The organism is Streptomyces sp. NPDC008125, assembly GCF_042957125.1.
Classification (GTDB): Bacteria; Actinomycetota; Actinomycetes; order Streptomycetales; family Streptomycetaceae; genus Streptomyces.
On sequence record NZ_JBIBHR010000006.1, the window covers coordinates 403,335 to 458,084 of the forward strand.

A 54,750-nucleotide genomic window follows, 5' to 3' on the forward strand; every position below is an offset into this window, starting at 1 on the left:
CGACGTCGAGGGCAAGCTCCCGGCCGTGGCCGCGAGGCTCCGCGAGACCGCCAACAGCGCCGACGCGTTCCTCCTCTTCTCCCCCGAGTACAACGGCACCATCCCGGCCGTCCTGAAGAACGCGATCGACTGGTACTCCCGCCCGTTCGGCGCCGGCTCGTTCACCGGCAAGCCGGTCGCCGTCGTCGGCACCGCGTACGGCCAGTTCGGCGGCGTGTGGGCCCAGGACGACGCCCGCAAGGCCGTCGGCATCGCCGGTGGTTCGGTGCTGGAAGAGGTCAAGCTCTCCGTGCCCGGCTCGGTCGTCCGTTTCGCCGAGACGCACCCGGCGGACGACGAAGAGGTCGCGCAGCAGCTCACCGCCGTCCTGGCCGAGCTGGCGAAGGCGGCCACCGCCGAGCCGCAGACCGTCTGAGCACACCGATACGCCCGTGAGGCGCCGTCCCCGCTCCGGCGGGACGGCGCCTCACGGCGTCATGTCCCGGCGGGAAGGTCAGCCTCCCAGGACCACGCCGAACGCCCCGTCCTCCTGCGCGACGCCGCTGCAGGAGTCGTCCGCCGCGTCGGTACCGCCTCCGGCGCAGGCCCGGTCACGGAAGGTGGCCCACAGCGGGAGCGCGCCCACTCCGTACCGCTCGGCGAAGGTCCGCAGCGAGGCCGCGCCGGCCAGGGCGAAGGTCTCCCCCGCGACATCGTGACCCCGGCCATCACGGTGAGGTGCGGGGCGTTCCACGCCTGCTCGGAGCCGAGGTCCAGCACCTTCGCGAGCCGGGCCATCGCCCCGCACCGTGCGGGAGGGCGGGTCGTCCACGCCGAGCACGCCCGCGCATGAACCGAAGCACCCTCCTCCTTCGGGCAGTTGGAGCGCTACGGCTGGAGCTACGGCACCATGCAGGCGCTCTGGAAGCACCGCCGCCCGGTCACCGACCGGGGACCCTCCGGCCGGTTCGGCCGGATCGGGATGCCGCTGGTGGTGCTCTTCCAGTTCCGTGACGCAGTTCGTCGCCCCGCTCATCGACGCGTTCACGCTCTGCGCGATGCTCGTCGTCGGCCTCCAGGGCTCACTGCCGGCACGGCCGGCCGTACTCGACGTGCAACTGGTCCGCTCGGCCTCCGCGTTCCGGCTGGACCGGGAGAGGTACCGCTCCCTGCTGATGATGCCGCTCCAGCAACTCGCCTGTCGGCAGATGATGCACCCGGTGCTGATCCACTCCGCCCCGACCGGTCGTCGGCTGGGCCGGCAGAAGCTGAAACGCACCGGTGCGGTGGGCGTTCCGGTCGCCCCCACGGAGGCGGGCCGGTGACCGGCACGCACCGCACGACGGCAACCGCGCCCCGGCCGAGGGTGGATGTACGGCGTTCGGGGGACGTACGGCACGTCGGGCGGCGCGGAGCGGGGGCCGCGACCCGTACGTCGACGGCCTGCGCGCCCTGGCGCCCGTCCGCAGGGTCACCTACCAGCCTTCGGATGGCCCTGGCTGGGGTTCGCCTTCCCGTCCATGGGCGTGATGTCGCGCTCGCCGGTTCGCTGATGGCACGCTCGCCGGAGCGGCCCGCGTGGTCGGCGATCCGCGGCAGGACGCCCCGACTCCTCGTGCCGGTCCGGGTGTTCGGGCCGTTGTTCGGCACGGCGATGGTCCTGCACGGGTGGACGAAGGGCCCGGACGCGCTGTACTGGGTGCTGCCGGTGGGCGACCCGCCGGGCTGTGGCACGAGGTCGCACCGATGCTGAGCGTGGTGGTGATCGACTGATGGGGCGGGTGCCGTCGCTGGAAGAACATCTGCCGCTGGACAGCACGTGGTTCCGGTTCGCGGTTGCCTGGCCGCTGATCGCCGCCACCGTCGCCGTGTTCGGCTGGGTGGAGGACGTGGCGGCCAGGCGGTCGCGCAGGCTGCTGCCGTGAGAGCGAGGCCGCTTCCGGAAGACGGTCGCTTCCGTGAAGGCGGCCCCTTCCGCGAAAGGCGGTCGCTTCCGTACGAGGCGACCGCGCGGTTCAGTGCGGCGTCGGCGCGGGCTCCAGGACGAAGACGGGGATCACCCGGTCCGTCTTCTTCTGGTAGTCGGCGTAGTCGGGGAACGCCTCGACCGCGCGCTCCCACCACCGGGCCTTCTCGTCCCCCGTCACCTCACGGGCGATCATGTCCTGCCGGACCGGACCGTCCTGGAGCTCGACCCGGGGGTCGGCGGTCACGTTGTGGTACCAGACCGGGTGCTTCGGAGCCCCGCCGAGTGAGGCGACCACCGCATAGGTGCCGTCGTGCTCGACGCGCATCAGCGCGGACTTGCGGATCTTCCCGCTGCGGGCGCCCTTGGTGGTGAGCACGACGACCGGCATGTCGCGCATCGTGGTGCCCTGCGTCCCGCCGGAGCTCTCGTACAGCTCGACCTGGTCACGCACCCACTGGGTGGGGCTGGGCTCGTACTCGCCCTTGAGCGGCATGGTGTGTCCCGTCGTCGTTCGGTGCGGCCGTGCCGAACCTTCACCGTGCACGGCCGCGTCCATCATGCAGCGCCGACGCCCCGGCCACTGCTCGGGGGGCGGTGTCCGGCGCGGCGCGCCACCGCCCGCGCCCCGGTTCAGCGGGAGGCGAGCGCCGACAGCAGGGCGAGCGCCTCGGCCAGGCTGGTGGGGCGCAGCACGCCGTCCGGCTGATGGCCCGCCCAGCCGGGCCCGGCGAGCAGCACGGTCGGGGCGGTGCGGGCGCCGCGTACCCCCCACTCGATGGAGGCGATCCGCTGGGCCAGCGACCGGCTCGCCGTCGAACGGCCCTGCGACCAGAGGACGATGCCGACGGGACCGGTGCGCCGGGCGGCCTCCTCCAGGGCCTCGACCGGCAGGGCCGCCCCGAACATTCTTACGGGCAGGCCGCGTTGCATCAGTCCGGCGGCGAGCGCCTCCAGCGGGAGTGTGTGGTTCTCGTCCGGTGCGCAGGCGAGCAGAGTGACGGCGGCGCCGCGCGCGGGCGGCGGGCCCGTCGCGACGCGCCGGAGCACGGTGGAGACGTGCCAGGAGAGCAGGTGCTCCACCTCGACGTACCGCTCGCCGGAACTCTCCCATCGGCGCCCCACGGCGTTCAGGGTCGGCATGATGACCTCGTCCCAGGCGGCCACGAGCCCGTGCCGGTCCAGAGCGCGGGCGAGCAGTTCCTCCACCGCGCGCGCGTCCAGGCGGACGGCCGCCCGCGCGAGCCCCCGGGCTTCCGTGCGCCCGCGGCCGACCGGGAGGGCGCCAGGGGCGGTGGACGGGCGGGCCGGGGCGGGCCGCGCCTGCCCGGCGGCGGCCCCCGGCGGCGTAGTCGCGGTTCCGGGGGGCGCACCCGCACCCGGCGCGGCGGCGAGCGCGGCCCGGGCGGCCTCGGCCGGCGGTAGCCCGGCGCTGGTGAAGTCGCACATGCGCATCAGGAGTTCGACGTCGGCCGAGGTCCAGCGCCGGTGCCGGCCACCTTCGCGTTCGGCCGGCCCGATGCCGTAGCGGCGCTCCCAGGAACGGAGGGTGGTGGGGGCGACGCCCAGCAGCCGCGCGACGGCTCCGGTGGTCAGCCCTCCGTCGTACCCGGCCGGGCGGGCGGCGCCCGCACCGGGTACGTCCGCGCTCCCGGCACCCGTCATGTCCGTGCTCCCCGGCTCCGGTGTTTCCGTACGCCTACGACTCGTTGCGTCCATTCCCCCACGATACGACGCACGAACGACGCATGTTGCCGCAGCGGTGGGGAGTTGGGTTGTCTGACACCGACGGAACGCCCCGGCTCCGGCGGGCTGTTGGCGTTCCGGACCGGGTGGCGGTGCGGCCTTCGAGGCCCTCTGCCACCCGGGCTCCGGGCTTCCCGGGCTCGGGACTTCTCCGGGTTCGGGACTTCCCCGGTCCTGGGTTCCCGGGCTTCCCGACGAGGAGGGACACCGATGACCGCAGTCGACGTACCGGTGGGGCAGCGCGCGGCGCAGGCGCCGGTCCACACGCCCGCGCAGGAGCGTAGCGAGGACGAGGACCGCGCCGCAGCAGAACTGGCGGACGGGTGCCTCAGAGGTGACGCCGAGTCCTTCGCCCGGGTCTTCCAGCGGTGGGGCACCCTGGTCCACACGCTGGCCGCGCGCTCCCTCGGCGACCCCCGCGAGGCCGAGGACGTCACCCAGCAGGTGTTCCTGGCGGCGTGGCGGGGGCGTGCGGGGTACCGCCCGGAGCGCGGGCCGCTCCCCGGGTGGCTGGTCGGAATCACCCGGCGCAAGGTCGCCGACGCCCTGGCCGCACGCACCCGGCGCGGCGAGCTGGCCGCCGCGTCCGCCGCGCGGGAACAGGTGCGCGGCACCGAGGGGGCCGGGCCGGAGGCCACCGTGCTCGACCGGGTGCTGGTCGTCCAGGAGTTGTGCAAACTCCCGGCGGTGCAGCGGCACATCCTCTGCATGGCCTTCTTCGACGACCTCACCCAGGTGCAGATCGCCGAACGGACCGGCCTGCCGCTGGGCACCGTGAAGAGCCACGCCCGCCGGGCCCTGGTGCGGATGCGCAGGTCGCTCACGGCCGCAGCCACGGACATGGGCTGACGAACGTCACCCTCCCGGAGTCGTGTCCGCCGTCGCGGAACGGCCGCGGGTGCGTCCGCCCGGCGGTCCCGGGGGGAAGCAGGTCCTGAGGGAGGTGCACATGGCGCACCATGTCCACGAGGACGACCTGACGGAGCTGGCTCTCGGCCACCGATCCGCACGCGACGGCCCCGCGGTGGAGCACCTTCGCCGGTGCGCGGACTGCCGCGCCGAGTTCGAGGCGCTCGGTGCCGTGGTGGCGGCCGCCCGCGCGGTGACCGCGGCCGATCTCCCCCTCCCGCCCCCGCAGGGGGTGTGGGAGGCGATCACCGCCGAGATCGGCGGCTGAGACGAAGGGCGGGCGTTTCGCGAGGCGGACCGGGAGGGCCGGGGTTTCGCGGACCGGGGCCGCGTTTCGCGGCCCGCCCCGCGAAACCCCGGGCGGTCCCGCGCCCCTGAGCGCGTCCGACGCGCGACACCCGCGCGTCGGATGCGTCCGGGGGCCCTCCGGCTGCGGAAGTATCGGCGGCAGCACCGGCTCGGCCGCGGACGACAGCCCGTACCACCAGGACCGGTGCGCCCTGCCGCCGCCCGACCGCGGGACGGCCCGAGGAGACCCGCCCGACCGCGGACGGCCCCGAGAACACCCGTCCGTCCATCCGGAGGAGGAGAGCGCCCCCTTGCCGTACGCCGACGTGGTCATCGTGGGCGCGGGAGCGGCCGGTCTGTCGCTCGCGTACCGCCTGTGCGCACCGGGCGCACGGGTGCCGCTCTCCGTCCTCCTGGTCGATGCTCCGCCGGGGCCGCTCCGGCCGCCGCCCCGCACCTGGTGCTTCTGGGAGCCGCCGGGCGGCGAGTTCGACGCGGTGGTGTCCGCGTCGTGGCAGCGGCTCCGGGTGCGCGCCGCCGACGGCTCGGCCACGGTGGCGGTGGCGTCCCCGCTCCGGTACAAGATGCTCCGGTCCGACGCGTTCACCGCGCTGGTGGACCGGAGGCTGGACTCGGCCGAAGGTTTCGGGCGCGTGGAGCTGACCGTGCGGGCGGTGCGCGACGCGGCCGGGGGCGGCGGTGAGGTGGTCGGCGAGGACGCCCGGGGCCGCCGTACCGTCGTGACCGGGCGGTACGTCTTCGACTCGCGCCCGCCCGGCCGTATGCCGGCCGCCAGGACCACGCTCCTCCAGCACTTCACCGGCTGGTTCGTGCGGACCGGACGACCGGTGTTCGAGCCGGACACCGCCGATCTCATGGACTTCCGGACCCCGCAGCCGCGCCACGGCCTGTCCTTCGCCTACGTGCTTCCGCTGGACGCCCGCTCGGCCCTGGTGGAGTACACGGAGTTCTCCCGCACCCCGCTCGAACCCGGCGCGTACGCAAGGGCGTTGGACCATCACCTCCGTGAGGTTCTCGGCGCGTCGCCGTACCGTGTTTCCGCCACCGAGCACGGTGTCATCCCGATGACGGACGGGCGGTTCCCGTCGCGCGCCGGGCGGTCGGTGTTCCGCGTCGGTACCGCGGGCGGTGCCACCCGGCCCTCCACCGGCTACACCTTCAGCGCCGTGCAGCGCCAGACCCGGTCGTTGGCGGCGGCACTGCGCGCGGGAGAGCCGCCGCGGACGCCGCCCGCTTACCGCGCCCGGTCCCTCGCCATGGACGCGGTCATGCTGCGGGCCCTGGACACCGGGCGGGTGAACGGTGCCGCCTTCTTCACCGGCCTCTTCCGCTCGGTTCCCCCCGCGCGGCTGCTCCGCTTCCTGGACGGATCGGCGCCGCTGGGCGAGGAGTTGCTCGTCGGGCTCCGTACCCCCGTCGTCCCGATGCTCCGGACCGTCGCCGAACTCCCCTTCCGCGCCCGCCGGTCCGTCCCCGCACACCCCGTCCCCCACCTGCACGATGAGGAATGACCACGCCATGACCCTGCTCCACGACGCCGAGCTGTCCTCCGCGTTCGACCACGCCTCCCTCGCCTACGACCGCCTGGTGGCCGCCAATCCCGGCTACCACGCCCATCTGCGCCGCTCGGCCCGCCGGCTCGGGCTGCCGCACGGCGGGGCGGGTCTCCGGGTGCTCGACCTGGGATGCGGCACGGGCGCCTCCACCGCGGCCCTGCTGGCCGCCGCTCCGTACGCGGAGATCGTGGCCGTCGACGCCTCGGCGGGCATGCTCGCGCAGGCCGCCGCGAAGGAGTGGCCCGCCCATGTCAGGTTCGTGCACTCCCCGGCGGAGGCGCTGGCGGACGGTTCGGGGGCGGGCCGGGGCGGTGGTGCGGTCGACGGCCGTTTCGACGCGGTGTTCGCCGCGTACCTCTTCCGCAACGTCACCGATCCGGACGCCGTGCTCCTCTCGGTCCGCGGACTCCTCTCCCCGGGGGGACGCCTGGCGGTGCACGAGTACGCCCTGGCGGGGGGCCGGGCGAACCGCTCGCTGTGGAGTACGGTCTGCCGCTGGGTGGTGGTGCCGCTGGGCAGGGCCGCCGGGGACGGGGAGCTCTACCGCCATCTGTGGCGCAGCGTGCTCGACTTCGACACGGCGCCGGCCTTCGCCGAGCGGATCGGCCGCGCCGGTTTCGAGGAGGTGCGGGTGCTGCCGCTGCCCGGCTGGCAGACCGGCATCACCCACACCTTCGTCGCCCGGGCGCCCCGCCGGTCCGAGGACGCCGCGTGAGGCGGCCGGGAACCGGGGCGCCGGACGCCCGGCGGCACGGCCGGGACCGGCGGGCCGAGGTGCTCCGGGCCCCGCAGGGCCGCGCGGGGTTCGACGGCGGGGCCCCGTCGGTCGCGGTCGTCGGCGGCGGCATCGCGGGACTCGCGGCGGCCACCCTGCTGGCCGAACGCGGCGCGCGGGTGACGCTCCACGAACGGGAGGCGACGCTCGGCGGGCGGCTCGCCGGGTGGTCCACCGAGTTGGCCGACGGTTCCTCGGTGACGATGAGCCGGGGCTTCCACGCCTTCTTCCGCCAGTACTACAACCTGCGCGGGCTGCTCCGCCGGGTCGATCCCGGGCTGGAGTCGCTCACCGCCGTGCCGGACTATCCGCTGCGGCACAGCGGCGGGATGTACGACAGCTTCGCGCGGGTACCGCGCACGCCTCCGCTCAGCGCGATGGGATTCGTCGCCCTCAGCCCCTCATTCGGGGCGCGCGATCTGCTGCGGATGAACCCGCGCGCCGCGCTGCCGCTGCTCGACGTGCGGGTACCCCAGGTGTACGAGCGGCTGGACGGGGTCAGCGCCCGCGACTTCCTGGCCCGGGTCCGCTTCCCCGAGGCCGCGCACCACCTGGCCTTCGAGGTGTTCTCCCGGAGCTTCTTCGCCGATCCGGGCGATCTCTCCGCGGCCGAGCTCGTACTGATGTTCCACATCTACTTCCTCGGCTCCAGTGAGGGGCTGCTCTTCGACGTACCGGCCGAACCGTTCCCGCAGGCGCTCTGGGACCCGCTCCACGGGTACCTGGAGAAGCACGGGGTACGGGTGCGGACCGGGTCGGCGGTGGAGAGCGTGACCCCCTCCGCGGACGGCGGGCTCGACGTCACGGCGGACGGCCGTACGGCCCGCCGGGACGCGGTGGTGCTGGCGCTCGACTCCGGCGGGCTGCGCCGCCTGGTCGCGGCCTCGCCCGGGCTCGGCGACGGGCGGTGGCGCGGCCGGCTGGCGAGGCTGCGGACCGCCCCGCCGTTCCTGGTGTCGCGGCTCTGGCTGGAACGGCCCGTGGCGGCGGACCGCCCGGGCTTCCTCGGGACCAGCGGCTACGGTCCGCTGGACAACGTGAGCGTCCTCGAACGCTGGGAGGGCGAGGCACTGCGCTGGTCCCGCCGCACCGGCGGTTCGGTGGTCGAGCTGCACGCGTACGCGGTGGCACCGGACGCCGACCGGGAGTCCGTACAGGCCGAGGTGATACGCCAGTTGCACCGGATCTACCCGGAGACCTCGGGGGTCCGGGTGGTGGACTCCCGGCACGAATGGCGGGCGGACTGCCCGCACTTCCCGGTGGGCGGCTACCGCGACCGGCCCACCGTACGCACACCCGACCCGGCCGTCGTCGTCGCCGGCGACCTGGTCCGTACCGAACTGCCGGTCGCCCTGATGGAGCGGGCCGCCACCAGCGGATTCATGGCCGCGAACGCCCTGTTGGCCGACTGGGGGGTACGGGGCCAGACCCTGTGGACGGTGCCGCGCGCCGGGCGGTCGGCCCTGCTGCGGCAGCTCGCGCGGCTGGGAACGGCGTAGGCCGTGGCCGGCCGTCCCCCGGGGGGCGGCCCGTGCCCGGCGCGAACCGGCGGACACCGGCCGGCGGCAACCTCCCGGCGGACACCGCCCGGGAGCGACCAGGGCTTTCGGCTGGATCAAGCCGGTCACCATCGGTCCATGGACGCGCAATGCGGGTCTTCGACATCGCTTCCGGGACGAACCCTCCCGGAACGTGGGATTCGCCCACCGTTTCCCGCACCCACCGCCATCTCCCTCTGGGGACAAACCACTTTGTCGTTAGGATTCGGCAATGACTACCGACTTTCCCCTCTCCCGGACGACGAATCCCACCCCTGAGGCCGAGCGCGCGAACATCCTCGCCGCACCGGGATTCGGCCGTTTCTTCACCGACCACATGGCCTCGGCGGTGTGGACGCCGGCGAGTGGTTGGCAGGACCACAAGATCGGCCCGCTGGTGCCGTTCTCTCTGCACCCCAGCGCGGCGGTGCTGCACTACGCGCAGGAGATCTTCGAAGGCATGAAGGCCTACCGCCATGCCGACGGCAGCGTCTGGCTGTTCCGCCCGGACGCCAACGCGCGGCGTTTCGCCCGCTCCGCCGCGCGGTTGGCGCTGCCTCAGCTGCCCGAGGAGGACTTCCTCACCAGTGTTGCGGAACTGGTGCGTGCGGACGAGGCCTGGGTGCCGACGGCCACCGGTGAAGAGAGCCTCTACCTTCGGCCGTTCATGTTCGCCTCGGAGGCGTTCCTGGGCGTGCGGCCCGCCGCCCAGGTGACCTACTCGGTCATCGCCAGCCCCGCCGGCCCCTACTTCCCCTCGGGCGTCACCGGTGTCACGCTGTGGATCAGCAGCGAGTACACCCGCGCCGCCAAGGGCGGTACCGGCACGGCCAAGTGCGGCGGCAACTACGCCGCGAGCCTGGCCGCGCAGATCGAGGCGCAGGAGCACGGCTGCGACCAGGTCATGTACCTGGACAGCGCGGGCGAGAGCAACCTGGAGGAGTCCGGCACCATGAACGTGTGCCTGATCACCGCGGACGGCCGCCTCATCACCCCCGCGCTCGGCACGATCCTGGAGGGCGTCACCCGGGACACCGTCCTGAGCCTGGCCGCCGACTTCGGGCTGACCCCCGAGGAGCGGTCGATCAGCCTGGGCGAGCTGAGGTCGGGCGCCGCGGACGGCAGCATCACCGAGGTCTTCGCGGCCGGCACGGCCGCGGTGATCACACCGATGGTCGGGTTCAAGGGCGAGGGTTACGAGTTCACCGTCGGGGACGGCGCTCCCGGCAAGCACACCATGGCGCTGCGCGACCATGTCCTGGACATCCAGTACGGTCGCGCCGAGGACAAGCACGGCTGGATGCGGCGCGTGGTCTGAGCCCCCGCACCGGATGGCGGCCGAGGAGCTGGGACCGGCTCCCCGGAGAACGAAGGAGATGGCATCGTTGGCCTCGGCCGCTCAGGGCGTCCGCACCGCCCGGACGTTCACCGGACGGGTGTCCGGGGCTCTCGGGCGCCCTTCGGCCGCGGAGGGGCCCCATCTCTGGTCCCTGACCGCCGTTGACCGCCTGATCGACGAAAGCGTGCTGGACGGCGCGGAGTCGGCCCGGGCCGCGGGCATGAGGGGAACACGGCGGCGGGAATACCTCGCGGCCCACACGGCCCTTCGCCTCCTGCTGGGCGGGTACTTGTCCATGGAACCGGAGGAGGTCCGGTTCGTCCGGCACAGCTGTCCGTGCTGCGACGAGCCGCACGGCAGACCCGCGGTCCCGGGAGACGCGGTGCATTTCTCGCTGAGTCACAGCCACGGCGAGGTACTGCTGGCGTTCGCCGCCGCGCCGGTGGGCGTGGACGTCCAGAAGGTGCCGGGCCTCAGGACGGCCGACCGGACGGCGGACCTGCTGACCCCGCTGGAACGACAGGAGCTGGCCGCGCACGACGCGGCCACCCGCCCGACGGCCTTCGCCCGGGTGTGGGCACGCAAGGAGGCCTATCTCAAGGGACTGGGCACCGGGTTCGGCCGCGAGGCGTCCTCGGACCACGTGGGGGCCGGCGACACGGCGGTTTCCCCCTATGGCTGGACACTTCATGACATAGCGTCAAAATCGGGATATGCGGCTGCGGTTGCCGTGAAACTCTGAGCTCCCCAGCGAGAGGAACAACTGCTCGCCCATGCCTCGACAAGATCGCGTGCGCACCTCAGGATAGAGCCCCGGTGGCGATTCGCCTTCCTGGGAGGGACATTGGACGACATCCGTGCTGATCACGTCGCGATCGTCGGCATGGCCGGCAGGTTCCCGCAGGCTCCGGATCTGCACACGTTCTGGGAGCTGCTGATCAATGGCCGTGACGCGGTGGGGCCGGTGCCGGCGGACCGCTGGGACCCGGCGGACGTGGTCGATCCGACCCGGGAGATCCAGAGCGTCGGCGGTTTCCTCGACGGGGTGGACCTCTTCGACGCCGAGTTCTTCGGGATATCGCCGCGTGAGGCCGAGGTGCTCGACCCGCAGCAGCGGCTGATGCTCGAGACGGTGTGGCGGACCCTTGAGGACGCGGGCGAGCCGGCCTCCGGGCTGCGCGGCTCGCGCACCGGGGTGTACATGGGCGGCCTGTGGCACGACTACGAGCTGCTCCGCAAGGATGCCGGGGCGGGTGCGACCCAGCACAGCATCGTCGGCAACTCGCTCGACATCCTCTCCTCCCGGGTGTCCTACGTGCTCGGACTGACCGGGCCCAGCCTCACCGTCGAGAGCAGTTGTTCGTCCTCGCTGGTGGCCCTGCACCAGGCGTGCCAGGCACTCCGGTACGGCGAGGTCGACGCGGCGTTCGTCGGCGGGTCCAATCTGATGCTGACGCCGGAAGTGACCGTCGGGCTCACGCACTTCGGCGGCTTGTCGCCGACCGGGCGCTGCCACGCCTTCGGTGCGGGGGCGGACGGCTTCGTCCGTGGCGAGGGCGTGGCCGCCGTGTACCTGAAGACGCTGGACCGGGCACTGCGCGACGGTGACCGGGTGCGTGCCGTGATCGTCGCCAGCGCGGTGAACAACGACGGCGGCGGGGACAGTCTGGTGACGCCGAATCCGGCGGCTCAGCGCGATCTCCTGCGCCGGGCGTACGGCTCCGGAGCGGTGCCCCTCGACAAGCTCGCGTACGTCGAGGCGCACGGGACCGGCACGGTGCGGGGCGACACGGCCGAGGCGTCCGCTCTGGGCGAGGTGCTGGGCAGGGCCCGTGAGGCCGGCCCCCTGCACATCGGATCGGTCAAGACGAACATCGGCCACCTCGAACCGGCCGCGGGCCTGGCCGGGGTGATCAAGTCGGTGCTGGCGCTGGAGCACGGCGTCGTACCCGCCAGCCTGCACTCCGAGGAGCTGAACCCGGCCATCGACTTCGAGGGACTGGGCCTCGCCGTCGCCAGGAAGCCCCTGCCGCTCGCCCCGGACAGTCACATCGGGGTCAACTCCTTCGGCTGGGGCGGCACCAACGCCCACGCGGTCCTGACCGGCCCCCCGACGGCGCCGCGCACCGAACCCGCGCACTCGTCCGAACCCGCCCAGCCCTGCGGGCGGATCCCGTCGCCCGAACCCGCGCCGCCCTGTGAACCGGCCCCGTCGTCCGAGCCGTTCCTGGTGCCTCTCAGCGCCCACACCGAGTCCGCTCTGGTCCGACGGGCCGAGGACGTGCGCGAGCGGATCGACGCGGGCGTGTCCGCCCGGGAGCTGGCCGGGACGCTGGCATGGCACCGCGACCACTTCGCCGAGCGGCGCGCCCTGATCGGCCCCGAGCTCTTCCAGGCCGCCGCGGGCCGGGCGCGTGAGGTCGGGAAGGTCGCGTTCGTCTTCCCGGGACAGGGCGCCCAGTGGACCGGGATGGGTGCGGGCCTCTACGGGCACAACACCGCTTTCACCCGCGCCATGGACCGATGCGCCGAGGCGCTCGCCCGGCACGTCGACTGGGACGTGCGCTCCCTGGTGACCGGCGCCGACCCCTCGGCGGCGGTGGACCGGGTGCAGCCGGCGCTGTGGGCCATGTCGGTCTCGCTCGCCGCCGCGTGGACCGGCACCGGGGTGCGGCCCGACCTCGTACTGGGCCACAGCCAGGGCGAGATCGCCGCGGCCACGGTGGCCGGGGCGCTCTCCCTGGAGGACGGCGCACTGGTCGTCAGCCGGCGCAGTGAACTCCTGCGGCGGGTCGCCGGGCAGGGCCGGATGCTGGCGGTGGACCTCAGCGCCGCCGAAGCGCTGGCCGCGCTGGAGGGCTTCGAGGGCCTGGTCGAACTGGCCGTGCACAACGGCCCCCGTTCCTGTGTGCTGTCCGGGGACGCGGACTCCGTCCTGCTGCTCAAGGAGATCCTTGAGGCCGACGAGGTGTTCTGCCGTCTGGTGGACGTCGACTACGGATCGCACAGCCCGCAGATCGATTCCCTGACCGAGGTGATCCAGTCGGCTCTCGCGCCGGTACGCCCCCGCCGCGGGCACCTGCCGATGATGTCGACCGTGGATCTCACCGGCCTCGACGGCACCGAGGTGGACGCCGGGTACTGGGCGAGGAACCTGCGGAGCCGGGTCCGGCTCGCCGAAGCGGTGGAGCGGCTGCTCGACCGCGGCGTGACGCACTTCGTCGAGGTCAGCCCCCACCCCGGACTCGGGACGGCGCTGCGGCAGCTCGGCGAGGCCCGTGCCGAGCCGCCGGTCGTGCTCGGCACCCTGCGCCGCCGCGAGGGCGGCCACCGGGACCTGCTCCGTGCCTTCGGCGAGGCGTACGTCTCGGGGCTGGACGCCCGCGGGCCGCGGCCCGCGGGCGTCCCCTCGGAGGCCGTACCGCCGTACCCGTTCCAGAGCGTGCCCCACTGGGTGAAGCCGGCCGGGGGCCGTGGCGCCGCGAACGGCCGGCTGACGCTGTCGCTGGCGCCGTCGACGGCGCACGGCGTGTGGGAGAGTACCGTCCCGCTCGCCGTGGAGGCACACCCCTGGCTGGCCGATCACCGCGTGCACGACCTGGTCCTCTTCCCGGCCGGCGGTTGTCTGGCGCTGCTCCAGCACGCGCTGTCCGGCCATGCGGACGGACCGGTCCTGCTGCGGGACGTCGAACTGCCCTCGGCGCTGGTCCTGGGTGACGAGCCGGTCGGTCTCGCCGTCACCTGGCGGCGGGGAGCCGGTGACGCGGGCGTGCTGACGGTGGCGTCCGCCCACGAGACGGGCTGGACCCGGCACTGCCGGTCCCGGGCGTCCTGGGGGGCACCGGCCGAGTTCCGGGCCTTCCCGGAGCATCTCCTCGGCGTGGAGGCCCTGGACGCGGACGCGTTCTACCGGCGATGCGCCCGGCGGGGTCTGGGCTACGGCCCGGCGTTCCGGTCGGTGACGCGGGCGTACGCCGGGGACGGCGAGGCGCTGGTCGAGCTGGAACTTCCCTCGGGAAGCCGCTCCGGAGATCTCGTGGGGGCGCTGCACCCGGTGCTGTGGGACGGTGTCCTGCAGGCCGCCCTCGCGGCGGGTGACGGGCCGTCGGTCCCGGTGGCGATCGGTTCGGCGATCGTGTCCGCCACCGGCGCGAGCCGGTTGTGGGTGCACGCGCGCCGCCGGGAGGACGGCTTCGACCTGGACGTGTTCGACATGGACCGTGCTCCGGTCGGCCGCGTCGACGGGCTGGTGCTCGCCGAACTGCCGGTCGAATCCGGGCAGGACGACATCGCCGCCGACGTCTACCGGATGGTCTTCGAACCGTGCGAGCGCCAGGAGAAGGACGCACCGGTCGGGACGGTCGCCTGCCGGCGGGCGGATCTGCTGCCGGGCGCGGTGGGACTCGATGCCTTGGCCGAGGCGGGCACCGTGGTGTTCGTCGCGCCGGAGGACGGGCGGGCGGGCCTCGTCGAGCTGACCGCTCTGATCCGGAGGTGCCTCGACGAGAACCCGTCGGTCCGGCTGGCCGTCGTCGTGCGCGAAGGTGACCCCGGAGCCGGTCTCTACCCGGGCTTCCTCGCTGTCGTGCAGGCCGAATACCCGCAGCTGGGTGCCCGGTTGATCGAGGTGGACCAGTTGTCGCCGGACTCGGCGGACGAGCTGGCGGAGGAGTTGGCGGCGACCGAGGACAGGGTGCGCCTGCGCAAGGGCGAGCGGCTGGTCGGCCGGCGTTCGCAGGGCGGCCTGCCGGAGACCCCCGCGCCCTGGCGCACCGGCACGGGTGCCCAGGCGTTCCGTCTGGAGGTGGCCAGGCCGGGGAGCCTCGACACGCTCCAGCGCCGGCCCCTGGACCGGTCGGCGCCCGCAGCCGGGCAGGTGGAGATCGCGGTGGAGGCGGCCTCGGTCAACTTCATCGACGTGATGAAGGCGATGGGCGTCTACCCGGACGAGTCCGCCGACCGCGAACTGCTGGGGCTCGACTGCGCGGGCACCGTGACGGCCCTGGGCCCGGGGGCGACCGGGGTCCGGGTCGGAGACCGGGTCGTCGCGGGCGGCTTCGGTTCGCTGGCCAGCCACGTCACGGTGGACGCACGGCACGTGGTGCCGCTGCCCCCGCGGCTGAGCCCCGTACAGGCGGCGGCTCTGCCGATGGTGATGGTGACGGCCTGGCACGCGCTGATCGACGTGGCGCGGATCGAGGCCGGGGAGACCGTGCTGATCCACTCGGCCACCGGTGGACTCGGCCTCGCCGCCCTGCAGGTAGCGCGGTCGGCCGGAGCCACGGTGATCGCCACGGCGGGGACCGAGGAGAAGCGCGCCCGCCTGCGCGCACTGGGCGTCGAGCACGTCTTCGACTCCCGCGGACTCGACTGGGCCGACGGGGTGCGTGCCGCTACCGACGGCCGGGGCGTGGACGTCGTCCTCAACTCGCTGGCTGGGGCCGCCATCGCGGTGGGGCTGGAAGTCCTGGCGGAGGACGGCAGGTTCGTGGAGGTCGGCAAGCGCGACATCTACGCGGACACCTCCGTCGAGCTGGGCGCGTTCGCCAAGTCGCTCGCTTTCACCGCCGTGGACATCGCCGGAATGCTGCGTCGGCGCCCCGAGCGGTTCGCCCGTGTGCTACGGGCCGTGTGGGACCGGGTGGAGAGCGGTGTGCTGGCGCCGCCGGAGGTCCGGGAGTGGAGCTTCGCCGAAGCGGAGACGGCTTTTCGGACCATGTCGCGGGGCGAGCACATCGGCAAGGTCGTGCTCACCGCCCCCGCCGCGTGCTCCACCGTGGTGCCGGAGCCGCTGCCGGGCGGCCGCTTCCGGGCCCGGGGAAGCTACCTGATCACGGGCGGCCTCGGCTCGCTCGGACTCTCCCTGGCGGAGTACCTGGCGGAGAACGGAGCGGGCGCGATCGCCCTGCTGGGCCGGTCCGCGCCCCGTGACCCGGACCGGATCGCCGCCCTGCGCGCCCGTGGCGTCCAGGTCGGCGTGTGGTCCGGCGACGTGGCCGACGGGGAGCGCATGCGTGCGGTGCTGGACGAGATCCGGGAGACCCTGCCTCCACTGCGCGGTGTCTTCCACGCCGCGGGCATCCTCGACGACGCCACCCTGGGCAGTCTCGACACCGCGCGGATCGAGCGGGTGCTGCGCCCGAAGACCGACGGCGCCCGGGTGCTGCACGAGCTCACCGCCGCCGACGGGCTGGACCTTTTCGTGCTCTTCTCGTCGGCCGCCGCCTTGGTCGGTACCGCCGGCCAGGCGGCCTACGCCGCGGCGAACAGCGGACTGGACGCGCTGGCCGCCGAGCGCCGGGCGGTGGGCCTGCCCGGTCTGAGCGTGCAGTGGGGGCCGGTGGCCGACGTGGGCCTCGCGGCCCGCGCGGCCGGTCGCGGTGACCGTCTCGCCGACCGCGGCATGGGCAGTCTCCCCGTCGATGCCTGCTGGCGGGCGCTCCGGTCGTTCATCGAGAGCGACGAGGCGGTGGTGGCCCATGTCGCGCTCGACGCGCGGCGGTGGCTGGAGACGTACCCCGCGGCGGCCGCGCTGGCCAGCTGGCAGTCGCTCGCGACGGCCGAGCGGACCGCGGTGGAGGGCGGACTGCGCGAGGTGCCGCCCGAGCAGCGGCGGCCCCTGCTGGAAGAGGCGGTGCGCGCCGAGGCGGCCCAGGTGCTGCGCGTCGATCCCGGCCGGCTGGACCGGGACGTTCCGCTGAAGGCGCTCGGCCTGGACTCCCTGATGTCCCTGGAGCTCCGCAACAGGCTGGAGATCTCGCTCGGGCTGCGGCTCAGCCCGACGCTGCTGTTCAAGTACGGCACGGTGGCCCGTCTGGGTGTGGCCCTGTCGGAGCTGTTCGACACGATGGAGGCGGGGACCCATGGATGACCGGCCGATTCTCACCGCGGCAGAGGTCCGCACACTGCTGAGGGAGTTCATGCCGGACCGGCAGGGCATCGATGTCGCGGAGGTGACACCGGACGGGGTGCTGTTCACCGCCGACGCGGAAAGCCTGTCGGTCCGGCCCGGTGGCACCGTCTCCGGACCCGCCATCTTCGCCTTCGCGGACGTGTCGGCGTACCTGACCGTGAGCGCCTACCTGGGCAGGACACCGTCGGCGGTGCTGAGTTCGAGCAGCATCAGTTTCCTCGAGGCCGTCGAGCCGGGTCCGCTGCGCGCCAGGATCGAGCCGGTGCGCATCGGCAGGCGGACCGGGGTCTTCACGGCGTGGGTCGAGGACGAGCGGGCGTGCCGGGTGGCCATGGCGACGCTGCACTTCTCCTTCCCCGGTCGCCGGGGAAGGAGCGGCACAGTCGGCGCGGTGGACGCGGTCGGCGCCGTGGGCGCGGTCGGCTGACGTCACGCGGGAAGTGGGAGCGGGTCGCTCCGGGCGTCACACCGGACGTACGGAGTACGTGATCCGCTCCCACGGGTAGGCCGGCAGGGAGACGACCGCGCGCCCCGTCCCCTTGCCCTGAGGCGGCGTCTCGCCGGCGTCCAGGGTCCGTACGCGGGGGTCGTCGTCGCCCTTCGCCAGTGCGCTCAGCGCGGCGCGGGCGTCGTCCGTGGTGTCCGCACCGATCCAGACCGCGTGGCGCAGTCGGGTGCGGCCGTACGTGGCGGTGTGGGCGAACGCGGGATAGGGGTGGTCCGCCACCTCGTCCGCCCAGCGGGCGGCCAGGACGCGCAGGGCCGGGAGGGTGTGCGCGCTCACGAGGAAGCCGTCCGCTTCGGCCCGGTCCGGGAGCTGTCCGCCGTCGGGGCCGGTGCGTGGGGCGGCGTCGGTGCCGGTGCCGGTATCGGCTGAGAGGACGACATGGGCGTTGGTTCCGCTCATGCCGAACGAACTGACGGCTGCGCAACGCCCCGACGACGCCTCCCAGGGAACCGTCTCCGTCGGCACGGTCATGCCGCTGTCGCCCAGGTCGATCCGCGGGTTCAGGGTCTCGAACTGTGCCTGCCGCGGAATCCGCCGCCGTTCCAGGCACAGGACGGCCTTGATCAGTCCCAGCACCCCCGCGGCGGACTCCGTGTGCCCCAGGTTCGCCTTCACCGATCCCACGTGCCACCGCTGCCCGGTGCGGCCGAGCGCCATCCGGGCGGCCTCCAGCTCGATCGGGTCGCCCAGCGGTGTACCGGTACCGTGCGCCTCCAGATACCCGATGTCGGCGGCGGTCAGCCCGGCGCCGGCCAGCACCGATTCGATCAGCCGGCTCTGCGCCAGTACGTTGGGCGCGGTGAAGCCGGAGGAGCGGCCGTCCTGGTTGACGCCGGTGCCCTCGATCACGGCGAGGATCCGGTCACCGTCCTTCCGCGCGTCGGAAAGCCGCTTGAGCACCACCGCCCCGCACCCTTCACCCCGTACGAAACCGTTGGCACGTGCGTCGAAGGGCCGGCACCGGCCGTCCGGTGACAGCGCCTCGGTGCGCGCGATCTCAGCGGTGGAGCGCGGTGCGAGAACCAGGTTGACTCCGCCCGCCACCGCCACGTCGCAGTCGCCCGCCACCAGGGCGCGGGCCGCCGTGTGCACGGCGACCAGGGAGGACGAGCAGGCGGTGTCGATCGCCATGGTCGGCCCCTGGAAGCCGAGGGTGTACGCGATGCGGCCGGCGGCGAAGCAGTGGCCGTTGCCGATCAGCCAGGAGGAGCTGGGCTCGCCTTCCGCCCACTGGCGGTAGTCCTGACCGGTGATGCCGACGAACACGCCGGTCGACTCCGCGGCCCGCGCGGGCAGAATTGCCGCGTCCTCGAACGCTTCCCAGACCACTTCGAGGAGCAGGCGGTGCTGCGGGTCGAGATTCTTCGCCTCTCGGGGGGAAATACCGAAGAACTTCGCGTCAAAGCCCAGCACGTCGTCCAGATATCCGCCGCGGGAGAGAAGACCGTCCCATCCTTCCGGAAATGCGCGGCGACGCTGTTCCGGCAATTCGCCGGTCAGGTCCCGGCCGTCGGTCAGGGAATCCCAGTACGTTCTTCGATCGGTGATTCCGCCGGCCGCGCGAAGTCCCGTGCCCACGATGGCGATACGTCGCTCATCTCGCCGGCCGTCGAGTTGTTCGCGCAGGGTACGGATGGTTTCCATGGCCCGACGCAGAGGGCCGGAAGCGGTACCGGGATCAGGAGTTGAGGACATCGCCCGAGACAGTAGCAGCCGACGCGGCAGCTTGATAAGGCCTGTTCCGCGATCTTCGGTGACCAGTGCACGGCGTCCGCATTTCGGATGCGGGCGTCCGCTCCGACGCCTCGGGGAGATCACAGGACGACCCTCGGACACCCGTGCCACCTGTCCGACGACGAGAAATGAGAGGAATGGGACCTCATCGGCGAGAAAGAGTGAAGTGGGAACAATTGGCGGCCCTGCCTGGGGAGTCCGGCCGTTGATCGTCTACGGACTCTGGCCCCGACGGCTCTGCGTGTGGCAGGGTGCTGAGCGAGCTCGGGGGGCAATCCTTCGTGGGCTGAGGTCGAATGACTCAACGTCAGCGCACTGCCCACACCTCCCGCCAACGACCTGCGAAGGGGTGAGGACGCTTGACGACTGCAATTCTGGACGACGAGGAAGTCGTGGTGCGCACGCCGGAGGAATTCCACCGGATGCCCCGCGACTACCAGAAGATGCTGATCAGTCAGATCACCATCAACACCGAGGGCGAGCTCTCGGGCGGTGACGACTACGCACTGATGTTCCTGCCGCTCGCGCCCACTTCGGAGGAGCGTCAGGTCTGCGCCGAACGCGCCGCGGAGGAATACGACCACTACAAGATCGGCAAGCGGATTCTCGCCGATCTCGGGGTCGACACCTCCTACATGGAGTCCCAGAGCATCTCCGAGCGGATGCTGTTCGCCGACGACCGGATGCACACCTGCTCGACCTGGGCGGAACGCGGGGTCTACTCCTACATCGGGGAGGAGACCGCGATGGTGATGCTGCGCGAGTTCGCCGAGAGCAGCTACAAGCCCTGGGCCGAAGCGGTCCGCACGATCATCCAGGACGAGAAGATCCACATCGCTCACGGAGCCAGGGTCTGCCGCAACCTCGCCGACACCGAAGAGGGCCGGGAGCAGCTCCAGGCGGCGCTCGACCGCCTGTGGCCGATGTTCGTCGGCATCCTGGGCAGCCCCAACACCAAGCGCTCCCAGGCAGTCGTGCGGTACGGCCTGCGAAAGACCACCAACGCAGAAGCCATTGAGTTGTGGCGCGAGAAGGTTCTGCCGCGCATAGCCAATCTCGGCCTGCGCGTACCCGAGTAGGTCCGGAGACTGCCATGGCCATACCTGTAGCGATCACTCCCCGCCCGCCGTCGCGTGCGGAATCCAAGGCGCGCCTGCGCGAACTGCTCGCCGACCGGCCGGACTTCGCGGAGCGTCTCAAGGCGCTGCGCACCATGGGCATCCGCGTGCGCGGGTGCGAGGTGCACCTCACCACCGCCTGCAACATCCGGTGCAAGGGCTGTTGGTACTTCGAGGGCGGTTTCGACACCGCCGTCCGGGAGACCTCGGACCCGGGCGTGATCCGGGAGTTCGCACGGAAGCTGGCCGCGGACGGCGTCACCCAGGCGACCTTGATCGGCGGAGAGCCGACCATCGTGCTCGACCGGGTTCAGCCGTTCGTGGAGGAACTTCCCTACATCACCATCTCCTCCAACGGGCTGCGCCCGCTGCCGCGGGAGGGGTTCGAGAACGTCGCGATCGGCATCAGCCTGTTCGGCGGCGGTCCGCTCGACGACGAGCTGCGCGCGCACCGGCCGAACGGCTCCTCGTTCACCGGTCTGTTCGAGAAGGGGCTCAAGCACTACAAGGACGATCCCCGGGTGACGTTCGTCTTCGCGCTGTCCGAGGAGGGACTGCCGTACGTGGAGCCCACGGTGCGGGCGATCCGGGACAACGGCAACGTGGTGACGTTCAACTTCTACAGCGCGCACGGCTCGGACCACCCGCTGCGGATCGAGAACGAGCAGCGCACGCTGGGCGAGGCGCTCCGGGTCAAGGAGCTGTACCCCGACACGGTCGTCAGCCACCCCTACTTCATCGAGGCGCTGATCACCGGCCGCGGCCACTGGGGCGCGCAGTTCGGCTACGACGTCTGCCCGAGCATCAGCGTCGACATGCCCGAGCACGAACTGCGGGTGAGCAACGGCAACCCGGTGCTCGACGGATTCGCCGTCTACGGCGCGGACTACAAGACACTGCAGTTCTGCTGCACTTCGGGCGACTGCGGCGGTTGCCGCGACAGCCAGGCCGTCTACAGCTGGTTGATGGTCAGCCTCAACCACTTCCTCGACAGCCCCCAGCGGCTGGAGACCTGGCTGGACCTGGCCGAGAGCTACTGGCGCCAGTGGGCCTGGTCCCAGGGCCAGTCCCCGCGATTCAACCGCTGAGCATCACCGAACAGCGCCACCGAGCATCACCGAGCATCTGAGAGGGAACGACCATGTCCGCACCTGCAACCGCCGAGTCCGTACTCGACCTCATCCGCACCGAGCTCATCGAGTCGGGCGTCGAGGAGGAGACCATCTCCCCCGATGCCAAGTTCGACGACCTGGACATCGACTCCCTGGACGTGGGCGAACTGATGGCGACCGTCAAGCGCACGTACGGGGTCAGCATCCCGCGCGCGGAGCTCGCCGACGTGACTGTGGGTCAGCTGGCCGCCAAGATCACTGCGAAGGCCGCCAGTTGACATCTGCGGTCGCGGTCACCGGCGTCGGCGCGGTCACCCCGCTCGGCGTCGGTGCCACTGTGCTGATCGACCGTCTCGCCGCCGGCGAGACCGGTCTGGGGGCGGGTGAGGGCCGCTGCGCGGAGTTCGACGCGGGGGATTTCCTGAGCCGCCGTGAGCGCAGGCGGAACGCCCGGTTCTCCCAGCTCGCGCTCGTCGCCGCCGAGGAGGCCCTGGAACAGGCGGGCTGGCTCGCGGGGCTGCCGTATCCGGCCGAGCGCGTCCGCTGCGTCGTCGGCACCGGCCTCGGCGGCGTTCCGGAGGGAAGCCAGGGCGGTACCGCGTCCCCGTTGACGGTCCCGTTGATGATGTCCAACAGCGCGGCGGCCGCCCTGAGTACCCGCTACGGCCTGGGCGGCGAGTCCTTCGCCACCTCGGGCGCCTGTGCGGCCGGGGCGCAGGCCATCGGGGTCGCGCTGGCGGCGATCCGTCGCGGTGAGGCCGCGGCGGCGGTCGTCGGTGGCGCGGAGGCGGTGCTGCTGCCTCTGGTACGGGACTCCTTCGCCGAGGCCGGGGCGCTGTCCCCGACGGGCCGCTGCGTGCCGTTCGACGCGGGACGCGACGGTTTCGTCATGGGCGAGGGCGCCGGAATCCTCGTGCTGGAGAGCGTCGAGGGAGCCCGGTCCAGGGGCGCCACGATCCTCGGACTGGTGATGGGTTACGGCGCCAGTTCCGACGCCCACCACCTCACCGCGCCGGCCCCGGACGGGGTGCCGGCGGCCCGGGCGATCCGGCGGGCGCTGAGCGACGCGGGCGTCACCCCTGCGGACCTCTGCTACATCAACGCCCACGGCACGGGCACCCTGCTGAACGACGAGGCGGAGATCCGCGCGTTGCGCCTGGCGCTCGGAGAGGCCCTCGCGTCCGTCCCGCTCTCCTCCACCAAGGCCGCCACCGGGCACCTCTTCGGTGCCGGCGGAGCGGTGGAGGCCATCGCCACCCTCGGTGCGCTGCGTACCGGGATCGCTCCCCCGACCTACGGCCTGAGCGAGCCGGACGTCCGGCTGGGGGCGGTGGACCACCTCATGTCCGCCCGTCCGCTGAGTCAGGGGCCGAACCGCGCGGTCGGGCTCTCGGACTCGCTGGGCTTCGGCGGGCACAACGCCGTCCTCGTACTGGGAGCACCATGAGTGGTTTCGACTTCACCGGCCGCCGCTATCTGGTCACCGGGGTGACCAACCAGGAGTCGATCGCCTGGCACGTCGCGGCCGGACTCCAGCGGCAGGGCGCCGAGATCGTGCTCAGCTCCTTCGGACGTGCCGCCCGGATCACCCGGAAGGCCGCCCTGCGGCTGCCCTCCCCGCCGGACGTGATCGAACTCGACGTCACCGACGAGTCGGCCTACGCCACCGTGGCGCAGGAACTCACCGACCGGTGGGGCCGGTTGGACGGCGTGCTGCACAGCATCGCCTACGCCCCCGCCGACGCCGTCAGCGGCGCGTTCCTCGGGACGCCGGCGGCCAGCGCGCTGGCCGGTTTCCAGGTCTCCGCGTACTCGCTGCAACGGCTCACCGCCGCCCTCACTCCCCTGCTGACGGCGGGTGGCCGTGGCGGCAGCGTGGTGGGAATCACCGTGGACAGCGCCCGCGCGCTGCCCGGTTACGACTGGATGGGGGTGTTCAAGGCGTCGCTGGAGGCGGTCGCCCGCTACTTGGCGCTGCATCTGGGACCCGACGGGGTGCGGGTCAACCTGGTCGCCTCCGGACCACTGGAGACCCTGTCCGCGAAGGGTGTGGGGAGCTTCGACGCGCTGGCCGACCACTACGAGAGCTGGGCGCCGCTCGGCTGGGACCGCTCGGACCCCGGACAGGTGGTCGGCGCGGTGCTGTTCCTCCTCTCCGACCTCGCCGGGCGCACGACCGGACAGGTGCTCCACGCCGACGGCGGTCTGCACGCCGTCTCCGCCGGCATCGGTGACCCCCCGCACCGCCCCGGGCCCGGTCGCGGGTAGGCCCCCCTTTCCGCGCGATGGACCCGGTCAGCCCGGGAACCGCCCGCTGCTGCGCAGCTCCCAGCGGCGTTCGGCGTACGCCAGGTCGTCGCGCCAGAGCCGCCCGGCGGAGGCCCTCATCAGCGGGCGCAGCAGCGGGGCCGCCGCGCGGGCGAGCGCGAAGCCGCGCCGGTCGGACGCGGCGACGACCGCCTCCACCACCGCGGTGCGCGGCCGCCCCGCGGGGTCGGTGCCGAGCGGCGTGGCGTGGCTCTCGACCACGGAACCCCGGCCCTCTCCTTCGGTGATGTGCATGACGACGGTGCGGGGTTCGGGCGCGGTGAACACGGCGCGTACGGGCACCACCACGCGGCCCGCCACCTTGAAGGAGACGTCGACCGCGAACCCGTCCCGGCCGTCCCCCGCGTCGCCGCCGGGGACGTCGAGGACGGTCAGGTCCACGAAGGAGTACGGGTGGAACCAGGCGCCGTGCCAGGGGTCGAGGCGGTTGGCGACGACGTCCTCGGGTTCGCAGGTGCCGAAGCCCTCGTACACGGCGTCGACCGCCGTCGAGGGGACCGGCCGTTCGGGGAGGACGGGCCGGTCCAGCGGCACCTCGCCGCCCACCGCGTCCAGCCGCACCCAGGCGAGGACTCCGTCGTCGAACGCCGGGTAGGGCTCCCAGCCGGCGAACGGCTCGCCGCTCAGGGCGAGTCCGTGCCAGTGGCAGACGAGGGTGCCGCAGCGGACCGGGCTGTCCTTCAGGGGTGCGCCCAGGTGCGGGCAGGCGCCGGGCCCCGCGCGCAGCCGGCCCGAGGCGTCGCGCCAGGCGACGACCTCGGTGCCCCGGACGGTCCGGCCGAAGGAGCGCCCGGGGGTGATGCGGCGGGAGGCGCCGATGACGTACCAGTTGCCGGAGGGGCGGCCGAGCGCGTGCTCGAGGGCGCCCGCGATGAGGGCGGGGCGGGCGTCGCGCCAGGTGGGGCGCTGCCGCTCCCACGGCACGGGGTCGCGGCGCAGGCGCAGCGGGACACGGCCGCGGCCGGCGGGCCGGCCGGTTCCTGGGTGTGTCATGCCACGTCCTCGTGTGCGGTCTCGGCGCTGGCACGGGTGCGGCGCGGCTGCCCCGCCGGTGGGGCGCCCGCCGCCGGGAGGGAGCGGCCCGGGCCCGTCGGTCGCGGAGCGGCGGCGGTGCGGGGCGCCGGGCGTGCGGCGAGGGCACGTACCAGGCCGTCCAGGGCGACCGTGGCGCGGCGGGCGCGGGAGACGACCGCGCGCCGGTGGAGCACGGCGTAGCCGTCCGCCTCGATGGCGTCGAGGATGCCTCCGTACAGCACGAAAGCGGTACGGATGCAGGGGCGCGACTCGGGGGCGAGCAGGGCGATGCCGGGCAGCGCCCGCCGGTAGATCTCCCGGTTGTGCGCGGCGGCGGCCCGCAGCGCGGAGGTGATGCGCGGGTCGCGGAGGCCGGTCGCCCGGCTGTGCAGCAGGAGTTCGCGGTCCACGTCGTGCGCCGTGAGCAGGTCGGCCGGGAGGTAGACGCGGCCCCGGTCGAGGTCCTCGCCGACGTCCCGGAGGAAGTTGGTCAGCTGGAAGGCGACGCCGAGGTCGGCGGCGTACGGGGCGGCCTCCTCGCGGGGGCACGTGGTGCCGAGGACGGGCAGCATCTGGAGGCCGATCACGGCGGCCGATCCGTGGGTGTAGCCGCCGAGTTCCTCCCAGGAGGCGTACCCGGTCACCGTGAGGTCGCTGCGCATGGAGGCCATGAAGTCGGTGAAGTGGCGGTGGTCGATGCCGTACACGGACGCGGTGTGGACCAGGGCCCGGATCACCGGTTCGTCGGCGGTGCCGCGCGTGAGGCCCTCGGCGAGCCGCAGTTCGAAGGCGAGCAGTGCCCGCGCGCGTTCCCCGGGTCCGGCGTCGACGGCCAGGTCGTCCACGATGTCGTCGGCCCGGCGGGCGAAGCCGTAGAGGGCGTGCACGGCGGGGCGGCGGTCGGCGGGGAGCAGCCGGGTGGCGAGGAAGTACGTCCTGCCGTGGCGTGCGTTGAGCCTCCGGCAGGTGGCGTACGCGGCGCGCAGGGCGGGGTCGTGGATGGCTGCCGCGTCGAGTTCACGGGCGGTCATACGGAGGTGCCTTTCGGTACGGGGCGCGGGGTGGCCGCGGTGGCCTTGCGGGGCCGGGGCGCACCGGTGATCCGGGCGGCGGCGAGCTTTCCGGAGACGATCACGGTCGGCACGCCGACGCCGGGGGTGGTGCCGCACCCGGCGAGGACGGCGTTGGTGGTGCCCCTCACGAGGTTGCGGGGGCGGAAGGGGCCGGTCTGCGGGAAGGTGTGGGCGGCCGAGAAGGGGGTGCCGGCGGCGTGTCCCTGGGCGGTCCAGTCGACCGGGGTGACCAGGCACTCCTCCTCGATGGCGGCACCGAGTCCGGCGAGTCCCCGGCGTTCGAGTTCGGTGAGCAGGCGGTCCCGGTAGCGGGGGGCGAGCTCGTCCCAGGTGCGGGCGGAGGGCCCGATGTCGGTGTTGGGGCAGGGGGCGAGTACGTAGTGGAGGTGTTTGCCGGGCGGGGCGAGGGCGGGATCTCCGGCGGTGGGGCGGGTGATGAGCAGCGAGGGGTCGGTCATCAGCGAGCCGGTGCGGGTGAGTTCGTGGAAGGTGCCCTTCCAGGCCCGGCCGAACGAGAGGGTGTGGTGGGCGAGTCCGGGCCAGGTGCGGTCCGTCCCGGCGTGCAGGACGACGGCGGACGGCGAGTGGCGCAGCCCGCCGGGACGGCGGGGGGCGCGGCCGAGCAGCCGGTAGCTGACGGGCAGGTCCGGGGTGAGGACGACGGCGTCGCAGGGGATGCGGCCCCGGTCGGTGACGACGGCGGTGACCCGGTCCCCGGAGCGCTCCAGCCGGCTGACGGTCTCGCCGTAGCGGAACGCGGCGCCGGCCTCGGCGGCCGAGTCCGCGAGTGCCCGCGGCAGGGCGTGCATCCCGCCGCGCGGGAAGTACACCCCGGCGACGGTGTCCATGTAGGCGATGACGGCGTACGCGGCGAGAGCCCGGGCCGGGGGCACTCCGGCGTACAGGGCCTGGAAGGAGAAGACGCGGCGCAGCCGTTCGTCGCTCAGGTAGCGGCCGATCCGGGCGTCGAGCCGGCCGAAGCCGCCGAGCGCGGCGAGCCGGGCCAGGTCGGGGTGGAGGAGCTGGAGCGGGGAGTCGAAGTTGGCGTCGATGAAGCGGCGCATCTGGACGGCGTAGAGGCGTTCCAGCCACTGGCGCAGACGGCGGTAGCCGAGCGCTTCGTGGCCGCCGGCGAACTCTTCGACGGCGGCCTCCATCGCGGCCGGTTCGGTGTGCACGTCGAGGGTGGAGCCGTCGGCGAACCAGGCGCGGTAGGCGGGGTGCAGCGGGATCAGGTCGAGCCGGTCGGCGAGCCGGTGTCCGACGGCCGCGAAGGCCTCCTCGACGAGGTCGGGCATGGTCAGCACGGTGGGGCCGGTGTCGATGCGGTAGCCGCCGCGCTCCAGCAGGCCGGCGCGTCCGCCCGGCGTGAGGTCGCGTTCGACGACGGTGACCCGCCGGCCCGCGCCGAGCAGGTGGAGCGTGGCGGACAGGCCGGCGAGGCCGGCGCCGATGACCACGACGTGGTCGGTGCGCCCGGGGACGGTCCTCATCGGGTGGTGCCTCCTTCGGGGGCGGTGCCGGGCGCGTGTCCGGATGCGGACGCCGGGGGCGGCGAGGTGCGCCCGCCCGCGGCCTCCCGCAGCAGGAGGCGCAGCTGCCGGGCACCCGCGGGGGCGAGTCCGGCGTGGTCGAGGTGGGCCTCCGCCTGGGCGGCGAGGCGGTCCGCCCGGTGTTCGACGGCGGCGCGCGCCCCGCCGAGGGTGAGTGCCTCCCGTACCCGGGCGAGCCCCTCGTCGGTGAGGGCGGGGTTGCCCACGCCCGCGTCCAGGACGGCGAGCAGGGCGGTGTCGCCCGCGGCCTCGGCGCGTTCCCGTGCGACGGCCACCAGGTAGGTGGGTTTGCCATCGCGGAGGTCGCCGCCGGAGGGCTTCCCGGTGACGGCGGGATCGCCGAACGCGCCGAGCAGGTCGTCGCGGAGCTGGAAGGCGGTGCCCGCGCTGCGGCCCGCGGCGCGCAGGGCCGCAGTCGTACGGTCGTCGGCGCCCGCCAGCGCGGCGCCGAGGGCGAGCGGGCGCTCCACGGAGTAGAGGGCGCTCTTGAGGCAGGCGGTCCGCAGGGCGTGTGCGGCGGTACGGGTCGCGGCGGCCTGTCCGTGCAGGTCGAGGTATTGGCCGGCCACCATCTCGGTGCGCATCGCCCGCCAGATCGCCAGGATCCGGTTCCGGGGGGCGGGGTCCAGCGGTACGGCGGAGACGGTGTCGTCCGCCCAGGCGAGGGCGAGATCGCCGACGAGGACCGCGGCCGAGGTGCCGAACGCGGTGTCCGGCGGTCCGCCGGTCAGGCCCGCGAGCTCCACGTGGACGGCGGGGCGGCCCCGGCGCAGCGCGGAGCCGTCCATCACGTCGTCGTGGACCAGGGCGCACGTCTGGATGAGTTCGAGGGCGACGCCGAGGCGCAGGGCCGCGTCCACCGCGTCCTCGCCACCGCCGCAGGCCCGCATCGCCCACCAGAGGAAGCGGGGCCGGGCGCGCTTCCCGCCGCCGAGGGTGAAGTCCGCGACCCGCCGGGCCACGTCCCGGGCGAAGACGGCGTCGATGGCGGCGGCCTCGGCGAGGTGCGCTCGGAGCACCGTGCGGGCGGTCCGCAGGACGGCGCCGGCCACGTCCGCGTCGACGGATGCGGCGCGTTCGGCGGACTCGGTGACTTCGGCGAAGGGCGCCTCAGGCCGGGGCGGGGCGGCCGGGGCGCGATCCCCGCGCGTGTCGTCCGCGCCCGGCTCCTGCCGGGGTCCGTCGTGCGCCCGGTCGTGCCGGCCCTCCGCCGGGGCACGTTCCGCCGGGTCGCCGTGCGCGTGGCCCGCCGCGGTGTGCGGCTCGCGCGCGGACTGACCGGCCGTGCTCCCCTCGGCGGGGCGGCCGGGCCGGTCGGGCGGCTGCGCGCCCCCGTGGGACCGCTCCGACCGCCGGTGGTCGGCAGAGGCGGAAACCGCTGCCCGGGTGAGGCGCATCGCAGGTCCTTCTGGTCTCATCGGTCTCCGTACCGCTCGGGCCGGCCCCGCACCGCCGGGCCGGCGCGCCGGCGGTACGGGGGCTCGTCACGGTCCCTCGGTCCTCCGGGCCCGTCGCGTCTCTTCCGGCGTCCCCCGTCCGGCGGATGCGGGCGGGCCCCGATCCGTACCGGCCGGGGCACGAGGCACTGACTCCCGAGGGGATCACGCCGACCGGCCGGGCGGTGGCTGCCGGGGCCGGTGGCGGGGACTCCGGAGGGGCCCCGCGACCCATTCGGCCGTCCCGGACATGGCAGGGCGCGCCAGGGACGGTCCCGCCGGGCGGAATGCGGTACGGGCGGGGACGGTGGATGCAGGAGACCGGAATCGACCCCGAGGCGGAGGCGCCATGGAGAGGGCCAAGGAGACGGCCGAGGAGACCGCGGACGACGGCGAGGGCCTGCGCTGCCTGGTCACGGGCGCCACCGGCTACATCGGGGGCCGCCTGGTGCCGGAACTGCTGGCGGCCGGCCACCGGGTGCGCTGCCTGGCGCGGACCCCCGAGAAGCTGCGCGACTACCCCTGGACCGCCGAGGTGGAGGTGGTGCGCGGGGACGTCACCGATCCGGAGTCGCTGGCGGAAGCCATGCGGGACATCGACGTCGCGTACTACCTGGTGCACGCGCTGGGCACGGGCTCCGGCTTCGAGGAGACCGACCGCAGGGCGGCCCGGATCTTCGGGGAGCAGGCCCGCGCGGCGGGGGTGGGCCGCATCGTGTACCTGGGGGGACTGACGCCCGGCGACGTACCGGAGGAGGAGCTCTCCCCGCACCTGCGGTCCCGCGCGGAGGTCGGCCGCATCCTGCTGGACTCGGGGGTGCCGACGACCGTCCTGCGGGCCGCCGTCATCATCGGGTCGGGTTCGGCGTCCTTCGAGATGCTCCGCTACCTCACCGAGCGGCTGCCGGTCATGGTCACCCCGAGCTGGGTGTCCACCCGGATCCAGCCGATCGGCGTCCGGGACGTGCTGCGCTATCTCGTCGGCAGTGCCCGGATGCCCCGGGACGTCCACCGCACCTTCGACATCGGCGGCCCCGACGTCCTGACGTACCGGGTGATGATGGAGCGGTACGCCGAGGTCGGGCGGCTGCGGAAACGGCTGATCCTGCCCGTCCCGATGCTCACCCCCCGGCTGTCCAGCCACTGGATCGGGCTGGTCACGCCGGTGCCCCGGTCCATCGCCCGGCCGCTCGCGGAGTCGCTGAAATACGAGGTGGTCTGCCGCGAGCACGACATCGCGGAGTACGTCCCGGACGGACCGGGCCGGCCCTTCCCGTTCGACAAGGCGCTCGGCCTGGCCCTCCAGCGGGTCCGGGAGGCGAAGGTGACCACCCGGTGGTCCTCGGCCTCGCTCCCGGGCGCGCCCAGCGATCCGCTGCCCACGGACCCGGACTGGGCGGGCGGCAGCCTCTACGAGGACGTCCGCGAGCGGGGCGTGGACGCTCCTCCGGCCGCGCTGTGGCGGGTGGTGGAGGGGATCGGGGGCGACAACGGCTGGTACTCGTTCCCGCTGGCGTGGGCGGTGCGGGGGTGGCTGGACCGGGCGATGGGCGGGGTGGGGCTGCGGCGGGGCCGCCGCGACGCCGACCGGCTGCGGGTCGGGGACTCGCTGGACTTCTGGCGCGTGGAGGAGATCGAGCCCGGCAGGCTGCTGCGGCTGCGGGCCGAGATGCGGGTGCCGGGGCTGGCCTGGCTGGAGATGTCCGTGGAGGAGCGGGACGGCGGACACTCCCACTACCGCCAGCGGGCGCTCTTCCATCCGCGCGGGCTGCTCGGCCACGCCTACTGGTGGAGCGTCTCGCCCTTCCACGCCATCGTGTTCGGCGGGATGGCCCGCAACATCGCCCGCGCCGCCTCCCGGACCCCCGGCTCCGTCCGGTCCCGGGCGGAGACCGTGTCGGTGCGTCCCCGTCCCCGTCCCCGTCCTCGGGAACAGAACTGAACGACACGGACGGCCGAAGCGATACCGCGTGCTTCCGCGCGGCGGCGCATCCGGACCGCACCGCCGCGCGGAAGCACCGGACGCACACCAGAAGCTCCCCGTGCCCCCGTTCCGGTTCCGACCGTCCAGGAGTAGCGCCATGACCGTCTCGGTCGTCCTGTTCACCTCCGATCTGCGACTGCACGACCATCCACCGCTGCGGGCCGCGTCGGCCGCCAGCGACGAGATCGTGCCGCTCTTCGTCCTCGACCGGCGCGTGGAGGAGGCGGGCTTCGCCGTGCCCAACCGGCGGGCCTTCCTCGCCGACTGTCTGCGGGACCTGGACGCGGGGCTGCGCGAGCGGGGCGGGCGGCTCGTGGTCCGTACCGGGGACGTGTCGGAGGAGGTCCGCCGGGTCGCCGCCGGGACCGGGGCCAGGGACGTCCACATGTCCGGCGGGGTCAGCGCGTACGCGCACGCCCGCGAGGAACGGCTGCGCGCGGAACTGGATGCGCAGGGAGTCACGTTGCACGTGCATGACGCGGTGGTGACCGCCGTCGCCCCGGGGACGGTGCGGCCGACCGGCTCCGGGTCGGACCACTTCGCCGTGTTCACCCCGTACTTCCGGCGCTGGTCCCAGGAACGCCTGCGGGATCCCCTGGCCCCGCCGCGCTCGGTCCGGGTGCCGGACACCGCGCGCTCCGGCGGACTGCCGTCCCGGGCCGGCGTTCCGGGGGTCTCGCCCGCACTGGCGGAGGGCGGCGAGAAGGCGGGACGGGCCCTGTTCGCCGCGTGGCGCAGATCAGGACTCGGGTCGTACGAGGACATGCACGACGACCTCGCGGGCGACGCGACCTCGCGGCTCTCGCCGCATCTGCACTTCGGCACCGTCTCACCCGTGGAGCTGGTGGCGCGGGCCCGCGGTGCGGGCGGCGCGGGCGCCGAGGCGTTCGTACGGCAGGTGTGCTGGCGCGACTTCCACCACCAGGTCCTCGCCGCCCGCCCGGCCGCCTCGCACGACAACTACCGTACGCAGCACGACGACTGGCGGGACGAGGAGGAGGCGGGGGACGAGATCGAGGCATGGCGGCAGGGGCGCACCGGTTATCCGGTCGTGGACGCCGCGATGCGTCAACTGCGCCACGAGGGCTGGATGCACAACCGGGGCCGGCTGCTCGTGGCGAGCTTCCTCGCGAAGACGCTGTACGTGGACTGGCGGATCGGCGCACGGCACTTCCTGGACCTGCTCGTGGACGGCGACATCGCCAACAACCAGCTCAACTGGCAGTGGGTGGCGGGCACCGGGACGGACAGCCGCCCCAACCGGGTGCTCAACCCCGTGCGCCAGGGCCACCGTTACGACCCGGACGGGACGTACGTACGCCGCTGGGTACCGGAGTTGGCCGGCGTCGAGGGCGGGGCGGTGCACGAGCCGTGGAAGCTCCCGGAGCCGGAGCGCGCGAGGCTGGACTACCCCGCTCCGCTGATCGGTCTGGCGGACTCGCTGGCCCGGTTCAAGCAGGCACGGGACCTGCGCTGAGGGCTGGGACACGGCCCGGGTCCCCGGACGCGGGACGGCCCCGCCGGTGGGTGGGGTTCCCGGCAGGGCCGTGTCTGTGGGTGGGAGGTGGTGTCAGACCTTGCGCCAGCGGGCGTTGGCCCAGGAGAAGAGGCCGAAAGCGGCCAGCCCGAGGGCGATGAGCGCGAGCAGCCAGGGTCCGGCGGGGGTGTCGGTGAAGGAGCGGAGGGTGTCGTCCATGCCCTTGGCCTGTCCGGGCTCGTGCTGGACGGCCGCGGCGATGGCGAACCCGCCCGCCGTGCCGAAGACGACGCCCCGGGCCGCACCTCCGAACACGCCGACCACGTCCACGGCCCGGCGGGTCTTCTCCCCGCTGCCGGACATGTCGAGGTGCTTGCGGAACTTCAGGGTCACCGCCCGGAAGGCCATCCAGAGGCCGACGCCCACGACGACGGCTCCGGCTGTTCCCACGATCCACTGGCCGCCGGACCAGTCGAGGACCTTGGCGGTGACGTCGTCGGTCTTCTTGTCGCTCGATCCGCTGCCGCTTCCCTTGTCCCCGGCCGCGTACGAGAGCACGGAGTAGGCGACGAAGGCGTAGAAGACGCAGCGTCCCGCGGCGACGATCCGCTTGGTGGGCTTGTGGCCGTCGGGGCCTGCCTGGCCGAACAGGGCCTCGGAGAGCCGCCAGAGCGCCATGCCGACGACGCCGATGCCGAGCAGCCACAGAAGGGCCACTCCCAGGGGCTGCTCGGCCACTTCCTGGAGCGCGCCGCCCCGGTCGGCCTGCTTTCCACCGCCGCCGGAGAAGGCGACGCGCAGGGCGAGCACCCCGATCAGCAGGTAGATCACCCCTCGCGCGACGAATCCGGCGCGTGCGGCCGTCTCGACCGCTTTTCCGTTGGCCGCACTCCGGGCCCGGTCTCGTCCGCGTTCCGCTGTCGCACTGGTCATGGACCGACGGGTGCCCCTGAACGGCGGATCAATGCCAGGGGCCCCGAAAACCGGGGCCGGCAGGCTCGGGGCTTCAGACCGCTTCCGGCTCCTGAGCCGCGGCGGTCTGCGCCTTCGCACGCTTGCCGACGACGGCGGCGGCTGCCGCGGCGGTGCCGAGGAAGGCCAGCGCGACCACCCACGGCTTGTCCAGCACGTGGTCGGTGGCGTGGTCCAGGGAGTAGCGTCCGGCGCCGGTGATACCGATCGCGGCGGCGGTGAACCCGAGGAACGCCGGGTACTCGTATCCGCCGCCCTGCGCGAAGAATCCGGCGGGGGCGTGCACCGCGACCGCCCCGGCCATCGCCCCGGCGGCGGCGGCACCGGCCGCCGGGGTGGCGAGGCCGAGGGCGAGCAGCACGCCGCCTCCCGCCTCGCCGAGCCCGGCGGCGACGGCGCTGTGCTTGGGAGGATGGAAGCCCATGGCCTCCATGGCGGCGGTGGTGCCCTCGACCCCGCCGCCGCCGAACCAGCCCAGCAGCTTCTGGGAGCCATGGGCGGCGAGGACGGCGCCGGTACCGGCGCGCAGGACGAGCAGGCCGAGGTCACGCCGGTTGAGGCAGGCCATGGAAGCTCCCGGGGACGAGGAGGACGGGGTACGCCTCCACTGTCGCCCGGCACCGTCGCGAGGGCGCGGCCGGTTAGGCCGTACGGGGGGCGCCCCGGGGTTCTGCCCGTGATGCCTCGGGGGCGCCTCCCGCGTCGCCGAGGTGGCGCCCGAATGCGACGTACGTCATTGTGCAACTTGTTGCACAAAGTCGTTCCGGTCCTCTAGAACTGGCGGGAAGACACCGCGCGAGGAGACCCCATGAGCCACTACCCCACGCTGCTGAGCCCGCTGGACCTCGGATTCACCACACTTCCCAACCGGGTGGTCATGGGGTCGATGCACACCGGTCTCGAGGAGGCCGAGAACGGCTTCGAGCGGATGGCGGCGTTCTACGCCGAGCGCGCCCGCGGCGGCGTGGGCCTCATCGTCACCGGCGGCATCGCGCCCAGCGAACGCGGCTGCTCCGCGCCCGGCGGCGCCAAGCTGACCACGCAGGCGGAGGCCGAGGAGCACACCCGGATCACCTCGGCGGTGCACGCGGCGGGCGGCCGGATCGCGCTGCAGATCCTGCACTTCGGCCGGTACGCGCACCACCCCGGCCTGGTCGCGCCGAGCGCGCTCAAGGCTCCCATCAGCGGCTTCACCCCGCACGCGCTGACGGACGAGGAGGTCGAGGAGACGATCGAGGAGTTCGTCCGCACCGCCGTCCTCGCCCGGCGGGCCGGCTACGACGGGGTCGAGATCATGGGCTCCGAGGGCTACCTCATCAACGAGTTCGTCGTGGCGGAGACCAACCACCGCGCCGACCGCTGGGGCGGCTCGTACGAGAACCGCATGCGCTTCCCGGTCGAGATCGTGCGCCGGGTGCGCGAGGCCGTCGGCGACGACTTCATCCTGATCTACCGGCTCTCCATGCTCGACCTGGTGCCGGACGGCTCGACACTGGAGGAGGTCGTGCGCCTCGCCCGCGCGGTCGAGGCGGCCGGCGCGACCATCATCAACACAGGTATCGGCTGGCACGAGGCCCGCATCCCCACCATCGCGACCTCGGTGCCGCGCGGCGCGTTCACCTGGGTGACCGAGAAGGTGCGCGGCGCGGTCTCCGTACCGCTGGTGACGAGCAACCGGGTCAACACCCCCGAGGTCGCCGAAGGGATCCTCGCCTCGGGCCGTGCGGACATGGTGTCGATGGCCCGGCCCTTTCTCGCCGACCCGGAGTTCGTGGCGAAGGCCGCGGCCGGCCGCTCCGACGCCATCAACACCTGCATCGGCTGCAACCAGGCCTGCCTGGACCACGTGTTCAGCCTCAAGATCACGTCCTGCCTGGTCAACCCCCGGGCCTGCCACGAGACCGAGCTGGTCCTCTCCCCCACCCGGACCCGCAAGAGCGTCGCGGTCGTCGGCGCGGGACCGGCGGGGCTCGCCTACGCGGTCACGGCGGCCGAACGCGGCCACGCGGTCACCCTCTTCGACGCGGCCGACGAGATCGGCGGCCAGCTCAACGTGGCACGCCAGGTGCCCGGCAAGGAGGAGTTCGACGAGACCCTGCGCTACTTCCGTACCCGGCTGCGCGAGCTGGAGGTGGACGTACGGCTCTCCACCCGCGCCGGGGCGGGCACCCTCGACGGGTACGACGAAGTGGTGCTCGCGACCGGTGTCGAGCCGCGCGTCCCGCCCATCGAGGGGGCCGGTCACCCCAGCGTGGTCGGCTACCTGGACGTACTGCGCGACAAGGCGCCGGTCGGCGACCGTGTCGCGGTCGTCGGGGCGGGCGGCATCGGCTTCGACGTCGCCGCGTTCCTCACCGACTCCGGGGAGGGTACGAGCCAGGACCCCGAGACCTTCCTGCGCAGCTGGGGCGTGGACACCACCTACGCGCACCGTGGCGGGCTCCGTCTGCCGGAGCGCCCGCGGCCGCCGCGCACGGTCCACCTGATCCAGCGCAAGGCGACGAAGGTCGGTGCGGGGCTGGGCAGGACCACGGGGTGGATCCACCGCACCGAGCTCCGCCACCGGGGCGTCACCATGATCGCGGGCGCCTCCTACGACCGGATCGACGATGCCGGGCTGCACCTGACGGTGGACGGCGAGCAGCACGTGCTGCCGGTCGACACGGTCGTGCTCTGCGCGGGCCAGGAACCGCGCCGGGAGCTGTACGAGGAGCTGCGCGCGGCGGGCCGGCCGGTGCATCTGATCGGCGGCGCCGACGTGGCGGCCGAACTCGACGCCAAGCGGGCCGTCCGCCAGGGCACGGAGCTGGCCGCCACGCTCTGAGCCCGGTCCGCCCCCGCCCGCGTTCGTAGGATGCCCCCATGTCACTGCCGCACGCGATCCTCACCGCTCTGCTGGAGAAGCCGTCGTCCGGGCTCGAACTGACCCGTCGGTTCGACCGGTCGATCGGCTACTTCTGGTCGTCGACGCACCAGCAGATCTACCGCGAGCTGGGCAGGCTGGAGCAGGCCGGGCGGATCAGGGCCCTGCTGCCCGGTCAGCCGGCGAGGGGCAGCAAGAAGGAGTACGAGGTGCTGCAGGCGGGCCGCGAGGAGCTGGCGGCCTGGGTGGCGCTCCCCGAGGACCCGAAGCCGGTCCGCGACCCGCTGCTGCTGCGGATGCGGGCGGCGGCGGTCGTCGGGGCACCCGGGCTCGGCGAGGAGCTCCGCCGCCACCTGGAGCTGCACCGGCGGCAGCTGGCGGAGTACGTGGAGATCGAGAAGCGGGACTTCCCGCCGGAGCGGAGGGCCGGCCATGGCGACCGGCTCCGTCACCTCGTGCTGCGCGGCGGCATCGACCTGGAAAGCTTCTGGATCACCTGGCTGACCGGGGCGATCGAAGGGCTCGACGGACCTGACGGGGCCGTGGGACCCGGCGGGGCCGTGTAGGGCGGCATCCGCTCAGGTCCGCCGTGCGCGCCCCTGCCCGCGCGCCCGCGTGCGTGGTCCGGGCGGCGCCGCCCGGACCGGCGTTCACGCCCTCCCGCAGGTGACGAGGACCGTCCTAACCTGGGGCGTGTGAGCGCGTACGACGAACTGATCGAAGCCGAGAACCCGGTCCTCTACCTCCGGCTGGGCGGCGCCGGCACGGAGCTGTCTCCGGGCGGCCCGCGCGCCGTGTTCCACGGCTCGCCGTCCCACAGCCATCTGCCCAACGGCGACAGCGCCACCCTCTTCGACGGGACCCCCGACCAGTACGTCGAAGTCCCCGACGACCGCTCCCTGTCCGTGTCGACGACCGGGGCGCTGACGGTGGAAGCCTGGTTCCGCCCCGACACCCTCACGTTCCCGGCGAGCGAAGGCACCGGATACGTGCACTGGATGGGGAAGCTCACCTACGCCACGGTCAACCAGGCCGAGTGGGCGGCGCGCATCTACAGCGCCGACAACACCGAGGGCCGGGCCAACCGCGTCTCCGGATACGCCTTCAATCCCGCGGGGGGCCTCGGCGCCGGTTCCTACTTCCAGGACACCCTGTATCCCGGGGAGTGGATCCACTACGCCCTGGTGATCAACACCGGTCCTGCCGGACCGTCCTACCCGACCGGTTACACGAAGATCTACCGCGACGGAAGGCTGCGCGACCAGGACGCGCTCGCCGATTACTCGATCGTGCCGGGCGACACCCCGTCCCCCATGCGCATCGGTACGGCGAGCCTGAGGTCCTTCTTCCTGGGCGCCATCGGCAAAGTCGCCGTCTACCCGCGCGAACTGACCGCCGAGCGTCTCCTGGCCCACCACGCGGTCATGACCAGCACCTGAGCGCCGTGGCTCGGCCCGGGCCGGAGACGTCCGAGGAGCGACGGCCCGGGCGGGCCGGTGCGGTCAGCCTCCGGCGGCAGCCGGTTCGGCGCTCTCGGCCGCCGGTCGCTCCAGGGTCCTGGGGCTCCCGATGACCGTGCGCCGCCAGACTCCGCCTCTCCGGCGGATGCCCGGGGCGGCGGGGACCGCGGAGGCAGGGTGCCGGCCCGGCACGGTGACGGGAGCGGGGACAGGCACCGGTGCGTGCGGGGGGTGGGCGTCCGCGTGCGCCGCGGGCGTCGGCACGGACGGGGATGCGGGATGCACCGGTTCCCCGGCCCCGGTCCGTGTCTCGGACTGCACCTCGCTCTCTGTCTCCGACTGCACCTCGGTCTGCGCCTTGCTGAGCAGAATCACCCCACACGCCGAGAGCGCGATGCCCGCGACGGCCGGGATCAGGCTGAGGGGGCCGCCCTGGAGGCGCTCGCCGAGCAGGACCATCCCGATCACGGCGGCGGCCACCGGGTTGGCCAGGGTCAGTACGGCGAGCGGTGCGCCCAGACCGTCGCGGTACGCGGTCTGGGAGAAGAGCAGCCCGCCCATGGAGAAGGCGGCGACCAGCAGGGCCACGACCACGGTGCGCGGGCTCAGCAGGGCGCCCGAGGAGTGGGCGGTGAGGGCGACCGTCAGGGTCTGGGTCAAGGCGGAGGCGACTCCGGAGGTGATCCCGGAGGCGGCCGCGTGGCGCAGGCCGGGGCGGGCTCCGGGCCGGCCGAGGCCGGACACCACGGCCAGCGTGACCGCCCCGACGCCGATGGCTTCCCCGAGGCCGAGGGTCTCGTGCGGGGCGGCACCGCCCGCCGCCGTCAACAGCGCCGCCAGTCCGACGAGGGTGAGGACCGTGCCCCGCCACTCGCTGCCGCTCACCTTGCGGCCCGCGGTGCGGGCGCCGAGCGGTACGGCGGCCACCAGGGTGAGCGCGCCGAGGGGCTGGACCAGGGTGAGCGGCCCGTACTTCAGGGCGGCGACGTGCAGCAGGGCCCCGGTGGCGTTGAGCCCGACCGACGCCCACCAGGCGCCGCGTCCGAGCAGCCGGAGTCCGCCGGTGCCGGGTTCGGTGCGTCCGGCGAGCCGGGACTGGGCCACGGCCGCGGCCGCGTAGGCCACGGCGGAGACGAGGCAGAAGAGGATGGCGACCAGCGTGGCGTTCACCGTCCGGCTCCGGGTGCGGTGAGGGTCCGCTGCGGGGCGGACGTGCCACCGGAGTACGCGGGGCTTCGGCCGTACGCGGCGGTTCCGGCGGAGACGGGGATGCGGGCGGGGGCGCCAGCGGCACGGGCCCCGGGGCTCGCGGCGGGGGCGGCGAATCCGGCCGCGGTGACGGGGGGCCAGGGGCCTCGGAGCCGTACCGCCCGGAAGGGCAGGCGCAGCGGGATCGCGGCCAGCGCGAGGGCGAGGAGGGCCGAGACGACGAGGGAGTCGAGCCAGTAGTGGTTGGCGGTGCCGACGATCACCAGCAGGGTGATGAGCGGGTGTGCCAGCCACAGCCAGCGCCACCTGGAGCGGCCCGCGGCGACGACTCCGACGGCGACCATGAGGGCCCAGCCGAAGTGCAGCGACGGCATCGCGGCGAACTGGTTGGCCATGGTGTCGGTGGTGGGCGTGGCGCCGTAGACCGTGGGCCCGTACACCTGGCCGGTGTCGACCAGTCCCGCGGCGGCCAGCATGCGCGGCGGCGCCAGCGGGAAGAGGAGGTGGAGCGCGAGGGCGGCGCCGGTGAGCGCCGCGAGTATCCGGCGGGACCAGACGTAGTGATGGGGGTGGCGCCAGTACAGCCAGACCAGGAACAGCACGGTGGCCGGGAAGTGGACCATCGCGTAGTAGGTGTTCGCGAGGTGGATCAGGGTTTCGCTGTGCAGCAGGACCCCCTGGACGTCCCCCTCTCCGGGCAGGCCGAGCGCCCGCTCGAAGTTCCAGACGTGTCCGGCGTTGCGGAAGGCCTCGTCCACATGGCCGTTGGCCGCCTGGCGGCCGAGCTTGTAGACGAGGAAGAGCCCGACGACGAGCAGGAGTTCGCGGACGAGGGGCGGGCGGGCCGACGCTTCCGGCTCCCGTTCCACAGGCGTTCTGCGGGCGTACATCACCCGTGCCCCTTCACTGACGTTGCGGTGGTGCCTGGGCGTGGTCCGGTCCACACCCGATCGATACGCCAGTGTACCGATACGCAAACGTATCGGTACACTGGCGTATCGAAGCGTTGTACTGCCGAGCCCCAGGAGGAACGAACCGTGCCGACCCGGGACTCCGTGCAGGAAACGCACGACAAGCAGGGCAAACGGGAAAATCCGACCCCTGGGACAGCGGAGACGGCAGCACCCTCACCCCGGTCACCTAGGTCGAAAATCACACCGGAGCGGGCCCAGGAGCTGTACGCGGCGGTGCTGGAGCTGCTCCGCGAGAGCGGGTACGAATCCCTCACCATGGAGGGCGTCGCGGCGCGGACCCGCTGCGGCAAGTCGACGCTCTACCGCCAGTGGGGGTCGAAGCCCGAGCTGGTCGTCGCGGCACTCCACAGCACCCGGCGCGGATCGCTCGCCCACATCGACACCGGCTCCCTGGCGAGCGACCTGCTGGCCGCGGCGCGGGCGATCGGCGAACGCTCCGGCCTGGACACCACCCTGGTGCACGCCCTGAGCCACGCCGCCCTGCAGAGTCCGGAGCTTCTCTGCGCGATGCGCGAGTCCCTTGTACTTCCGGAGATCGCGGCGATCGAGGCCATGGTCCGCAGGGGCCGCGAGCGCGGCGAGATCGCTCCCGACTGCGCGACCGCCGAGTACGTCGCGGCCCAGCTGTTCGGCATGGTCCGCGTGAGACCGCTGCTCGACTGCCGGCACGCGGACGCGGAGTACCTCGTGCGGTTCACCCAGAAGGCCATCCTGCCCGGGCTCGGACTGGAGACGCCTCCCGACGAGCCCTGACCCGATCGTGGGCCGTCCATCCCAGCGGAGGGAACGGCCCGCTCGCGTCGCACCGTGGGGACGGGGGCGGCGCACCCCGACGGCCGGCGACTTCCACCGAAGACGCCGGCCGTTCGCGTACCCGGAACATTCCGACCGCGCCCCCCTCCCGTTTTCGTCCCCTTGACGATATCCCCGCGCCCCCTTATCGTCTCCGTTGTCGTCACCCTGACGAAAAATGGAAGGGGTCGTGCTCATGGCCGACATCACCCGGCGCTTCGGCTGGCGCCACCTGCGCTCCGCGCCCACCGCCCACATCCGCCACCACAAGCGCGGCACACTCACCCACGACGGCCCCGGGCTGAGCTTCTGGTACCGCTCGCTGAGCGCCGCGCTCTCCGAGGTACCGGTGGACGACCGGGAACTGGCGATGGCGTTCCACGCCCGTACCGCCGACTTCCAGGACGTGACCGTGCAGGCCACCGTCACCTACCGGGTCAGCGACCCCGCGCTGGCGGCGGCCCGTCTGGACTTCTCGGTGGACCCGGACACCGGAGTGTGGCGCGGCTCCCCTCTCGACCAGATCGCGACCCTCCTGACCGAGACCGCACAACAGCACACCCTGGACGCGCTGGCCCGCATCCCCCTCGCCACCGCCCTCGTCGACGGGGTGGCCCTGGTGCGCGAGCGGGTCTCGGCCGGTCTCGCCGCCGAACCCCGGCTGCCCGCGACGGGGATCGACGTGGTGGCGACCCGGGTCGTGGCCATCCGCCCCGAGGCGGAGGTGGAACGCGCCCTGCGCACGCCCGCCCGCGAACAGATCCAGCAGGAGGCCGACCGGGCCACCTACGAACGCCGCGCGGTCGCGGTCGAGCGGGAACGCGCCATCGCCGAGAACGAGCTGGCCAGCCAGATCGAACTCGCCCGCCGGGAGGAGCAGCTGGTCGACCAGCGCGGCACCAACGCCCGCCGCGAGGCCGAGGAGAAGGCCGCGGCCGACGACGTACGGGCCCGCGCCGAGGCGTCCCGCGCGGTGCGGCTGGCCAAGGCGGAAGCGGAGTCCGTACGGGAGACGGGCGCGGCCCGGGCCGACGCGCAGGCGGCCTGGCTGCGCGTCCACGGCGAGGTCGACGCGGCCACGCTGCACGCCCTCGCGGCGACCAGGCTGGCCGAGAACCTGCCGCACATCGACAGCCTCACCCTCTCCCCCGACGTGCTGACCGGGCTGCTCGCCCGTCTCGGCCGCCCCGGCGGCGGGACACCGGCGTGAGCCTCGCCCCCCGTGCCGTCCTCGTGCACCGGACCACGGAGTACGAGGAGTTGCTCGCCCGGCACGGTACGCACGGCCAGGCGGCGTTCTTCCTCTCCACCCGCGGCCGCTCCCTGGACGAGGTGGCGGCCCGCCACCACCGGACGCTGCGCGCGCTGGCCGACGTGGCGTCCGCCGTGCCGCTCACCTGGCGGCGCTCCCGGGTGGAACGCGCCGACCTGGACCGCTTCCTCTTCGGGCCGGAGGACGTGGTGATCGTGGTCGGCCAGGACGGACTGGTGGCCAACGCGGCGAAGTACCTCGCCGGCCAGCCGGTGATCGGCATCGACACCGAACCCGGGCGCAATCCCGGGGTCCTCGTGCGCCACCGCGTACGCGACACCGGAGCGCTGCTCCGCGCGGCGACCGCGCCCGGGGCCGGCGGCCGTGCGGACGAGCTGACGATGGTGGAGGCGGTCGCGGACGACGGCGAACGGCTGGTGGCCCTCAACGAGATCTACCTCGGACCCCCGGGCCACCAGACCGCCCGTTACCGGATCGGCCCGGACACCGGGGCCGCCGCTCCTTCCGGGGCCGCCGCTCCTTCCGCTGCCGCCGCTCCTTCCGCTGCCGGTGAGGCGCAGGCGTCCTCGGGCGTGCTGGTCGGCACGGGCACCGGCGCCACCGGTTGGCTCCGCTCCCTCTGGCAGGAACGCGGCAGCACCCTGCGGCTGCCCGCCCCGTCGGACCCCCGCCTGCTCTGGTTCGTCCGGGAGGCCTGGCCGTCGCCGGTGACGGGAACGTCGCTGGTCGCCGGGGAGCTGGGGCGTGGCCAGGGCCTGCGGCTGACGGTGGAGTCGGACCGGATGGTGGTGTTCGGCGACGGGATGGAGTCCGACGCGCTGGAACTGACCTGGGGCCAGGCCGTGCGGCTCGGCATCTCCCCGGCTTCTCTGCGACTGGTCGGCTGAGGGCGGCCGGCCACGCGGAGCGCCCCGCACCGCCCGGTGGGGCGGACCTGTCGACGCCGCGTTGTCCAACTCCCTCTGAACGTGGGGAAGTAGGGTGCCGCATGTCGTCGCGGATTCGTGGAGGGGGCGTCATTCATGGGCTGGGGCCCGGCCGGGGTGCTGAAGGACCGCAACGCCCGCATCTATCTGGCGGGAGTGCTCGTCTCCGGGTTCGGCGACTCCGTCATGTCCCTGGCCGCCGGCGTCTGGGTGAAGGAACTGACCGGTTCCGACGCTCTCGCCGCCCTCGTCACCTTCTGCGCCTGGGCCCCGGCCATGGCCGGGCCGCTCATCGGCACCCTGGCCGACCGGGTGCGCCGCCGCCCCCTCCTGATCGCCACCTGCCTCACGTTGGCCGTCGTGATGACCGCGCCTCTCGCCGTGCGTGCCCCGCAGGACGTCTGGTTGCTGTTCACCGTGCTGGCGCTGGTGGGCGTGGGCAGTGTGCTGGTGGACGCGGCGGAGGCGGCGCTGATCGCCTCTGCGGTACCGCCCGAGCTGCGGGGCGACTTCAACGGACTGGTCAGAACGACGGTGGAGACCACCAGCCTCATCGGCCCGCTGGCCGGCGCGAGCCTCTTCGTCCTGGTGGGCGGGCCGACCGCCGCTCTGCTGGACGCGCTCACCTTTCTGCTGGGCGCAGCCGCGTTCGCCCTGATCCGGGTCGACGAACCCTCACCCGTGAAAACCGGGAGCGCCGGATGGCGTCCGGCGCACTGGGCCCGGGAGACCGCGGACGGGGTGCGCCACCTGTGGCACCACCCCGCTCTGCGCCCCCTGGTGGTCGCGGGCGGCTGCGCCATGGCCGCCTCCAGCCTGAGCAGTTCCGCCAACTACGCCCTCGTCGACCACGGCCTGCACCGGCCCGCCGCCTTCGTGGGTGTGCTCGCCGCGGTCCAGGGGCTCGGGTCGGTCGCGGGCGGACTGGCAGCCGGTCCCCTGTTGCGCCGAACGCCCTCCCGTACGGTGGCGGCCCTGGGACTCGTGCTCTTCGCCGTCGGGGTCCCGGCGCGGGCGACCGGCTTCCTCCCGCTGGTCCTGGCGGGCGGCCTGCTGGTCGGTCTGGGTCTGCCCTTGCCTCTCATCAGCGCCATGACGTCGGTCCAGAAGGAGACCCCGGGCGCGCTGGTCGGCAGGGTCGCCGGTACCGCCGGGACACTGGTCTTCGGGCCCACCGGACCGGCCCTCCTGCTGGGCACGTTCATGGTCACCGTCTTCGACCACCGCGTACAACTCCTCGCGGCAACCGCCCTCGCGCTCACCGCGGCGGTGACGCTCGTGATCAGGGGCAGGGGCCGGTACTGGGGGGCCTCGCGGGCGGAGGCTGATCCCGTCGGCGTCGACCCGGCTCTCCCGCCGCAGCGGTCCGACGCACCGGCATCGGCGGAGCAGGACACGGATCGCGCCTGACGGGTCTCACCGGGCGCGGCCCACCGCCACGGGTTCGGCCCCGCCGCGTTGCGCGGCGGGGCCGAACCCTGGTCGTGGCAGGTCAGGCCGGTCAGGCAGGTCAGGAGCTTGTTCCACGGTCCCGGCGGGTCGCGCGGATCGTGCCCCGCACGAGCAGAGCAGGGCGCGGGCAGCGTGGGGGAGACGCGGGACGGTTGGTCAGGTCTGAGGCTTCTTGCCGTGGTTCGCGGGATGCCTGCGACGAGCCTTCTTCTTGCGTCGACGCTTCGAGGACATGGCTACCTCCAGCAGGATCGGGACCGTCGGGAAGCTGGTTTTCCGACCGCTCCATGGTCCCAGGACCGGGCGCGAGGCGCGATTCGAAGCCACCGGCGCCCGTGCCGGACCGGCCCTGACAGGCCTCGGTCCCGTACGTCTCCCTACGTAGCGGCCACCCCGGTCCGTCCCCGTACGGCTCTCGTGGTTCCTTCCCGTCCCGGTCCCGATTTCGGGCTTGTTCCGCGACGGCGGGGTTCGAAAGGCGCGGGACCGAGCAGGCGACAGACATGGATTCTCTTCCGCGCACCCCCGCACCGTCAGTCGTCCGCTCCCCCGCTCCGAGGCCCGGGACGTCAGTCGTCCGCTCCCCCGCTCCGAGGCCCGGCAGGCGTACGCCTCGTGCCGGCGGATTGCGTCGGTTCGGCGTCGTCCCGGTCCTGGCGGTCTCGTTCGCCCTCGCCGCTGCCGGTTGCAGTGGCAGCAACTCCACGTCGTCCGAACCGGCCGGCGCGAGCAGTTCCCTGGCGGGGGGCGCCACGTCCGAGGCGCCCGGTGACTCCGCCGAATCCACGGCGGGCAGCCCCTCGGCTTCGGCCACCGACCCCGCCCCCTCCGGACCGTCGGAGCCTTCCGCGTCTCCGGCCGCTTCCACCGCTTCCGGAGCCGGTGGGGCGAGTGCCTCCCAGCGGTGCGCCGCCGAGACGCTGACCATGAGCCTGTCCCCCGCCGACGCCGGTGCCGGCCAGGTCTACTACCGGCTCACGTTCACGAACACCTCCAAGGAGGCCTGCACGTTGACGGGCTACCCCGGTGTCTCGCTGATCCGCCGCGACGGCAGTGCGGTCGGCGTGCCGGCCACGCACGAGGGAACGGCCGGTACGCGAACGGCGATCGGCCCCGGCGGTAAGGCCGAGGTCACCCTCCACACCACCAACGAGGGCGTGTCCGACGCCCCGTGCTGGAGCCGTCCCGACTACCTCAAGGTGTACCCGCCGGGCTCCACCCGGGCGCTCACCCTGCGGACCGCCCAACCCCTCGTCTGCGGCGACCGGTTCACGACCACCGCCGTGGCGGGCGAGTAGAAGCAGGCGTCCGGCGGGTCGAGGAGGTCGGGGTGTGGCGTGCGGGGCGCCGGTGTCACAGGCCGGCGAGGGTGAGAAGCCGGTGCGTCTCCCCGGGCGGACGGCCGGGGTTGCCGGCCGCCGCGGGCGCGACATGCTCCGACGGATCGGCCGGCAGGCGTGTCAGGTCGGCGAGCGGAACTCCGGTGTGGGCAGCGACCGTTCGGCGCACCCTCGGATCGGAGTCGGCCGCGAGGGCGCGGAGGAGTCCGACCGGAAGATCGGGGTCACGCGGGGCCGGGCGAAGACGCGACCCCGCACGAGCGGGCTGGGGTCCTCGGCGAGGAGGTCACGAACCGACGAGGGGAGTTCGGGATGTGCCGCGAGCTCCCGCCGTACTTCCTGGTCTGTGCGCCCCGCTCGCGCACCTCGGGGTCGGAATCGACGAGCAGTCGCTCGAACGGTTCTCGCGGGGCGTCCGCCACGGCGACCGCGACGGCCAACCGGATCCACGGGTCCGGATGCCCGCCGAGCGTCGTCCGGTACGCGTGCGGGAGAGCCCGGTTGCGGGCGAGCGCGCGGGTGAGCCGTACATCGCCGACGGCGACGATCGCGTCGGCCAGGTCGTCGGTCAGGTCGGGGCGCCCGGCAATCTCGCGGCGTCCTCGCCGGTGGCCGAGGAAGCGGTGGAACTCTCCGGGCGGCAGCGCGGGGTTGCTCGCAAGGCCGTTCACCAGCGCGTCGAGGTGGACGGGGTGTGGGGCCGCGTCCGACATGTCAGGTGCTGCCCTGTCTCTTCGAGTCGACCCGTGTCGACCCCGTGTCGACCCCGAGTTGACCCCGGGTTTCACACAGGGTTCACTCTCCGTGTACCACCGGGTTTGCTGCCGATGACGCCCGGCCGGGCTTCCCGGCGGGGGGCCGGGGCTGGGCAGGAGGCATGCACGGTCGGTCCCTTGCGGTCGGCCGGCTTCGCGGATCGTTCAGCCCTCGGACATCGGCGGGTCGGTCCGTGTCCGCCGGTTCTGTTCGCGGCCTTCCTACTGTCCGAACCATGAAGAGATCGCTTGTGAACCGCTCCGCCGCCATCGCCCTCTCCCTCGTACTGATCGCGGCCGGTGCCGCGCTCGCCGCCGACCGCCTGCCGGGTGATGCCGGGCCCGACGCCGACCGGGGCGGGAACTCCTCGGCGTATGCCTTCGGAGGCTCCGGCAGTTCCCGAGGGAACGCGGCGACGCGCGCGTACCGCGATCTGCTGGACCACGGTTCCGACGCGAAGATCCTCACCGCGGCGCACCGGGGCCAGTGGCGCGACGCCCCCGAGAACTCGCTGCCCGCCTTCCGGGCGGCCTTCGGCCGTGGTGCGGAACTCGTGGAGACCGACGTCCGGTTGACCAAGGACGGCGTTCCCGTGCTGATGCACGACACCACGGTCGACCGCACCACGAACGGGGTCGGCGCGGTGGCCGACCTGACGCTCGCCCAGATCGGACGGCTCCGCCTCAAGGAGGGGCTGGGAGGCGCCCAGGCCGCCGTGACCGAGGAGCGGGTGCCGACGCTGGAGGAGGCGATGGAGCTCGCCAAGGACCGGGGGCTGGTCAACCTGGACAAGGGCTGGTCGAGCCGGGAGGTGGTCTGGGACGTCCTCGCCCGTACCGGCACGGTCCGTAACGGTCTCTTCAAGAGCGACGCCCCCGTCTCCGAGGTCCAGGACTTCCTCGCGGCCCACCACGGCGCCGTCTACATGCACATGATCAGCGATGCGAACATCGGCGATGCCGACCGGTTCGGCGACAACCAACCGGTGGCGTACGAGGTCAACTTCGACAGCGCCCAGGACGCCGTGGCCCGCAGACCGTTCCTCGACGCCCTGGCGGAGCACAGCCGGGTCTGGAGCAACACCATGTGGAACGGCCTGTCCGACCACATGACCGACGAGGCCTCGCTGATCGACCCGCTGCGGGGGTGGGAGGCGCTGGTGCGCGGTTTCCACACCTCCGTCTTCCAGACGGACGACGTGGCGAAGGTCGAATCCTGGCTGCGTACCGGGGAGGGCGACCCGCTGCCGCGCGGCGACGTACGCGTGCAGGCGGAGGACTTCCTTCCCGGTGAGGGCACCGGTTACCACGACAACGACACCTCGAACGCAGGCGGACTGGGTATGCGGCCGGGCGAGGGCGTCGACGTCAGCGACGCCGATGGCGCTGTCCGGGTCAGCTGGATGCGCGGCGGCGAGTGGCTGACGTACGACGTGGACGTTCCGCGCACCGGGACGTACGCGCTCGCCGCACGGGTGTCCTCGCCGTACTCCCCGGCGGGTATGTACACCGTCTCCTTCGACGGCGGCGCGGAGAGCGCACGGGTGTCCGTACGCAACACCACCAGCCACAACAAGGAGGTGCTCCAGGCCGGCGGGGTCGAGCAGCGGCTCACCGCCGGGCACCACGTCCTGCGGATCAGCCTCCCCGCCGACGCCTACCAGAACTGGAACCTCGACTACGTCCAGCTCTCCCCGGTCCGCCACTGACGCACCCCGGCGGGGACCGTGACGGGCTCCGGCGTAGGGCTCCCCCCCGACCCGGCACACCCTCGTCGCCCCCGGGAGTCCGGCCCACCTGATCGGCCGGGGCATGGTGGGCCGCGTGGCGACCAACGTCAGCAGAAGCCTCGTTCTTACCGTCTCGACGTGGCCGGCAACGACGGCACCCGTCCGGTGAAGACCTGGACCGGGACGGGGCATCCCACCACCGGGGCCGATCCGGCCGGCTTCCGCACCGACCTGACCGCCCCGGCCCCGGTCCGCACCGGAAACGACGGACTCTCCGCCCGTACGGGGATGGCCCTGGTGTCGGTGGGGCGACCACCCTCAGCCTCCGGGCCGGCTACGCGGTACGCCCGAGCGGGGACACCGGCTCGTGGAGGCGACGGGGCGCGCCGGCCCGGGGCCGTTCAGGCCTCCTCAGCCGACTCCTTCGGGCCGTAGAGCGCTGCGGCCTCCCCCGAGGTCAGAGCCCAGTACCGGTCGCCGAAGGACCAGTGCCACCACTCGGTGGGGTAGTTCACCAGTCCCGCGGAGGTGAGCACGGAGCCCAGTAGTTCCCGGTTGGCGCGGGCCTCGGCCCCGACGTTGGTGGCATGGGTGTAGCAGGCGCCGTCGCTCTCCTCGGGGTCCGCGTTCATACGGGTGCCCAGGTCGAGCTCGCGGCCCTCGGGGTCCGCCAGGGTGAGGTCGACGGCGGCTCCGGCGCTGTGCGGGGCGATGTCGGGCGGGGAGACGTACCGGCTGGCCGCCGAGTGGATCCGCTCGGCCGACCAACCGGGGTGGGCGGCCCGCAACTGGCCCGCGTACTCATCGAAGTACGCGCGCTGGAGCGAGGGAGGCCGGTAGCCCTCGACGAACAGCAGGCGCAGGCCGTGCGGGAGCAGCAGCGCCTGGGCTTCCAGCAGCCGCTCCAGCACGCCCTCCCGCAGATGCGCGAAGGCGTCCGCCGGATCCTGCTTGCGAGTGTCGACGAGCAAACGGCCGTCCTCGCGGACGTCCACAAGAGGCTCCCCGCACTCCGCGACGGGTATGGCGGTGACGGCCGGATCCGACATCAGGACAATCTCATTCATACGGTGATCATCCCGCATCGGATGCCGCTGCTCGTCCCTTGCGTTCGGCGGGACTCCCCCGGAACGTCAAGTCGTTGGCAGAGGAGGCGGATCGTGCCGCGCCTCGCCCGGAGGTCCGGCGCCGTCTCCGCTTTCCGGGGCCCGCGCCAGGGCCCCTCGTCGCCGTTCCCTGAGCCGGAAGGCGATCCAGTAGACGAGCGCCGCCGGTGGTGAGCAGCAGAGCAGGATGATCAACAGGCGGGAGTCGATCACCGGTGCGGACCGGGTGGACTCCGCAACCTCGGCGGGCAAGTCTGCCAGGAGAGACTGGAGTTGCTCGCGCGTACGGGCTCCGTAGGCCGCGCCCACGCGCTCTTCGAGTTCGGTCAGGGTCAGCCGGCCGACCGCGTAGTGGTGTTTCAGCCGTTCCTCGGCCCGGTCGCGTTCGGCGTCCGAGGCGCGTGTCGGCAGACCGGGTAAGTGTCCTTCGGGTTCCTTCATGACGTCTCCTCGGGCAGAGCCGTGGTGTCGGAGGCAGGGCGGTCCTGCAGGTCGACGAGCGAGATGACCACCCGCGTCCAGGTCCCCGGTGCGTCGCGGTCGCCGAACGTGGCGGCGAGGCGTTCGATGTGTCCGCGTAGTTCGTCGAGCGCCTCGTCGGTCAGCGCAGCGCACCGCGATGCAGGTCGACCTCTCGCCTGCCACCGGCCTGCCTCGCCCGGTAGGCGGAGTTGATGTCGGCCCGGGTGGCGTCCCGCGGCGCAGGGCCGTCGGAACGCCACCGGGTCACGGGAGTCGGTCAGGCGCCCTGCTGGACCGGGCCGACGAGGGTGCCGTCGGCCACCCTGAACGCTCCTTCGGCGAAGGAGGTACCGGGGATCTCACCACCGGGAGCCTGGAGCGTGAACGCCACCTCGTCGGCGGGCAGGCCTCGGCCACCGCTCGGCACCTGGATGTCGAAGTGCACCGGATGCCCCGGACCGAAGGTCACCGCGGTCTCCTGGCCGCCGTAGCTGCGGGGGGTGACTCCGCTGTCCGCGCCGTGGTTCAGGAACCGCGCGCCGGTGGGCGAACCCGCCAGTTCGCAGGGCTCGTACCCACGCGGCGCTGTCAGGGTGACGCGGTAGTGGCTGTGCCCGGCGGTGCTGTCCGCCTGGGTGATCGTCGCCGCATGGTTGGCCGGCCGGCAGGCCGAGGGAGCACTGCCGCCGGCCGTCGCCTGCGACGCCTGAACAGCTCCCGCACCGGCGCCGGCCGCCAGCACGGCGGCGGCGAGAACAACGGTGATCCTCTGGTCGATACGCAACTGACACGCCCCTTGCCCTGCGGCCGCCCCGTCCTCCCGTGCTCCCTGCCGGGTGCGCGACGCGCCGGGGCAACCTGGTCTTCGATGGCCCGCGGCTGCTCTCCGCGGGAACCATGGTCGCCGCCATTCCTGCCCGCGTTCCCTCGCGGGATATGTCCCAGAATTGCCACAGCCGAGACATCGCGCACAGGTTCGATCAATGCCGGCCCGACGCGGAGGCCGCATGTGCGGACGACGAACCGGGACCGGCACCCGTCGCGCCACCCCACCCCCTCTCCCGACGAGCGGGGTCAGCGGGAGCCCGTGTCGGCGCGCACGCCGATGGTCAGCAGCAGGTTGGCGTACGTACGGGTGTCGGCGGTGACGATCGCCAGGGCCAGATCCGGGGAGCGGGCCGCGTCGTAGAAGGCGAACCGGTCGAGCGACTCCACCGGCACCGTACCGAGCCGGGCCCGGTAGTCGGCGATGGCCGGCGGCTCCGGTTCGCCCTCCGGCGGGACCATCACCTGTGCCGATTCGACGGGGATGGCCCGCAACAGGACATCGAGCACGGGCGGGACGTCGAGCAGGCCGGGCGCGACGTTGAGGTGGACGACCCGGGCGCGCGGCCCGACGGCCGTGCTCGCGGGGTAATGGCCGTCGGTGAGCAGTACGCCGGCACCGTGCCCGGCACCGGCCAGGGCTTCGAGCATGCCGGGGTGCAGCAGATCGGTCAGGAGCACGTAAATTCCTCCGAAGCGTGGACGGGCGGGTACCGATGCGGATCGGGCACGGGCCTGGCGGCGGCGCAGCAAGCGGTTCGGAACTGCAGGGGCTGCGTCCTCGTGCTTGCCCCGGAGCGAGCGGCAGGGGGTTCCTGAGCCGCAGCGGGACTGAAACTGAGCACCAAAGATGGGATGTATGCAGGACGATGGTTGATCATCTGTCCGGCCGATGTCAATGCGTCATCAATGTGAAGGAAAGTGGCGCAGTGCACCTTCTTTTGCATGATCCCACCGAAAAACCATCCCACCAATACCTGTGCGGCAGCCCGCAGAGCAACAAGCGGCCGACTCGCGGGCGACGTTCCGCGTGGAACGAACACGTCGCCGCAGACCTCCCCTTGACTGTCGCCGCAGACCTTCTTCTGACGCGATGTCCACCGCGGTCACGCAGGACGGAGCGGCATCGCAGCTTCGGCGATCTCCCCGACGACCGGCGCAAACCCCTGCCCTGCCTGGGCCTGCTCCCCGACGCCCGACACGAGTTCACCGGCCAGGGAGCGTTCGGCGTTGTCCAGCAGTTCTTTGTAGGTGAGCACCTCGACGCGCGCGAGATGCGTGTTGAATATCCGCAGCACCTCGTTGATCTCCGTCTCCGGTATGTCGGGGTGCAGACCGGGGTGTCCGATCAGAACCAGCGCGCTGGCCCGCCGTGCCTCTATGCCGAACTCCGCGCGTATGCGGTCGCGGTGTTCGTCCAGTCCCGTGAGGTAGTTGATGGCCTGCCCGACGGCCTCGTGCACCGCTGCCGCAGGCACCCAGCCATTGCGGTGCTCCCTGACCAGGGGCCCTCTGAGACTCATGGCCCGTTTCAACTCGACGATGTGCAGTGCTCCGTCACCCCGGATCAGCGGGATGTCCACCTCGTCCCCCGGCACCAGCCGACGGTGGGCGGCCTCGCCGACGAACCGCCCTCCGAATATCCAGTACTGCCCCTCCAACGCCCGCTGAAGATCACCTTCTCGCGCCTGTGGGTCCTCGACGACGCCACGCAGCGCGTCAAGCCCGGCCGAGCGCCTCCTCAGTTCGGCCGCCCTCAGGACGAGCCGCCCCTCATGATCGGCCGCGAGCAGGGCGAGGGCTCCGGGTGAGGCGACGATCTTCCGGGCAGCCTCGGCGGGATCCCCCACCTCGATCCGATCGCTGCGCAGCAGCCGCCCAGCCACAGCGACGTCTCGGACATCCCGCGCGGGATGACATAGCGGCCGGGCCGTTCTTCCGGTGCGCGCAGAAACGCGCTGTCCCGGCCCTGCGAACGGAAGTGCTCCACTGTCTCTTCCGCGCCGGCACCGGGGTGATCCCGCAGATACGCCTCGCACACGGCGACAAGCCATTCGTGCATCGCGCGCAGAGAACTCGCGACGAAGTCACGGGAACGTTCTCTGCGTGCCCCGTCCTGGAACAGGCGGTGGCGTTCCTCGAAGTCGTACCTGAGGATCCGGCCCTCCGCATAGTCCAGCGAGTCCTGCAGAAGTCGTACGACCTGCCACTCCCCTGCGGCCGCGGCCGATCCCCGGGCCGACTCGAGGAGACGCACGAGCTCCTTGCCCTGCCTCCGTCTGCCGCTGCCCAGGCTGTGCAGATAGGTGAAGACGGCGGAGAGCGCCGAGCGCACCGTCTCGTCACTGGACTCCTTCTCGACCTCACGGAGCTGCCCCTCCAGCGTCCTGTCACTCCGAATTGCCATGCGGGTCATTGTGGGCGCAGGGTGTGACAGTCCCGGCCGAGCCGTGGGCGCGCGCTCGCCACAACCCGGCGGAGTCCCGGGCGATCCGACCTCGCGTCGACGGAGAGGGCCCGCCGGGAGGCCCTGACGATGCCTGTGCGGCGATCGTCCCTCGTCGGCACTCCCGGTGGATCCGGATCGCGCCCTGTCTGACCGCGCCGCCCCGGCGGGCCGACCGACCGGACGCCATGGCCACGACGTGCACGCCACGCCGGCCATCCGCCACGCCGCGCCGGCACGAAGAGGAGTCGGCATCATCCACTTGTCGTGAAGGACTGGTGGAGAGACGACGTACGTTCGATGATGGGGCACGGCCGATCGGCCTTCACGGAGTGGAGCTGACCGACGGTGCCCCCTCCAGCGGGTTTCCGGGTCAGGGGGGAGGAGACATCGCATGACGGAGCAGTCGAACCAGATGGTTGTCCTGATGCAGAAGTACACATTCAACTCGCCGACCGTTCGCCGGGTTCCGCTCTCCTCACTGAGCATTCACGGGCGGCGACTCGTCTTCGGCATCACCGGATACAGATGGCCCGACTCCTTCGCACTCGAATTCGTCGGCGGTGGGCTCGTGGCCCGCGACCACCGGTTCGACCTGAGCGATGTGGGAACGCAGATCGCCCAGGCCGGCGTCTCCACGGTGAGCATGGTCTCCCGCGCGAACGGCACCTGGGGTTCGGACGGCGCGTACCTGCTCGAGGGTTCCCCTCCGGTCCACTGGTCGACCGAGCCCGGCCTCGAACTCTTGCCGCACCGAGTGTGCGTGGAGATCACTCCGGATCTCTGCGCGATCGTCCGGGCCCAAGAGCGCGAACACGTCCAGGACTTCATCCTGGCTTGGATTCTGACCGTCGGCCTCTTCGTCGAGAGACTACCGACGAGTGGGTACGGCTGCGCCGGCGATGCCCTCGAAGCCCTCGCCGAGCAGCTCACCCGCGCCGACATGCGCCATCTCGTGCCGTCCGGTCCCCTCACGGACCTTCAGGTGTGGGTCCGGCATCTCAAGACCCGCGCCATGCAGTTGGCCGACCAGAGCGGGCTGCGTGACAGCAACGGAAGCCACTCCCCCCTCTCCTACAACGCGCGAATCGACGAGGGCGATGACGAGCGCCGCATCATCCTCACGCCCGTCATGCACCCCGTCGGACCACCCCTCCCCGTCCTCGATGTCAGGTCGCTCCTTCACTGACCACGGCCGTACCACCTCCGGGGGCCGAGGCACGGGCGCCTCCGTCCACGCCCCAGCATCCCGTTGTCCCCGACAGAAGCGGACGGCCCGGGCGCGGACGGGGCCGATGCCCTTGGCGGAGACCGATCAGACCAAGGAGTGGTGCATGTACGCCCAAGGGCATGGAGCACAACGAAGCACACGGAACACCGGACAGTGCGGGCCTGCGCTCGGACCGCGGCCGGCCACCGGCTTGCGCCACGGTGTCAGTGCCGTCGATATCGCCTGGTCCAGACCGGTCTTGCGGACCGTCTCCACCAGCAGGACGCCTTCCGCTTGCGAGACCACCGTGCGGCCACCGCCCCGACGCGAACACGAGGATACGGACCGATCCGCTTCTTCACCTGGGAAGTGCCTCCGACGGTGGCAGGAACAAGGGCTTCAACAATTCTCGTTCTTGCTGGTCAGAGCAATGCCGGTGAGTTAGCGCGTCAGTGCAGGTCAGGCACTTGATGGTGCGGGGTTTGGGTGGGAGTATCCCCTGGTGACGTTGCGTGATCCGTCACTTCTGGTGATGTGTCTGCAGAGGCCGGGACACGACAACGGAGTTCCCGGTAGGACAGAAGATCG

48 protein-coding genes and 2 pseudogenes (1 of these 50 cut by a window edge) are annotated in these 54,750 nt (G+C 73.0%); 30 read left to right on the forward strand and 20 right to left on the reverse strand.

The annotated features are described in order from the left end of the window. On the forward strand, positions 1-415 hold the 3' portion of the coding sequence (locus ACFZAX_RS13495) for an NAD(P)H-dependent oxidoreductase (protein WP_390961416.1). It extends 152 nt beyond the left edge of the window; the window shows 415 of its 567 coding nt (coding positions 153-567); the start codon falls outside the window, past its left edge; the stop codon is at positions 413-415. Positions 416-493: 78 nt separating this feature from the next. On the opposite strand, the gene ACFZAX_RS13500 is transcribed toward ACFZAX_RS13495, so the two are convergent. Next, on the reverse strand, positions 494-733 hold the full coding sequence (locus ACFZAX_RS13500; RefSeq protein ID WP_390961418.1) for a hypothetical protein: 240 nt from the start codon (positions 731-733) through the stop codon (positions 494-496). A gap of 42 nt (positions 734-775) precedes the next feature. Here ACFZAX_RS13500 and ACFZAX_RS13505 point away from each other — a divergent pair. The 3 genes and pseudogenes from ACFZAX_RS13505 to ACFZAX_RS13515 form a co-directional block, all read left to right on the forward strand. Next, a pseudogene (locus ACFZAX_RS13505) lies at positions 776-1,304 on the forward strand (glycosyltransferase); the annotation flags it as partial. 227 nt (positions 1,305-1,531) lie between these two features. Beyond that, entirely contained in the window at positions 1,532-1,732 is a 201-nt protein-coding gene (locus ACFZAX_RS13510) for a hypothetical protein (protein ID WP_390961420.1), read from the forward strand. 19 nt (positions 1,733-1,751) lie between these two features. Beyond that, positions 1,752-1,904 carry a hypothetical protein gene (locus ACFZAX_RS13515; protein ID WP_390961422.1) on the forward strand — a complete coding sequence of 51 codons (153 nt, stop codon included), beginning with the start codon at positions 1,752-1,754 and terminating at the stop codon, positions 1,902-1,904. Between the two features lie 90 nt (positions 1,905-1,994). On the opposite strand, the gene ACFZAX_RS13520 is transcribed toward ACFZAX_RS13515, so the two are convergent. Beyond that, positions 1,995-2,441, reverse strand: coding sequence for a nitroreductase/quinone reductase family protein (locus ACFZAX_RS13520; protein WP_390961424.1), 447 nt, complete (start codon positions 2,439-2,441; stop codon positions 1,995-1,997). Between the two features lie 137 nt (positions 2,442-2,578). Further along, positions 2,579-3,610 (reverse strand): B12-binding domain-containing protein, encoded by a 1,032-nt coding sequence (locus ACFZAX_RS13525; protein ID WP_390961426.1) that lies wholly within the window; start codon positions 3,608-3,610, stop codon positions 2,579-2,581. A gap of 291 nt (positions 3,611-3,901) precedes the next feature. On the opposite strand from ACFZAX_RS13525, the gene ACFZAX_RS13530 reads away from it, so the two are divergent. The 9 genes from ACFZAX_RS13530 (at position 3,902) to ACFZAX_RS13570 (ending at position 17,457) form a co-directional block, all read left to right on the forward strand. Then, complete coding sequence (locus ACFZAX_RS13530; protein WP_390961428.1) at positions 3,902-4,540, forward strand: sigma-70 family RNA polymerase sigma factor; 639 nt, start codon at positions 3,902-3,904, stop codon at positions 4,538-4,540. A gap of 100 nt (positions 4,541-4,640) precedes the next feature. Then, the gene (locus ACFZAX_RS13535; RefSeq protein ID WP_390961430.1) at positions 4,641-4,868 is read left to right on the forward strand and encodes a hypothetical protein; all 228 of its coding nucleotides are present in this window, start codon (positions 4,641-4,643) and stop codon (positions 4,866-4,868) included. 331 nt (positions 4,869-5,199) lie between these two features. Then, positions 5,200-6,420, forward strand: a complete 1,221-nt coding sequence (locus ACFZAX_RS13540) for a lycopene cyclase family protein (RefSeq protein ID WP_390961432.1) — start codon at positions 5,200-5,202, stop codon at positions 6,418-6,420. A 7-nt stretch (positions 6,421-6,427) separates the two neighbouring features. Next, a complete protein-coding gene (locus ACFZAX_RS13545) occupies positions 6,428-7,180 on the forward strand; it encodes a methyltransferase (RefSeq protein WP_390961434.1) in 753 nt (250 codons plus the stop codon). Beyond that, positions 7,177-8,739, forward strand: a complete 1,563-nt coding sequence (locus ACFZAX_RS13550) for an FAD-dependent oxidoreductase (RefSeq protein WP_390961436.1) — start codon at positions 7,177-7,179, stop codon at positions 8,737-8,739. The genes ACFZAX_RS13545 and ACFZAX_RS13550 overlap by 4 nt, the downstream gene beginning before the upstream one ends. A gap of 271 nt (positions 8,740-9,010) precedes the next feature. After that, a complete protein-coding gene (locus ACFZAX_RS13555; RefSeq protein ID WP_390961438.1) occupies positions 9,011-10,096 on the forward strand; it encodes a branched-chain amino acid aminotransferase in 1,086 nt (361 codons plus the stop codon). Between the two features lie 58 nt (positions 10,097-10,154). Further along, a complete protein-coding gene (locus ACFZAX_RS13560; RefSeq protein ID WP_390961440.1) occupies positions 10,155-10,859 on the forward strand; it encodes a 4'-phosphopantetheinyl transferase superfamily protein in 705 nt (234 codons plus the stop codon). Positions 10,860-10,961: 102 nt separating this feature from the next. Further along, a complete protein-coding gene (locus ACFZAX_RS13565) occupies positions 10,962-16,988 on the forward strand; it encodes an SDR family NAD(P)-dependent oxidoreductase (RefSeq protein WP_390961442.1) in 6,027 nt (2,008 codons plus the stop codon). Then, positions 16,981-17,457: a hotdog domain-containing protein gene (locus ACFZAX_RS13570; protein ID WP_390961444.1), complete on the forward strand. Its 477-nt coding sequence runs from the start codon at positions 16,981-16,983 to the stop codon at positions 17,455-17,457. The genes ACFZAX_RS13565 and ACFZAX_RS13570 overlap by 8 nt, the downstream gene beginning before the upstream one ends. A 36-nt stretch (positions 17,458-17,493) precedes the next feature. On the opposite strand, the gene ACFZAX_RS13575 is transcribed toward ACFZAX_RS13570, so the two are convergent. Beyond that, positions 17,494-19,182, reverse strand: coding sequence for a beta-ketoacyl synthase N-terminal-like domain-containing protein (locus ACFZAX_RS13575; RefSeq protein WP_390961446.1), 1,689 nt, complete (start codon positions 19,180-19,182; stop codon positions 17,494-17,496). A gap of 449 nt (positions 19,183-19,631) precedes the next feature. Between ACFZAX_RS13575 and ACFZAX_RS13580 the strand changes: the two genes are divergently transcribed. Genes ACFZAX_RS13580 through fabI form a run of 5 tightly spaced genes read left to right on the forward strand, consistent with a single transcriptional unit; the run spans position 19,632 to position 23,770 of the window. Then, positions 19,632-20,351: a Phenylacetic acid catabolic protein gene (locus ACFZAX_RS13580; protein ID WP_390961448.1), complete on the forward strand. Its 720-nt coding sequence runs from the start codon at positions 19,632-19,634 to the stop codon at positions 20,349-20,351. 14 nt (positions 20,352-20,365) lie between these two features. Next, positions 20,366-21,478 carry a 4Fe-4S cluster-binding domain-containing protein gene (locus ACFZAX_RS13585; protein WP_390961450.1) on the forward strand — a complete coding sequence of 371 codons (1,113 nt, stop codon included), beginning with the start codon at positions 20,366-20,368 and terminating at the stop codon, positions 21,476-21,478. A 53-nt stretch (positions 21,479-21,531) separates the two neighbouring features. Then, positions 21,532-21,780 (forward strand): phosphopantetheine-binding protein, encoded by a 249-nt coding sequence (locus ACFZAX_RS13590; RefSeq protein ID WP_390961452.1) that lies wholly within the window; start codon positions 21,532-21,534, stop codon positions 21,778-21,780. Then, positions 21,777-22,949 carry a beta-ketoacyl synthase N-terminal-like domain-containing protein gene (locus ACFZAX_RS13595; RefSeq protein WP_390961454.1) on the forward strand — a complete coding sequence of 391 codons (1,173 nt, stop codon included), beginning with the start codon at positions 21,777-21,779 and terminating at the stop codon, positions 22,947-22,949. Before ACFZAX_RS13590 ends, ACFZAX_RS13595 begins: the two co-directional genes overlap by 4 nt. After that, positions 22,946-23,770 (forward strand): enoyl-ACP reductase FabI, encoded by an 825-nt coding sequence (fabI, locus tag ACFZAX_RS13600; protein WP_390961456.1) that lies wholly within the window; start codon positions 22,946-22,948, stop codon positions 23,768-23,770. The genes ACFZAX_RS13595 and fabI overlap by 4 nt, the downstream gene beginning before the upstream one ends. 27 nt (positions 23,771-23,797) lie before the next feature. Here fabI and ACFZAX_RS13605 read toward each other — a convergent pair whose 3' ends face one another. The 4 genes from ACFZAX_RS13605 to ACFZAX_RS13620 are packed head-to-tail and all read right to left on the reverse strand — an operon-like array spanning position 23,798 to position 28,867. Continuing rightward, positions 23,798-24,823, reverse strand: coding sequence for a DUF5914 domain-containing protein (locus tag ACFZAX_RS13605; protein ID WP_390961458.1), 1,026 nt, complete (start codon positions 24,821-24,823; stop codon positions 23,798-23,800). Next, a complete protein-coding gene (locus tag ACFZAX_RS13610; protein ID WP_390961460.1) occupies positions 24,820-25,875 on the reverse strand; it encodes a squalene/phytoene synthase family protein in 1,056 nt (351 codons plus the stop codon). The genes ACFZAX_RS13605 and ACFZAX_RS13610 overlap by 4 nt, the downstream gene beginning before the upstream one ends. After that, positions 25,872-27,410, reverse strand: coding sequence for a phytoene desaturase family protein (locus tag ACFZAX_RS13615; protein WP_390961462.1), 1,539 nt, complete (start codon positions 27,408-27,410; stop codon positions 25,872-25,874). The genes ACFZAX_RS13610 and ACFZAX_RS13615 overlap by 4 nt, the downstream gene beginning before the upstream one ends. After that, positions 27,407-28,867, reverse strand: a complete 1,461-nt coding sequence (locus ACFZAX_RS13620) for a polyprenyl synthetase family protein (protein WP_390961464.1) — start codon at positions 28,865-28,867, stop codon at positions 27,407-27,409. Before ACFZAX_RS13620 ends, ACFZAX_RS13615 begins: the two co-directional genes overlap by 4 nt. 388 nt (positions 28,868-29,255) lie before the next feature. On the opposite strand from ACFZAX_RS13620, the gene ACFZAX_RS13625 reads away from it, so the two are divergent. Next, on the forward strand, positions 29,256-30,848 hold the full coding sequence (locus ACFZAX_RS13625) for a DUF2867 domain-containing protein (protein ID WP_390961466.1): 1,593 nt from the start codon (positions 29,256-29,258) through the stop codon (positions 30,846-30,848). 139 nt (positions 30,849-30,987) lie between these two features. Continuing rightward, positions 30,988-32,367 carry an FAD-binding domain-containing protein gene (locus ACFZAX_RS13630; RefSeq protein ID WP_390961468.1) on the forward strand — a complete coding sequence of 460 codons (1,380 nt, stop codon included), beginning with the start codon at positions 30,988-30,990 and terminating at the stop codon, positions 32,365-32,367. A gap of 93 nt (positions 32,368-32,460) precedes the next feature. On the opposite strand, the gene ACFZAX_RS13635 is transcribed toward ACFZAX_RS13630, so the two are convergent. Continuing rightward, positions 32,461-33,300: a DUF1206 domain-containing protein gene (locus ACFZAX_RS13635; RefSeq protein WP_390961470.1), complete on the reverse strand. Its 840-nt coding sequence runs from the start codon at positions 33,298-33,300 to the stop codon at positions 32,461-32,463. A gap of 73 nt (positions 33,301-33,373) precedes the next feature. Continuing rightward, positions 33,374-33,907 carry a DoxX family membrane protein gene (locus ACFZAX_RS13640; protein ID WP_390961472.1) on the reverse strand — a complete coding sequence of 178 codons (534 nt, stop codon included), beginning with the start codon at positions 33,905-33,907 and terminating at the stop codon, positions 33,374-33,376. 240 nt (positions 33,908-34,147) lie between these two features. On the opposite strand from ACFZAX_RS13640, the gene ACFZAX_RS13645 reads away from it, so the two are divergent. The 3 genes from ACFZAX_RS13645 (at position 34,148) to ACFZAX_RS13655 (ending at position 37,641) form a co-directional block, all read left to right on the forward strand. After that, positions 34,148-36,163, forward strand: coding sequence for an FAD-dependent oxidoreductase (locus tag ACFZAX_RS13645; RefSeq protein WP_390961474.1), 2,016 nt, complete (start codon positions 34,148-34,150; stop codon positions 36,161-36,163). A gap of 38 nt (positions 36,164-36,201) precedes the next feature. Further along, positions 36,202-36,768, forward strand: a complete 567-nt coding sequence (locus tag ACFZAX_RS13650; protein WP_390961476.1) for a helix-turn-helix transcriptional regulator — start codon at positions 36,202-36,204, stop codon at positions 36,766-36,768. 129 nt (positions 36,769-36,897) lie between these two features. Continuing rightward, a complete protein-coding gene (locus ACFZAX_RS13655) occupies positions 36,898-37,641 on the forward strand; it encodes a LamG-like jellyroll fold domain-containing protein (RefSeq protein ID WP_390961478.1) in 744 nt (247 codons plus the stop codon). Between the two features lie 63 nt (positions 37,642-37,704). On the opposite strand, the gene ACFZAX_RS13660 is transcribed toward ACFZAX_RS13655, so the two are convergent. Next, entirely contained in the window at positions 37,705-38,832 is a 1,128-nt protein-coding gene (locus tag ACFZAX_RS13660) for a DMT family transporter (RefSeq protein ID WP_390961481.1), read from the reverse strand. Next, the gene (locus ACFZAX_RS13665) at positions 38,829-39,761 is read right to left on the reverse strand and encodes a phosphatase PAP2 family protein (RefSeq protein ID WP_390961483.1); all 933 of its coding nucleotides are present in this window, start codon (positions 39,759-39,761) and stop codon (positions 38,829-38,831) included. Before ACFZAX_RS13665 ends, ACFZAX_RS13660 begins: the two co-directional genes overlap by 4 nt. A 261-nt stretch (positions 39,762-40,022) precedes the next feature. On the opposite strand from ACFZAX_RS13665, the gene ACFZAX_RS13670 reads away from it, so the two are divergent. From ACFZAX_RS13670 to ACFZAX_RS13690, 5 genes are all read left to right on the forward strand, one after another. After that, positions 40,023-40,598 carry a TetR/AcrR family transcriptional regulator C-terminal ligand-binding domain-containing protein gene (locus ACFZAX_RS13670; protein WP_390961542.1) on the forward strand — a complete coding sequence of 192 codons (576 nt, stop codon included), beginning with the start codon at positions 40,023-40,025 and terminating at the stop codon, positions 40,596-40,598. Between the two features lie 235 nt (positions 40,599-40,833). Further along, positions 40,834-41,847, forward strand: coding sequence for an SPFH domain-containing protein (locus ACFZAX_RS13675; RefSeq protein ID WP_390961486.1), 1,014 nt, complete (start codon positions 40,834-40,836; stop codon positions 41,845-41,847). Beyond that, complete coding sequence (locus tag ACFZAX_RS13680; RefSeq protein WP_390961488.1) at positions 41,844-42,797, forward strand: hypothetical protein; 954 nt, start codon at positions 41,844-41,846, stop codon at positions 42,795-42,797. The genes ACFZAX_RS13675 and ACFZAX_RS13680 overlap by 4 nt, the downstream gene beginning before the upstream one ends. A 135-nt stretch (positions 42,798-42,932) precedes the next feature. Then, the gene (locus ACFZAX_RS13685) at positions 42,933-44,246 is read left to right on the forward strand and encodes an MFS transporter (RefSeq protein ID WP_390961490.1); all 1,314 of its coding nucleotides are present in this window, start codon (positions 42,933-42,935) and stop codon (positions 44,244-44,246) included. A gap of 545 nt (positions 44,247-44,791) precedes the next feature. Next, positions 44,792-45,586, forward strand: coding sequence for a DUF4232 domain-containing protein (locus ACFZAX_RS13690; protein ID WP_390961493.1), 795 nt, complete (start codon positions 44,792-44,794; stop codon positions 45,584-45,586). 266 nt (positions 45,587-45,852) lie between these two features. On the opposite strand, the gene ACFZAX_RS13695 is transcribed toward ACFZAX_RS13690, so the two are convergent. Continuing rightward, positions 45,853-46,341 (reverse strand): hypothetical protein, encoded by a 489-nt coding sequence (locus ACFZAX_RS13695; RefSeq protein ID WP_390961495.1) that lies wholly within the window; start codon positions 46,339-46,341, stop codon positions 45,853-45,855. Positions 46,342-46,619: 278 nt separating this feature from the next. On the opposite strand from ACFZAX_RS13695, the gene ACFZAX_RS13700 reads away from it, so the two are divergent. Continuing rightward, positions 46,620-48,092: a glycerophosphodiester phosphodiesterase family protein gene (locus ACFZAX_RS13700; RefSeq protein WP_390961497.1), complete on the forward strand. Its 1,473-nt coding sequence runs from the start codon at positions 46,620-46,622 to the stop codon at positions 48,090-48,092. A 422-nt stretch (positions 48,093-48,514) separates the two neighbouring features. Here ACFZAX_RS13700 and ACFZAX_RS13705 read toward each other — a convergent pair whose 3' ends face one another. From ACFZAX_RS13705 to ACFZAX_RS13730, 6 genes are all read right to left on the reverse strand, one after another. Beyond that, positions 48,515-49,180 (reverse strand): M15 family metallopeptidase, encoded by a 666-nt coding sequence (locus ACFZAX_RS13705; RefSeq protein ID WP_390961499.1) that lies wholly within the window; start codon positions 49,178-49,180, stop codon positions 48,515-48,517. A 66-nt stretch (positions 49,181-49,246) separates the two neighbouring features. Continuing rightward, positions 49,247-49,660, reverse strand: a complete 414-nt coding sequence (locus tag ACFZAX_RS13710; protein ID WP_390961501.1) for a DUF1707 domain-containing protein — start codon at positions 49,658-49,660, stop codon at positions 49,247-49,249. Positions 49,661-49,958: 298 nt separating this feature from the next. After that, positions 49,959-50,465 (reverse strand): DUF4232 domain-containing protein, encoded by a 507-nt coding sequence (locus ACFZAX_RS13715; protein WP_390961503.1) that lies wholly within the window; start codon positions 50,463-50,465, stop codon positions 49,959-49,961. A gap of 290 nt (positions 50,466-50,755) precedes the next feature. Then, positions 50,756-51,187: an RbsD/FucU domain-containing protein gene (locus tag ACFZAX_RS13720; protein WP_390961504.1), complete on the reverse strand. Its 432-nt coding sequence runs from the start codon at positions 51,185-51,187 to the stop codon at positions 50,756-50,758. Positions 51,188-51,612: 425 nt separating this feature from the next. Further along, positions 51,613-52,356, reverse strand: coding sequence for a Shedu anti-phage system protein SduA domain-containing protein (locus tag ACFZAX_RS13725; RefSeq protein ID WP_390961506.1), 744 nt, complete (start codon positions 52,354-52,356; stop codon positions 51,613-51,615). After that, a complete protein-coding gene (locus ACFZAX_RS13730; protein WP_390961508.1) occupies positions 52,263-52,913 on the reverse strand; it encodes a hypothetical protein in 651 nt (216 codons plus the stop codon). Before ACFZAX_RS13730 ends, ACFZAX_RS13725 begins: the two co-directional genes overlap by 94 nt. A gap of 433 nt (positions 52,914-53,346) precedes the next feature. Between ACFZAX_RS13730 and ACFZAX_RS13735 the strand changes: the two genes are divergently transcribed. Next, a complete protein-coding gene (locus ACFZAX_RS13735) occupies positions 53,347-54,141 on the forward strand; it encodes a hypothetical protein (RefSeq protein ID WP_390961509.1) in 795 nt (264 codons plus the stop codon). Positions 54,142-54,351: 210 nt separating this feature from the next. Here ACFZAX_RS13735 and ACFZAX_RS13740 read toward each other — a convergent pair. Continuing rightward, positions 54,352-54,524 (reverse strand): annotated as a pseudogene (locus ACFZAX_RS13740) (IS1380 family transposase); the annotation flags it as partial. Positions 54,525-54,750 lie beyond the last annotated feature (226 nt).

Excerpts from the sequence above, each read along its gene's own strand:
- ACFZAX_RS13510 (WP_390961420.1), top strand. The coding sequence starts at position 1,532 with ATGGCACGCTCGCCGGAGCGGCCCGCGTGGTCGGCGATCCGCGGCAGG.
- ACFZAX_RS13515 (WP_390961422.1), top strand. The coding sequence starts at position 1,752 with ATGGGGCGGGTGCCGTCGCTGGAAGAACATCTGCCGCTGGACAGCACG.
- ACFZAX_RS13520 (WP_390961424.1), bottom strand. The coding sequence starts at position 2,441 with ATGCCGCTCAAGGGCGAGTACGAGCCCAGCCCCACCCAGTGGGTGCGT.
- ACFZAX_RS13525 (WP_390961426.1), bottom strand. The coding sequence starts at position 3,610 with ATGACGGGTGCCGGGAGCGCGGACGTACCCGGTGCGGGCGCCGCCCGC.
- ACFZAX_RS13530 (WP_390961428.1), top strand. The coding sequence starts at position 3,902 with ATGACCGCAGTCGACGTACCGGTGGGGCAGCGCGCGGCGCAGGCGCCG.
- ACFZAX_RS13535 (WP_390961430.1), top strand. The coding sequence starts at position 4,641 with ATGGCGCACCATGTCCACGAGGACGACCTGACGGAGCTGGCTCTCGGC.
- ACFZAX_RS13545 (WP_390961434.1), top strand. The coding sequence starts at position 6,428 with ATGACCCTGCTCCACGACGCCGAGCTGTCCTCCGCGTTCGACCACGCC.
- ACFZAX_RS13555 (WP_390961438.1), top strand. The coding sequence starts at position 9,011 with ATGACTACCGACTTTCCCCTCTCCCGGACGACGAATCCCACCCCTGAG.
- ACFZAX_RS13560 (WP_390961440.1), top strand. The coding sequence starts at position 10,155 with ATGGCATCGTTGGCCTCGGCCGCTCAGGGCGTCCGCACCGCCCGGACG.
- ACFZAX_RS13570 (WP_390961444.1), top strand. The coding sequence starts at position 16,981 with ATGGATGACCGGCCGATTCTCACCGCGGCAGAGGTCCGCACACTGCTG.
- ACFZAX_RS13575 (WP_390961446.1), bottom strand. The coding sequence starts at position 19,182 with ATGGAAACCATCCGTACCCTGCGCGAACAACTCGACGGCCGGCGAGAT.
- ACFZAX_RS13585 (WP_390961450.1), top strand. The coding sequence starts at position 20,366 with ATGGCCATACCTGTAGCGATCACTCCCCGCCCGCCGTCGCGTGCGGAA.
- ACFZAX_RS13590 (WP_390961452.1), top strand. The coding sequence starts at position 21,532 with ATGTCCGCACCTGCAACCGCCGAGTCCGTACTCGACCTCATCCGCACC.
- fabI (WP_390961456.1), top strand. The coding sequence starts at position 22,946 with ATGAGTGGTTTCGACTTCACCGGCCGCCGCTATCTGGTCACCGGGGTG.
- ACFZAX_RS13605 (WP_390961458.1), bottom strand. The coding sequence starts at position 24,823 with ATGACACACCCAGGAACCGGCCGGCCCGCCGGCCGCGGCCGTGTCCCG.
- ACFZAX_RS13610 (WP_390961460.1), bottom strand. The coding sequence starts at position 25,875 with ATGACCGCCCGTGAACTCGACGCGGCAGCCATCCACGACCCCGCCCTG.
- ACFZAX_RS13615 (WP_390961462.1), bottom strand. The coding sequence starts at position 27,410 with ATGAGGACCGTCCCCGGGCGCACCGACCACGTCGTGGTCATCGGCGCC.
- ACFZAX_RS13620 (WP_390961464.1), bottom strand. The coding sequence starts at position 28,867 with ATGCGCCTCACCCGGGCAGCGGTTTCCGCCTCTGCCGACCACCGGCGG.
- ACFZAX_RS13625 (WP_390961466.1), top strand. The coding sequence starts at position 29,256 with ATGGAGAGGGCCAAGGAGACGGCCGAGGAGACCGCGGACGACGGCGAG.
- ACFZAX_RS13630 (WP_390961468.1), top strand. The coding sequence starts at position 30,988 with ATGACCGTCTCGGTCGTCCTGTTCACCTCCGATCTGCGACTGCACGAC.
- ACFZAX_RS13635 (WP_390961470.1), bottom strand. The coding sequence starts at position 33,300 with ATGACCAGTGCGACAGCGGAACGCGGACGAGACCGGGCCCGGAGTGCG.
- ACFZAX_RS13640 (WP_390961472.1), bottom strand. The coding sequence starts at position 33,907 with ATGGCCTGCCTCAACCGGCGTGACCTCGGCCTGCTCGTCCTGCGCGCC.
- ACFZAX_RS13645 (WP_390961474.1), top strand. The coding sequence starts at position 34,148 with ATGAGCCACTACCCCACGCTGCTGAGCCCGCTGGACCTCGGATTCACC.
- ACFZAX_RS13650 (WP_390961476.1), top strand. The coding sequence starts at position 36,202 with ATGTCACTGCCGCACGCGATCCTCACCGCTCTGCTGGAGAAGCCGTCG.
- ACFZAX_RS13665 (WP_390961483.1), bottom strand. The coding sequence starts at position 39,761 with ATGTACGCCCGCAGAACGCCTGTGGAACGGGAGCCGGAAGCGTCGGCC.
- ACFZAX_RS13675 (WP_390961486.1), top strand. The coding sequence starts at position 40,834 with ATGGCCGACATCACCCGGCGCTTCGGCTGGCGCCACCTGCGCTCCGCG.
- ACFZAX_RS13685 (WP_390961490.1), top strand. The coding sequence starts at position 42,933 with ATGGGCTGGGGCCCGGCCGGGGTGCTGAAGGACCGCAACGCCCGCATC.
- ACFZAX_RS13690 (WP_390961493.1), top strand. The coding sequence starts at position 44,792 with ATGGATTCTCTTCCGCGCACCCCCGCACCGTCAGTCGTCCGCTCCCCC.
- ACFZAX_RS13695 (WP_390961495.1), bottom strand. The coding sequence starts at position 46,341 with ATGTCGGACGCGGCCCCACACCCCGTCCACCTCGACGCGCTGGTGAAC.
- ACFZAX_RS13700 (WP_390961497.1), top strand. The coding sequence starts at position 46,620 with ATGAAGAGATCGCTTGTGAACCGCTCCGCCGCCATCGCCCTCTCCCTC.
- ACFZAX_RS13705 (WP_390961499.1), bottom strand. The coding sequence starts at position 49,180 with ATGAATGAGATTGTCCTGATGTCGGATCCGGCCGTCACCGCCATACCC.
- ACFZAX_RS13710 (WP_390961501.1), bottom strand. The coding sequence starts at position 49,660 with ATGAAGGAACCCGAAGGACACTTACCCGGTCTGCCGACACGCGCCTCG.
- ACFZAX_RS13730 (WP_390961508.1), bottom strand. The coding sequence starts at position 52,913 with ATGGCAATTCGGAGTGACAGGACGCTGGAGGGGCAGCTCCGTGAGGTC.
- ACFZAX_RS13735 (WP_390961509.1), top strand. The coding sequence starts at position 53,347 with ATGACGGAGCAGTCGAACCAGATGGTTGTCCTGATGCAGAAGTACACA.